This is a genomic window from Microcoleus sp. B5-D4, from assembly GCF_036705145.1.
In the GTDB taxonomy this organism is placed as follows: domain Bacteria; phylum Cyanobacteriota; class Cyanobacteriia; order Cyanobacteriales; family Microcoleaceae; genus Microcoleus.
The window spans coordinates 1-56,019 of record NZ_JAUBTV010000050.1 but is presented as its reverse complement, the minus strand read 5'-3'; the positions used below and the strand labels follow the sequence as shown (position 1 = coordinate 56,019).

40 protein-coding genes are annotated in these 56,019 nt (G+C 47.2%); 21 read left to right on the top strand and 19 right to left on the bottom strand.

Going from position 1 to position 56,019, the window contains the following annotated elements:
* The first annotated feature begins 109 nt into the window (after nucleotides 1-109).
* Entirely contained in the window at nucleotides 110-1,255 is a 1,146-nt protein-coding gene (gene tilS / locus QUB10_RS21540; RefSeq protein WP_333205335.1) for a tRNA lysidine(34) synthetase TilS, read from the top strand.
* On the opposite strand, the gene hmpF is transcribed toward tilS, so the two are convergent.
* Nucleotides 1,252-2,997 carry a pilus motility taxis protein HmpF gene (gene hmpF / locus QUB10_RS21535; protein WP_333205334.1) on the bottom strand — a complete coding sequence of 582 codons (1,746 nt, stop codon included), beginning with the start codon at nucleotides 2,995-2,997 and terminating at the stop codon, nucleotides 1,252-1,254. The two genes, tilS and hmpF, sit on opposite strands and share 4 nt — an antisense overlap.
* A 786-nt stretch (nucleotides 2,998-3,783) precedes the next feature.
* Here hmpF and QUB10_RS21530 point away from each other — a divergent pair.
* From QUB10_RS21530 to QUB10_RS21500, 7 genes are all read left to right on the top strand, one after another.
* Entirely contained in the window at nucleotides 3,784-3,987 is a 204-nt protein-coding gene (locus tag QUB10_RS21530; RefSeq protein WP_333205333.1) for a hypothetical protein, read from the top strand.
* Nucleotides 3,988-4,231: 244 nt separating this feature from the next.
* Nucleotides 4,232-5,470, top strand: coding sequence for a response regulator (locus QUB10_RS21525; protein ID WP_333205332.1), 1,239 nt, complete (start codon nucleotides 4,232-4,234; stop codon nucleotides 5,468-5,470).
* Between the two features lie 699 nt (nucleotides 5,471-6,169).
* The gene (locus tag QUB10_RS21520; RefSeq protein ID WP_333205336.1) at nucleotides 6,170-6,703 is read left to right on the top strand and encodes a chemotaxis protein CheW; all 534 of its coding nucleotides are present in this window, start codon (nucleotides 6,170-6,172) and stop codon (nucleotides 6,701-6,703) included.
* A gap of 147 nt (nucleotides 6,704-6,850) precedes the next feature.
* Nucleotides 6,851-9,943 (top strand): methyl-accepting chemotaxis protein, encoded by a 3,093-nt coding sequence (locus tag QUB10_RS21515; RefSeq protein WP_333205331.1) that lies wholly within the window; start codon nucleotides 6,851-6,853, stop codon nucleotides 9,941-9,943.
* A gap of 57 nt (nucleotides 9,944-10,000) precedes the next feature.
* Nucleotides 10,001-10,903, top strand: a complete 903-nt coding sequence (locus tag QUB10_RS21510) for an HNH endonuclease (protein WP_333205330.1) — start codon at nucleotides 10,001-10,003, stop codon at nucleotides 10,901-10,903.
* A 51-nt stretch (nucleotides 10,904-10,954) separates the two neighbouring features.
* A complete protein-coding gene (locus QUB10_RS21505; RefSeq protein ID WP_333205329.1) occupies nucleotides 10,955-16,264 on the top strand; it encodes a response regulator in 5,310 nt (1,769 codons plus the stop codon).
* A gap of 73 nt (nucleotides 16,265-16,337) precedes the next feature.
* Nucleotides 16,338-17,780 (top strand): Rid family detoxifying hydrolase, encoded by a 1,443-nt coding sequence (locus QUB10_RS21500; protein WP_333205328.1) that lies wholly within the window; start codon nucleotides 16,338-16,340, stop codon nucleotides 17,778-17,780.
* A 61-nt stretch (nucleotides 17,781-17,841) separates the two neighbouring features.
* Here QUB10_RS21500 and QUB10_RS21495 read toward each other — a convergent pair whose 3' ends face one another.
* The 3 genes from QUB10_RS21495 to QUB10_RS21485 all read right to left on the bottom strand — a co-directional run bounded on the left by QUB10_RS21495 (nucleotide 17,842) and on the right by QUB10_RS21485 (nucleotide 20,970).
* On the bottom strand, nucleotides 17,842-18,219 hold the full coding sequence (locus QUB10_RS21495; RefSeq protein WP_333205327.1) for a hypothetical protein: 378 nt from the start codon (nucleotides 18,217-18,219) through the stop codon (nucleotides 17,842-17,844).
* A gap of 4 nt (nucleotides 18,220-18,223) precedes the next feature.
* Nucleotides 18,224-18,439, bottom strand: a complete 216-nt coding sequence (locus QUB10_RS21490; protein WP_333205326.1) for a hypothetical protein — start codon at nucleotides 18,437-18,439, stop codon at nucleotides 18,224-18,226.
* Nucleotides 18,440-18,816: 377 nt separating this feature from the next.
* Nucleotides 18,817-20,970, bottom strand: a complete 2,154-nt coding sequence (locus QUB10_RS21485; protein ID WP_333205325.1) for a polyribonucleotide nucleotidyltransferase — start codon at nucleotides 20,968-20,970, stop codon at nucleotides 18,817-18,819.
* 448 nt (nucleotides 20,971-21,418) lie between these two features.
* Between QUB10_RS21485 and QUB10_RS21480 the strand changes: the two genes are divergently transcribed.
* Both QUB10_RS21480 and QUB10_RS21475 read left to right on the top strand, forming a co-directional pair.
* Nucleotides 21,419-26,248, top strand: coding sequence for an SNF2-related protein (locus QUB10_RS21480; protein WP_333205324.1), 4,830 nt, complete (start codon nucleotides 21,419-21,421; stop codon nucleotides 26,246-26,248).
* A 279-nt stretch (nucleotides 26,249-26,527) separates the two neighbouring features.
* Entirely contained in the window at nucleotides 26,528-27,355 is an 828-nt protein-coding gene (locus QUB10_RS21475) for an SWIM zinc finger family protein (protein ID WP_333205323.1), read from the top strand.
* 275 nt (nucleotides 27,356-27,630) lie between these two features.
* Here the strand turns inward: QUB10_RS21475 and QUB10_RS21470 are convergent, their stop codons facing one another.
* Together QUB10_RS21470 and queG are read right to left on the bottom strand one after the other, a co-directional pair.
* Nucleotides 27,631-28,269 carry an HAD-IA family hydrolase gene (locus QUB10_RS21470; protein WP_333205322.1) on the bottom strand — a complete coding sequence of 213 codons (639 nt, stop codon included), beginning with the start codon at nucleotides 28,267-28,269 and terminating at the stop codon, nucleotides 27,631-27,633.
* A 314-nt stretch (nucleotides 28,270-28,583) separates the two neighbouring features.
* Nucleotides 28,584-29,549 carry a tRNA epoxyqueuosine(34) reductase QueG gene (gene queG, locus QUB10_RS21465; RefSeq protein ID WP_333205321.1) on the bottom strand — a complete coding sequence of 322 codons (966 nt, stop codon included), beginning with the start codon at nucleotides 29,547-29,549 and terminating at the stop codon, nucleotides 28,584-28,586.
* A gap of 209 nt (nucleotides 29,550-29,758) precedes the next feature.
* Between queG and QUB10_RS21460 the strand changes: the two genes are divergently transcribed.
* Together QUB10_RS21460 and QUB10_RS21455 are read left to right on the top strand one after the other, a co-directional pair.
* Nucleotides 29,759-30,721, top strand: coding sequence for an orange carotenoid protein N-terminal domain-containing protein (locus QUB10_RS21460; RefSeq protein WP_333205320.1), 963 nt, complete (start codon nucleotides 29,759-29,761; stop codon nucleotides 30,719-30,721).
* A gap of 340 nt (nucleotides 30,722-31,061) precedes the next feature.
* Nucleotides 31,062-31,496: a nuclear transport factor 2 family protein gene (locus QUB10_RS21455; RefSeq protein ID WP_333205319.1), complete on the top strand. Its 435-nt coding sequence runs from the start codon at nucleotides 31,062-31,064 to the stop codon at nucleotides 31,494-31,496.
* Nucleotides 31,497-31,835: 339 nt separating this feature from the next.
* Here the strand turns inward: QUB10_RS21455 and QUB10_RS21450 are convergent, their stop codons facing one another.
* From QUB10_RS21450 to rsmH, 3 genes are all read right to left on the bottom strand, one after another.
* Complete coding sequence (locus QUB10_RS21450; RefSeq protein WP_006633914.1) at nucleotides 31,836-32,258, bottom strand: ATP-binding protein; 423 nt, start codon at nucleotides 32,256-32,258, stop codon at nucleotides 31,836-31,838.
* A 492-nt stretch (nucleotides 32,259-32,750) separates the two neighbouring features.
* A complete protein-coding gene (locus QUB10_RS21445) occupies nucleotides 32,751-34,424 on the bottom strand; it encodes a SpoIIE family protein phosphatase (protein WP_333205318.1) in 1,674 nt (557 codons plus the stop codon).
* A 935-nt stretch (nucleotides 34,425-35,359) separates the two neighbouring features.
* Nucleotides 35,360-36,262, bottom strand: coding sequence for a 16S rRNA (cytosine(1402)-N(4))-methyltransferase RsmH (gene rsmH, locus QUB10_RS21440; protein ID WP_333205317.1), 903 nt, complete (start codon nucleotides 36,260-36,262; stop codon nucleotides 35,360-35,362).
* A 57-nt stretch (nucleotides 36,263-36,319) separates the two neighbouring features.
* On the opposite strand from rsmH, the gene QUB10_RS21435 reads away from it, so the two are divergent.
* Both QUB10_RS21435 and QUB10_RS21430 read left to right on the top strand, forming a co-directional pair.
* Nucleotides 36,320-37,504, top strand: coding sequence for an NAD(P)H-quinone oxidoreductase subunit H (locus QUB10_RS21435; RefSeq protein ID WP_333205316.1), 1,185 nt, complete (start codon nucleotides 36,320-36,322; stop codon nucleotides 37,502-37,504).
* Nucleotides 37,505-37,747: 243 nt separating this feature from the next.
* Entirely contained in the window at nucleotides 37,748-38,962 is a 1,215-nt protein-coding gene (locus tag QUB10_RS21430; protein WP_333205315.1) for a class I SAM-dependent methyltransferase, read from the top strand.
* Between the two features lie 103 nt (nucleotides 38,963-39,065).
* Here QUB10_RS21430 and QUB10_RS21425 read toward each other — a convergent pair whose 3' ends face one another.
* The 7 genes from QUB10_RS21425 to QUB10_RS21395 form a co-directional block, all read right to left on the bottom strand.
* A complete protein-coding gene (locus QUB10_RS21425) occupies nucleotides 39,066-39,290 on the bottom strand; it encodes a DUF433 domain-containing protein (RefSeq protein ID WP_190734536.1) in 225 nt (74 codons plus the stop codon).
* 117 nt (nucleotides 39,291-39,407) lie between these two features.
* Nucleotides 39,408-40,055 (bottom strand): hypothetical protein, encoded by a 648-nt coding sequence (locus QUB10_RS21420; protein ID WP_333205314.1) that lies wholly within the window; start codon nucleotides 40,053-40,055, stop codon nucleotides 39,408-39,410.
* A gap of 113 nt (nucleotides 40,056-40,168) precedes the next feature.
* Nucleotides 40,169-41,269, bottom strand: a complete 1,101-nt coding sequence (locus QUB10_RS21415) for a DNA cytosine methyltransferase (RefSeq protein ID WP_333205313.1) — start codon at nucleotides 41,267-41,269, stop codon at nucleotides 40,169-40,171.
* 96 nt (nucleotides 41,270-41,365) lie between these two features.
* Nucleotides 41,366-42,115 (bottom strand): Uma2 family endonuclease, encoded by a 750-nt coding sequence (locus QUB10_RS21410; protein ID WP_333205312.1) that lies wholly within the window; start codon nucleotides 42,113-42,115, stop codon nucleotides 41,366-41,368.
* A gap of 315 nt (nucleotides 42,116-42,430) precedes the next feature.
* Nucleotides 42,431-43,705 (bottom strand): histidine--tRNA ligase, encoded by a 1,275-nt coding sequence (gene hisS / locus QUB10_RS21405; RefSeq protein ID WP_333205311.1) that lies wholly within the window; start codon nucleotides 43,703-43,705, stop codon nucleotides 42,431-42,433.
* A gap of 186 nt (nucleotides 43,706-43,891) precedes the next feature.
* Complete coding sequence (locus tag QUB10_RS21400; RefSeq protein WP_190742066.1) at nucleotides 43,892-44,173, bottom strand: hypothetical protein; 282 nt, start codon at nucleotides 44,171-44,173, stop codon at nucleotides 43,892-43,894.
* Between the two features lie 34 nt (nucleotides 44,174-44,207).
* Nucleotides 44,208-44,483, bottom strand: coding sequence for a photosynthetic electron transport-dependent transcriptional regulator PedR (locus tag QUB10_RS21395; protein WP_006633901.1), 276 nt, complete (start codon nucleotides 44,481-44,483; stop codon nucleotides 44,208-44,210).
* Between the two features lie 443 nt (nucleotides 44,484-44,926).
* Here QUB10_RS21395 and QUB10_RS21390 point away from each other — a divergent pair, with 443 nt between their 5' ends.
* The gene (locus tag QUB10_RS21390) at nucleotides 44,927-45,904 is read left to right on the top strand and encodes a carbohydrate kinase (protein ID WP_333205310.1); all 978 of its coding nucleotides are present in this window, start codon (nucleotides 44,927-44,929) and stop codon (nucleotides 45,902-45,904) included.
* Nucleotides 45,905-46,263: 359 nt separating this feature from the next.
* Here the strand turns inward: QUB10_RS21390 and QUB10_RS21385 are convergent, their stop codons facing one another.
* Nucleotides 46,264-46,752, bottom strand: a complete 489-nt coding sequence (locus QUB10_RS21385; RefSeq protein WP_333205309.1) for a gluconokinase — start codon at nucleotides 46,750-46,752, stop codon at nucleotides 46,264-46,266.
* Nucleotides 46,753-46,880: 128 nt separating this feature from the next.
* Between QUB10_RS21385 and aqpZ the strand changes: the two genes are divergently transcribed.
* The gene (aqpZ, locus tag QUB10_RS21380; protein ID WP_333205308.1) at nucleotides 46,881-47,633 is read left to right on the top strand and encodes an aquaporin Z; all 753 of its coding nucleotides are present in this window, start codon (nucleotides 46,881-46,883) and stop codon (nucleotides 47,631-47,633) included.
* Nucleotides 47,634-47,860: 227 nt separating this feature from the next.
* Entirely contained in the window at nucleotides 47,861-48,097 is a 237-nt protein-coding gene (locus QUB10_RS21375) for a hypothetical protein (RefSeq protein ID WP_333205307.1), read from the top strand.
* Here QUB10_RS21375 and QUB10_RS21370 read toward each other — a convergent pair.
* The gene (locus tag QUB10_RS21370; protein WP_333205306.1) at nucleotides 48,094-49,416 is read right to left on the bottom strand and encodes a 3-isopropylmalate dehydratase large subunit; all 1,323 of its coding nucleotides are present in this window, start codon (nucleotides 49,414-49,416) and stop codon (nucleotides 48,094-48,096) included. The genes QUB10_RS21375 and QUB10_RS21370 overlap by 4 nt on opposite strands.
* A 101-nt stretch (nucleotides 49,417-49,517) precedes the next feature.
* Between QUB10_RS21370 and QUB10_RS21365 the strand changes: the two genes are divergently transcribed.
* Nucleotides 49,518-49,913 (top strand): Uma2 family endonuclease, encoded by a 396-nt coding sequence (locus QUB10_RS21365; protein WP_333205305.1) that lies wholly within the window; start codon nucleotides 49,518-49,520, stop codon nucleotides 49,911-49,913.
* 70 nt (nucleotides 49,914-49,983) lie between these two features.
* Here QUB10_RS21365 and sfsA read toward each other — a convergent pair whose 3' ends face one another.
* Nucleotides 49,984-50,706 (bottom strand): DNA/RNA nuclease SfsA, encoded by a 723-nt coding sequence (sfsA, locus tag QUB10_RS21360; protein ID WP_333205304.1) that lies wholly within the window; start codon nucleotides 50,704-50,706, stop codon nucleotides 49,984-49,986.
* Between the two features lie 399 nt (nucleotides 50,707-51,105).
* Between sfsA and murJ the strand changes: the two genes are divergently transcribed.
* The 3 genes from murJ to QUB10_RS21345 all read left to right on the top strand — a co-directional run.
* Nucleotides 51,106-52,719: a murein biosynthesis integral membrane protein MurJ gene (murJ, locus tag QUB10_RS21355; protein ID WP_333205303.1), complete on the top strand. Its 1,614-nt coding sequence runs from the start codon at nucleotides 51,106-51,108 to the stop codon at nucleotides 52,717-52,719.
* A 662-nt stretch (nucleotides 52,720-53,381) separates the two neighbouring features.
* On the top strand, nucleotides 53,382-53,525 hold the full coding sequence (locus QUB10_RS21350; RefSeq protein WP_333205302.1) for a hypothetical protein: 144 nt from the start codon (nucleotides 53,382-53,384) through the stop codon (nucleotides 53,523-53,525).
* Nucleotides 53,526-53,953: 428 nt separating this feature from the next.
* On the top strand, nucleotides 53,954-56,019 hold a 2,066-nt coding region (locus QUB10_RS21345), incomplete at its 3' end, for a DUF4347 domain-containing protein (protein ID WP_333205301.1).

The window sequence follows — 56,019 nt, the reverse complement described above, 5'->3', positions numbered from 1 at the left end:
GTCCTTTTTGGACGGGCGGGACGCCCATCCCACAATAACAATTAAAATTGTAAGTTATTTAATTCGCGATCCTAACTTCCTGATTTTTGCTTAATAAAAAACTGCTCTCATGGCTGAATCTTCCAATTGGACGCACCTGCACGCTCAAGTACACAGGACGCTGCTGTACCGACAAATATTGCCATCAAATCAGCGATTGCTAGTAGCAGTATCCGGCGGACAAGATTCTCTGTGTTTAATTAAATTACTGCTAGATTTGCAGCCAAAATGGGGGTGGAACCTAGCGATTGTTCACTGCGATCATCGTTGGCGTTCTGACTCGGAAGCCTCGGCCAATCATGTAGAACAATTAGCTAAAAACTGGGGAATATCCTACTATTTGGAAACAGCCTCGGAAATTTCCAAAACAGAAGCAGCCGCCAGAAAGTGGCGATATCAAACTTTAACCGAAATTGCGATCGCCCACAACTACCCCTACATTGTTACAGGCCACACAGCCAGCGATCGCGCCGAAACACTCCTCTACAACCTGATTCGTGGCAGTGGCGCCGATGGACTTTCTGCGCTCACCTGGACACGCCCCCTGCTCGATTTTCGATTGCCGATTTTCGATTATCGAGTGGGGAATTCCGGCGAAAATTCCAACTCCCAAATATCTGGCGATTTTAGATTGGAAAATCAGGATGAAAATTCCCAATCGATAATCCAAAATCTAAAATCTAAAATCTATTTAGTTCGTCCTTTGCTCGAAATAACTCGATCGCAAACAGGTCAATTTTGTCAAGAGCAAAAACTACCAATTTGGGAAGATTCCACAAATCAAGACTTGCAATATACTCGCAACCGGATTCGATCGGAATTATTGCCTTATTTGGAAACTCATTTCAACCCAAAAGCCCAACAAGCCCTAGCCCAAACAGCCGAACTTCTCCGCGCCGACGTAGAATATCTCGAACTTGCAGCCAGCGACTTGCTACAGCGAGCCATGTCTCCAATTGCAGACAGCCCGCCGATGAATTTTCAACTTCCCGTCAGGTTAAATCGCCCGATTTTGCGGGAAGCACCCCTGGCATTGCAGCGACGGGCAATGCGGCAACTACTGCAACAAATATTGCCCTCGGCGCCGAGTTTTGAAAGCGTAGAAAAACTAACCAGCTTAATCGTAGCGCCCAACCGATCGCAAACCGATCCATTTCCTGGAGGAGCGATCGGTCGAGTCGAACACCCTTCGATAATTTTAGATCTTAAATTTTAAGCTTTTATCAAACCCGAAAGGACTTGTCGCAAATCGGAAACTACCCGATCTTGCTCCTCTCCTGTCTGCTGCACGCGGTCGAGTTCCCCCGCCGCCGCTTCGAGCTTTTGGCGTAGCCCATTCAAATTGTCCTGCACCGGTTGCAACATTTCTTGATAAACATTCACCCGGCCCCAGAGTTGCGCCACTGCACCTTTCTGGTTGAACAAATTCTGCTCTAACTGCTTGAGTTCGTAGCGTTTCGCCTCACTTTCCCCATTTTGGCGGTTGACATTTGCCTCAATTTGGGATATAGCTTCCCGCACCTGCTGAATTTCGTTTTCCAGTCTTTGCAATTCTTGGCTTTGCTGCTGCCGCTGAGTATTGAGCTGTGCGACAATCGGCCCCAAATCAATATCTCCTCGCTCTTGTTTTGAAGCATTAGCAGTACCCAGCCGTCGCCACAGCACCGCCTGATGCTGCTTTAAAACATCTTCCCGTTCCTGCAACCGGAGGCGCTGTCCCACCAGAGTTTCGTTTAACATCTGATAACTTTCGAGTTCATCTGCCATTTCATTTTCCAAAGCCATGCGATCGTACTCGGAAGCCGCTTGAATTTTCCCTTGCAGCTCCTCGATTGTCTCCCGCTGCAGAGTCAACTCCTCCTCTTGATCGTTAACAAACCGGAACACCTTTTCCAAATCGTGTTGCAGGTGTTGCACCAGCCCCTGTAACTCATCAACAGGCATCTTCTCCAAAGCTGACACATCTACTTTTTGCTCCGTACCCGCAGTACCCGAAGCAGATGCGAGCCTGGAAACTTGCTGGTAAAGATCCTCAACAGCCCGCACCTGCAAAGACACTGACTGAGCCTGGTCCTGCTTAGCGCTGAGGGTACTTTGCTGCCCTTTAAGCTCCGCCCGAGCCCCGGCCAAAGCATCTTGAGATTGGTACCACTCTTGCCAGCGGTTTTGGAGGCTCTGATTTTGTCGATCGACCTCTTCTTGTTGCTGTTGAGCTATGCTCTGTTTTTGCTCCAACTGCTGCCAGTGCTGATCCAGAATTGCCTGTTGAGCGCCCACGGCACCAAGAGACTGATTCATTTGTTCCCGCACCCCTTGGGCCGAAGCAATTGCCCCTCCCAGCTTCTGCATCAACTCCTGAATCCTCTGCGTCTGCTGCTCATCAACTACTGCCCCCTGGGGAACCTCAGACTGCTGCTGGGCCACCCGTTGCTGCTCGCCCCGCAACTGTTCCCAAGCCGTCTCCATTTCCACGCGGCTGCGATCGACTTCTTCTCGCAGTCGGTTAGCTTCATCTCGAGTATTTTCAATTTCTGAGCGCTGAGCCTCCAGTCGCTCCAACTCCTCTTCCATTTGAGCCAACTGCTCTTCGCGGGCTTGCATTTCCATTTCCCGGCGATTGAGTTCCTGACTCGAAAACGTCAGAGAAGCCTTCCACTGTTCAATTTCCTCTTCCTTATCCTTAAACTTGTCCTGCAATCGCGAGAAATTTTGCAGAATGCTCACCAACTGGCGGGCCGCCTCCTGAATCCGCTGCACTTGCTTGCTAGCGCTCAACTCAACCAGCACCAACGTGCCGTCGTTAAACTTATTAGCTTCCTCAACTGGGATCGCGTCATCACCTGGTACGGCGCTCCAGTTATGTTCGCCCCGCTGACAAGCTAGCAGTTTCAGTTCAGCCTTACCGCCACCGAGACCAAAGCCGCTTCTCTGTTTTTGTACTTCCGCTAGATACAGCACACTAATAGTCCTCTGCTTCGTAAAACCTATCCCAACTTACTTTAAGTTACTTAAAGGCCTAAAAGATAAGTGGTGTTTACTTCCTACGCTGTTGGGTAGACGGCTAATCCCAACATAAGTAGGCTATCCCCCTTAAGCCAAAGGTTCTTTACTAAAGATAACATTGTGTGCGATCTTTAGTCAACTTACCTAAAGTAAACAAGTATAGACAAGTAAGGATAACTTTTTGCCAACAAAGTCTTACTTTTTGGTGTCGTTTGCCCAATCGGGGGATAGCATTTTTTTCTAACTTTTCTTCAGCACTCACGCATAGCACGTTCTCACGGGAGAACTTCCAGAAAGTACGGCCGCCACCAGTTGTCTGGAGGAATGAGAGAGCAGTACCAATGCCGCTTGATTCAAGACTAGCTCTCACTGCGGGGACTGCCATAAGCCAAAGGTGAAAAAGGTCAGTCCGTCAAAAACTTTCTATTGATTGTACCAGGCTTTAGTTGCGGCTCGATCGTCAGAAAAGCCATCGCTGCCCCCAAGCGGACGCCATCCTCCGGCGGACTAGGGATTTGAACCGCGCTGCCTTAGAATAGGGTAATGACGCGAGCCTATGACGCTCGCGGAGGGCGAGCAAAAAGGTCGATCGGCACTGAGGGTTTTCCTGACAATTACCAACAAAGGTTCATTTTGACTGCACCTGATTTTAGGGCTGTGGCAAACCCAAAAAAAACCTCGATCGCAACTCATCTAACCCAACAGACTAGCCTCAAGTTCCCATAGGGGATCGATCGGCACTTGCTGCTGGTAGCAGCGGTAAAACCAGAGAATCCTCGGTATTTTGAAGTTGACCTACGCCAAGATGTGCTGGAGAAACTGACGGCATACTCAGCCAAAAACTTCAAAACTTTGGCGATCGAAGACTTGAACCAGTCGGGAATGCCAGCCTTGCACACTCGCGCGATCCCGTGCAACCGTGCAATGTGGATTCTACGAGTTTAGGCAACGCCGTGGGAATACAAGGTGAAACTCTACACTTAGAGAATGCCGCGAGTTTCGCGGTTTCAGCTTGTGGACTGGTAGCGCGGCCGACTTAGGCAGCAAGTATCGCCCTTTCGTCAATTCCCAATAGTGAGATCAGCATCAGCGCGTAAATTATTGACGGAAACTAAAGTTAATCTTTTCGCCAGCACACAGTCTTTCCGATCTCAGGCGCCAACGGTTTTAAGGAGGATACTTTAGCTGCATGCAGGGAAATTTGAGTGAAATAGACATCCGCAGCATCCTGCAATTGATTGAGTTAGGTCAGCGAACCGGAGAACTGTTCGTAGAGGCCTACACCTCCACCGGCAGCAGCACGGGTACTCAACCTACCCCGCGCTCCCTTGCAGGACAATCCTGGTATGTCTTCTGCTTCAACGGTCAGATTATTTACGCTACCCAGAGTGCGGGCAGTTTGTTTCGCTTGCGCGACTACCTGCGCCGCTACAAAGCAGATACCGCCCTCGACAAAATCCAAGTTCCCTATATGGCATCTACCAATGCCCCAGAATACGGCTACCTATGGGCCCTGCTCGAAAACCACATCCTCACCCCAGCTCAAGGGCGCAACATCATCCAGAGCATGATCCACGAAACCCTATTTGACTTGCTCAGTCTCCACCAGGGTTCCTTCACTTTTGAAATGGGCCCAGCTTTGGCTCCTCAACTGACCAGCTTAGAAATTAGCTCCCTGCTGGCAAAGATTGTCAAACAGGTGCAGCAGTGGAAGCAGTTTCACCCTCACATTCAGTCGCCCAACCAATGCCCGGTGATTTCCGACCCCTCCGAGCTGCGAGTCGCACTGCCTGTCAATACCTTTAATACTCTCAGACGCTGGGCCGACGGGCACACTTCCATCCGCCAAATGGCGCGCTACCTCAACCGAGACGTGCTCACTGTCGCTAAGGCGATTTATCCATTTGTGCAGCAGGGATTGGTGCAAGTATTTTACGAACCCTCTGTGGCCCCCACCAACAACAAAAAAGAATGGTCGTCCCTAGAAACCAAGGTTCCCAGAGTTGTCTGTATAGACGACGACAATACTATTCGCAAAACAGTCGAGTCAATTTTAAATGAACACGGTTACGAAGCTACTACGATCGGCAATCCCCTCCAAGCATTGAGTTTGGTGTTTCCACTCAAACCCGATTTAATTCTGTGTGATATCGCCATGCCGGAACTCGACGGCTACGAAATTTGCGCTATGCTGCGTAGTTCTAGCGCTTTCCGGCAGACGCCGATCGTGATGCTGACGGGCATCGACGGATTTATCGACCGCGTTAAAGCCCGCATGGCGGGAGCTACAGACTTTTACACCAAACCTTTTGGTGAAAGCGAGTTATTGATGCTGGTAGAAAAATATGTGGGTCCGGGCTACCCTCGGGTCAATCTCTCAGAAAGATTATTAGACCGATCGCTAGAAGACCAATTAGAAGAAAAATAACTTTCGCACCGATGCCATGATGGGAGCTTTTTTGTACCTGCGGTTAGATCAAGTCTCGGCCGCCACAAAGAGAAAGCTCGCGGGCACTATTGGCGATCGCACCATAAACTAGAATGTATTAATCCGCGCGCTGGCATAAGGGCGTCGGTAAAACTCTGTTCAATTTCTAGACCCATGTGGGTCTAACACGCTCAAAGTGCAAATATAATATACTTGTTCTCCACTTGTAGCCGCTCCGAAAAACTGATGTACAGAGCTACTTATGGCTAGGTATTTCTGTACAAAGTCAGAGAGTCCAATTCTCAGTCTTAAGTGACTCCGTTGATGATTGTCGCGACACCAGCCATGTCAACAAATCCTCGCTAATCCGAGTATCGGTTTAGCATTCATCGCAGAAATTACCTAGAGTTTTACCAATTGAGACGGCGGTGGGAGTACAAAGTGAAGCTTTAGGGGTTTCAAATTAATTGTTCGTAGTCGATTTGAGCTAATTTGCCAGCAAAAGTCGCGCGAATTTATTGATGGCAGTCAATTATTGACGGAGCAAATTTATTGCCCAGCACCTCCGGCCGTCGCGCCATTCACCCCTTGGCTGTGTCAAGCTTGGCTGTGTCAAGTTTCGACCATCGAAGTTTCGATCCGGTTCTTCTTGGCGGGAAACCTCAACAATTTGCTAGAAATGCAGGTGTCAGAATTATGATTAGCGGTAGCCCAGACTTTATATTACCAGGACTAGGCGTAGATCCGGCTCCGGAATTCCAAGAACTAGAAACTCCCGAAGGCGAGCTGCACCTGCGGTTCTACGTTCCTTCGGGGAACGAGTTCGCACTGCCAGCGACAGGGATTAGAGAGGTACTATCCCCGTCCCCAGACCGCATGACACCGATCCCCAACGTTTCCTCTTTGCTTTTAGGTACGCTAAATATGAGAGGACGAGTGATTTGGGTGGCAGACCTCGGCCAATTTCTGGGAGACCAAACACCTCTGAACACAGATAGACCCGAAATCCCGATCGTGGCTGTGGAAGACCAAGACACGATTTTGGGGCTGGCAGTCGATCGAATTGTGGGGATGGACTGGCTCGACGTAGAGCAACTGCACTCTCAGAACAATGCACCAGACGGCATGATTCCATTTCTGAGGGGAGAATGGATATTAGGTGCACAAGCGACTAAAGTGCTCCGACTGCTAGATCAAGTGAAAATTCTGCGCTCGGCGCGGTGGGCAGCGTGAAATCGATTTTAGATTTGCGATTTGCGATTTTCGATTGGGGTCTAACCATCAACAGTCACACGACTTGAGGCGCGCATCTAAACATTCAATTCAAGATAAAAATCAAAAATCTCAAATCTAAAATCTAAAATCCAAAGAGGGCGGCAAATGGCAACAAGTACCAACTTTCAGCAGGACTACCAACGGGCAGAAGCGGCCTACATGGATGGCAATTATTCAGAAGCCGCAGCCCTAGTTTATCAATTAGTAGAAGATTTTCCCGAAGACCCCAGCGCTCGCTTGCTGTGCGGACACATTTACTGCTACGGACTGCAACAGTATGAGGTGGCGCGGGAACAGTACACGGTTGTGCTAGGCCTGAGTGACGACCAGAGTTTGGTGGAACACGCTCACAGCGGAATTACCTACACTGACCAATTTTTATCTGGAGAACTACAAACGGAAAATTTCGAGGCTTTGTCTGCTGAAACTGAATTAGAATTCTACCCAGACTTATCTCTCGATGAAGGGTTAGAAGACCCGGATTTGGGACTTTTCCAAGGAAATTCCCCATCCCTTTCCTATAGAAGTCAATCCCCAGACGACTTGGAAAACGAGGACTTGGCAGACTTGGGCATGAGTGGCTTGGGGTGGGAAGCAGAAGACGACGATCGCGCAGGCTCAGTCCCAGATTTAGCCTCACATTCTAACCCCTTTGGTGGCGACAGCGGCGGAATGGCAGCTTATGCTGAGAACTCCGACTCGCTAGACATAGACGAGTTTGCCGACTCGGACTTTGGAGACCCTTTCGCCTTAGATGATGGAGGGTTTGATGGTGCTGACTTGTCTAGCAGCAAAGTGTCTGCCAAAAGCGCACCTTACTCAGGAGATTCGTTTTCAGAAGCTCCGACTCAGATGCTCAACGGTCAAAGTTTTGCCTCAAAAGAAATCGGGAATTCCTTCGACTCGAACCAACTAGACTCCCCCATCGGCCCCTCGGACAATTTTGGCGAACCTTTTGCGGAGCTCGATTTGCCAGACGAATTCGACGATAACTCCGACTACGACTACCAATCCCCGCCCCAGAGTGGTCAAAATTACGGTCATAACGCACCAGGGGCCGAAGAGGAAGACCCCTTTGCCGAGGCGATGCCCTCGTCGGGTTTCGGGTCTTCTCGACCTCAAAACAAACAGCCGAATAACGGGTCGGACTACTCGTCAAACTATTCGCTGGCGGAAGACGAAACGCTGTTGATGGGAGGTGCTGTCCCCAACTCTCACTCGTCAAGGTCGAGCCGGGGACAATTTAATTCAGTCGATCCACCCTCTGCCAACAGCAACGGTTACAGCGACTCGGAACCCCCGGCATTTAGCTCTCGAGACAACTTCGAGTTAGATGCTTTTGAAGACGACGCTTTTAGCGATTCTTTCTCTTTCGACGAAAACGAACAAGCAACAGCTTTCGGGGCGTCCGACAAGAACCACAGCGCCTGGTCGTCCAAAGCTGGGAACGCTCAAGAACACAGCGACTTTTTAGACGAATTTGACGAGTTTGACGATTTGGGCAATTTGCCCGACTTTGACATCTCAGAAGATGCCACCAGTTCGATCTTGACTAGAAATAACACCAATTTCGGCAACTCGACCAGCGGCATGATGGGAACGACTGGCAGCAGCCTGGACTTTGATAACAGCGATGGCTCAGCAATTCGGGATGACGAAATATTTAGCATAAGCGGCCCGGCTGATGCGTCTGTGTCGAGTTTTTCTCCCACCGAAACAGAAGCGGTCGATACTTCGGTAACAGTAGAACAGGGGGGACTGGCTTTCTTGGAAAATGCCCCTTTGTTTACAAAACAGTTGTACACGGCAATCGGGGCGGGACTGGTTTCTCTGGTAGCTGTGGCTTTCGTCACCAACATTGCCTCCTATCAAGCTCTGCGGCAAGACAAACCGGAGGCGATCGTTTACCTGCGCCAAACAGGCTGGGTAATGACAGCAGCAGCAGGCTTTACGAGCTTTTTAACTTCTTGGGGCATCGGCCAGTTGATCGCCAAGCAGGTACGCAAGTCGTCGGATAATTTGCAAGCTCAGTTCGATGCGGTATCTCAAGGAACTTTGGACGCTCGCGCTACGGTTTACTCGGAAGATGAATTTGGCAAAATGGCTGCTAAATTCAACCACATGGCGAAGGTCATCCAAACCACGATTAGCGATACCAGGCGCAAGTCTGACGAGCAGGAACAGGCAAAAGAAGACTTGCAGCGCCAAGTGATTCGCTTGCTAGACGACGTGGAAGGAGCGGCTCGGGGTGACTTGACGGTGACTGCAGAAGTGACCGCAGACGTTTTGGGTGCTGTGGCTGACTCGTTTAACTTGACAATTCAAAATCTGCGCGAAATTGTCCATCAGGTGAAGCAAGCGGCTCGGGAGGTCAGCAAAGGCGCGACAGATAGTGCTAAGTTTGCGGGCGATTTGTCTTCCGACGCGCTGCGGCAAGCTGAGGAACTGGCGGCAACGCTGAATTCGGTACAAGTCCTCACCGATGCGATTCAGCGGGTCGCAGAGAGCGCTAGAGAGGCGGAAGAAGTGGCCCGGGGGGCGGCGGCAACGGCTCTGAAAGGTGGCGAGGCTGTGGAGCGGACGGTGGCGGGGATTTTGGAAATTCGAGAAACCGTAGCAGAAACTACGAGAAAAGTCAAGAGGTTGGCGGAAGCTTCTCAAGAAATTTCTAAGATTGTGGCTTTAATTGCGACGATCGCCTCCCGAACGAATTTGTTGGCCCTCAACGCCAGTATTGAGGCGGCGAGAGCTGGGGAAGCGGGCAGGGGTTTCGCGATCGTGGCAGACGAGGTGCGACAATTGGCAGACCGATCGGCTAAGTCTTTGAAAGAAATCGAACAGATCGTGATGCAAATTCAAAGCGAAACCGGCGCGGTAATGACGGCGATGGAAGAAGGGACGCAGCAAGTTATTGAGGGGACAAGATTGGCAGAACAGGCGAAGCGATCTCTTGAAGATATCATTCAAGTAACTAACCGAATTGACGTGTTAGTGCGATCGATTACTGCCGACACTGTAGAGCAAAACGAAACAGCTCGCGCCGTGGCCAGTGTGATGCAAGCAGTAGAGCTGACCGCTCAGGAAACGTCCCAAGAAGCGCAGCGAGTTTCGGGTGCTTTGCAAAATTTGGTAGGCGTTGCTCGCGACCTTTTGACATCGGTGGAAAGATTCCGAGTAGAAACAGCAGAAAGACAATAATCAATTGTCTAATGCTTTTTTTGCGGGCTGATTTACAATCACATTAGTGTGGCCATAATGGCATACAAAAAGCAACCTCGCAGTCTTGAAACCGCTGCGGGGATGCCAATCCAACACCTAAACAAAGTAGGAGTTGCACAGATGGACGATAACATAGTAGAGGTAATACCGGGCATCTTTGGTGAAGTTCAGCCGACGGGCTGTATTATCTCTACCCTAACCAAATCTAGCAGTGGCTATGCCAATAAAAGACTTCGCATTAACGGTGAATGGAAAACGTTTACTGTCCACCGTTTAGTATTAGAAAATATCTTAGGTCGTCCGATTAGACCGGAATACTTTGCTTGCCACACTTGTGATGTCCGCAACTGCATTAATCCAAACCATTTATGGGAAGGTTCTAGACTGGAAAATTCTCAAGATAGGTTTAAGAAAGGACGAATTAAAGATGTAGGAAGTACATCTGCGCCGAAACCTCAAAAACAAGTGCGAGGCATAGAAGTAATTCCAGGCATTCGCGCTGAAATACAGCCGAACGGCTGCATGATTTGTACCTTGGCTAAAAGAAGTGATGGTTACGCCATTAAAGGTACTAAAATTAAGGGCAAAACTCAAAGCTTCTACGCTCACAGACTGGTACTGGAACACAGACTGGGAAGACCTGTTAAACCCGGTTATTTTGCGTGTCACAGTTGCGACGATCGCGGTTGTGTCAATCCTGACCATTTGTGGGAAGGAACCCCCGCCGATAACTCCCGCGATGCTATAGAAAAAAACCGCTTTCCTTTCGTTCCCGGCAAGATATCTGTCCACCGCAAACTCCAACCCGAACAGGTGCGGGAGATTCGCTATCTTTTAAGTGAGGGCATATCGAAAAGAAAAATAGCCAGAACATTTGCCATATCTCGCAGTCAGATTATTCTCTTGGCAAGGGGCGAGATCTACAGAGACCTTCTCTAGAACTACTAACATAGACCCAATACAATAACGCTTAAAATCAGGAATAAAACTATGCTGCCGGAGCAACAACAGAGGATAATGGGCTACTTTATTGAGGAGGCAAAAGACCACCTCAATACGATCGAACAAGGCTTGCTGAATCTGCAAACCACGATCGAAGACCCAGAACTGGTCAACGAAGTATTTAGGGCCGCTCACTCTGTCAAAGGAGGAGCAGCAATGCTGGGGCTGACCAGCATTCAGCAAACAGCTCACAGACTAGAAGATAGTTTTAAAGTATTAAAAGAGTGCAGCGTTAAAGTAGACCAACAGCTAGAGTCCCTTTTTCTGCGAATTTTTGACACATTGCAAGGGCTGTTAGAGCAACTGTCGGGGCCTTTTGGACTGACAGAGGAATTGGGAGAACAGATGGTTCGAGAATTAGAACCAGTATTTGAAGAACTTAACGGGCACTTGGGGGGACTCGTTGGACACGGAGAACACCATGCAGACGAGAGCTACGCGATGCCAGTACCCGAACCAGTTATGGCGGGGGTGGGCGTCGGGGCCTTTGCCTCATCAAAGAGTTTTCCAGATGCGCGGTCAGTTTACGCACCTGATGTTAGAGCAACAGAAGACAGCGCGCTGCAGCTAGTATTTGACTCGGACGTGCCGGCGAGGATGCGGGAACTCCTGCAAGAGTTTAAACAGCCGGAGGGGCCAGAAAGCAGGCGCCAACTCAAGAACATTTGTCGGAACTTGCTCAGGGCAGGGGAAGAATTTGAACTGCCCTGCTGGATAGAATTGATCCAAGCTGTATCCAAGGCGATCGCCAACCCGGACAATACCTACCGTACCTTAGCCGCAATAATCATAAGAGACATCAAACAAGCGCAAGAACTGGTAATTTCTGGTCTAGAATCGTCGATCGCACCAAGCGCAAAACTTCTGGCGCTGCAGCCTGCTGTTCTGGTTCCCGAAACGGATTTTGAAGATTTGCTGGCCTTCGCTCAACCAAGTAAATCCGGGAAAAATGTGGTTTCTGTTGAGGATGAGGCTTGGGATCTGGTGGGTTCGGGCGATGCCCCGGATGGATTGAACAAGTTGCTGCCGAATATTTCTGGGCTGAGTATAGACGAGCTGTTCGACCAACTAGACAGTGGCGACAGCAACGATGACAGTGGCATTCGATCGGCCCAGTTCGACGAGGCCGCCTTCGCAGAATCGGATATAGAGACGGGTGCTTTTAGAGGCTCGACCCGCACCGGCCCGGAAGTGGGCGCGGCAGAACTCAACACTTTAGCTGACTTGTTTGACGGCGAGTCCCCGGATCTCGACGGCGCTTGGGAAGAAGAAGAAGACCTCGACTATGCACAGTCTTCTGGGATATCGGCGGGAATGCTGGGGTCAGACGATGACAATTCCGGCGATTTTACTGATTTGTTGTTTGACGAATACGATGCGGAAAGTTCCGAAACGAACACGAAGCCTCCGATTGATGACCTGACGAGTTTGTTTGGGGAGGATTTGCTGTTTGGAGAAGAGGCAGAGGGCTCGGCAGTAGCTGCCGATCAGAAAAATGGGGGTTCGAGCCAGCGGTTAACTCGCAAACAGCTTAAAACGGGTAACGGTAGGGGCGGTTTGGAGCGGCGAGACGACACGGTGGCCCCAGCCAGGGGACAAGCGGACGAAGATGCTCTCGGTACGCTGTTGGACGAAGTGGCTGCCCAAACTTCTGCTGGTGGTACGGACAATGCTGATTTCGAGAACTTGTTCGGCGATTTAGGCTTATCTGAGGCAACAGGTGGGCCGGCAGTCTCTTCGGAGTATTCCCTGAAGTCTGAGGCTTTAGACGGAGAATCGAAGGAGCCTGCAGCCGGGGGGGGCAATAATGATTCAGCGGAGGCAGAAGCGCTTGCTCTGCCTGAAATGGATGATTTCGAGTTGTTCTCTGAGCTGGGCGAGGACTCGGATTTGAGCGAGCTGTTGGGGATTACTTCTAATTTCCTTTCTTCAGAAGACGAAGGTGGGGAGAATGGGGGCGATCGAGATCAAGCTGCAGGCATCCCACAAAATGAGGAAATGGGCAACGTTCTTAACATGACATCAAATTCTGATTTAGATATCTCTGCGGATGAAAACTGGCTAGAAGATGCTTTCGGCCTGGAAGACGAGTCTGTGCAATCGCTCAACCTGGATATGGACGATAGGGATTTAGATGCGCTGTTTGGGGATATGACCTCGGGTGCGATTTCTGAGGATGAACAGACTGTGCGGGAGCGGCAAGGAGCGGGTACTTCCCGAGAAGCCGCAGATTTGGCTGAGCTATTCGGTTCTGTACCTACGGGTACCGAGTATGACGGAGAAGCTTCGGGGCAAGCCCGTGGGGGTTGGCCCAATGATGGGAATTCAGAATTGCTGAGTGCGGATGTGGGAGTTGATGAGGGAGACTTGGGGAGTTTGTTCGAGAACAATGGTGTGGCTGTTTCCGACCAAGGCTTGACAAATTCGGCAGGGGTAGAACTTCGGGCTGTGTCGGACGATCGTCCTGAGTCGGAAATTTCAAATGTCGAATCTGATGAGGGCGCAGCTTTCGATTTCTTGGAGGATATGTTTGGGGAAAGCATGGTGCTGCAGGGCGATGCTGGATCGGCGCCAGATGACGGCGCGGCTGTGGATGTGAAGGAGTTGTCTGCCGAACCTGCCGAGGATTTGGCAGGCGGGGTGAGTGCGGATTTGTTCGATCGAGCCGAAATAGATGGCGCCGGGGAGTCTGAGGGCGAAGATGATTTGTTTGATGCCCTGGAAACGGATTTTTTGAGTGCGGATTTAGAGCCGCTGCCTGCAGAATCTCTCGATGGTATGTTGGAGGGCGATGCTGACTTGCTCTCGGCGATGGAAACCGGCGCTACTCTCAACAACGCAGAGTTGGAGGGTTTTGATGATTTGTTGGATTCGATCGATGCTGAGGTTCTGGTGACTTCGGAACTGACGACGGGCTTTTGGGACGCTGAGGACGACTCGGCCGAGGCCGATTCCTCGGAGTTGGAAGAGGGATCGCTGGCAGACTTTTTTGCCGAGGCAGAATCAGGCGATGAGGATGCCGAAGGCAATTTTGACGATTTAGAAGCTCTGTTAATCGCAGGGGGTGCAGGAGCTGTCATAGCAGCTTCTGGAAGCACAAATCAGAGTCCGGTAAATACAGAAGTTTTCTCGGATCTCGAAGAACTCCTCAGCGAGAGCGCAACTATGCCGGAAATTCACGGGCTACCGGCGACAACTGCTAGTAAAGCTCCGCGCACTGCTGCCGATGAGAGCGACGACGAATTCGGCGATTTAGAAAAACTGCTCGAAGATCCCAAGGACGGCGGCCGCCAAGGGGAAGGCAATATGGGGCCGTCGGCGATCAACAGACCCAGGCGGAATGCCCGCGCGGGCGGGTTCGGCGACCAGACGATGCGGGTGCCGGTCAAGCAACTGGATAACCTCAGCAATTTGATGGGGGAACTGGTGGTAAACCGCAACAGTTTGGAGCAAGACCAAGAACGGATGCGACAGTTTTTGGACAATTTGCTGCACCAGGTGGCGCTGCTGAGCGATGTGAGCCAGCGGACTCAGGATTTCTACGAGCGGAGTCTTTTGGAGATTGCTTTGTTGGCAAACCGGCAGGGACACCGATCTGCCTGGCGCTCTGAGGATTCGGCCCACACAAGGGAAAGTGCCTGGAGACCAGAGGAAATGGACAGGTTTACTCCTTTTCACAGTTTGGCTCAAGAGATTATTGAGCTGATCGTGCGGGTGCGGGAGTCGGCTGCGGACATTGAGTTTTTGGTGGATGAGGCGGATCAGGTGACTCGCCAACTGCGACAAGTTACGACTCAACTGCAAGAAGGTTTGACTCGCGCCCGGATGAAGCCGTTTGCGGAGACGACGGACAGGCTGTTCCGGGCGGTGCGGGAAATCGCGATTAAGTGCGGGAAGCAGGCTCAGTTGCAGGTTGAGGGTAAGGAGATTTTGATCGACAAGATGATTGTGGATCAGCTATATGACCCGATGACTCATTTGGTGAACAATGCGATTACTCACGGGATCGAAGCGCCGGAAGTGCGTCTGGCGGCTGGGAAGCCTGCTGTCGGCAGGATTACGATTCGCGCTTTCCACCAAGGGAACCAAACCGTGGTTTCGGTTTCTGATGACGGGGCCGGAATTGACCCGCAAAAGGTGAAGGCGAAGGCGATTAAGCAGGGTATGCTGACGGCGGCTCAGGCTCAGAGGATGTCTCGCTCGGAAGTTTACGATTTGCTGTTTATGCCCGGTTTCAGCACTCAGGAACAGGCGACGGAGTATGCCGGCCGGGGGGTCGGTATGAATGTGGTGCAGACTTCGTTGCAGGAAATTCGGGGAACTGTGACGATTGATTCGACGCTCGGCAAGGGGACTGTGTTTACCATCCGTTTACCTCTGGTGTTGAGCATTTCTAAGGCTCTGACTTGCATTAGCGATCGAGCTCGCATTGCTTTCCCGATGGATGGGGTCGAGGATATGATCGATGTCCCTCGCGATCAGGTGACGACGGGGGCCGATGGTTTGCCTTGCATTGAGTGGCGGGGTCAAAGCTTGCCGTTCCGGCCACTGCGGGATTTGCTGGCTTACAGCCGCCATTTGGGTCGCGGCAGTGTTTACGGGTTTAATACTGACGATGACATGATTTCGGTGATCGTGCTGCGCTCTGCTGGCAATTTCTTGGCGGTGCAGGTGGATCAGGTTTCGACGGAACAGGAAATTGTGATCAAGCCGTTGGAAGGGCCGGTGCCGAAGCCGATCGGGATTGCTGGGGCCACGGTGCTCGGAGACGGTCGGATCGTGGCAATTGCGGATGTTCTGGAGCTGATCGATTTGGCGACGGGAAGGCTGCGGAAGGACACTGGCGGTACGCTTTGGGATGAGGGCGATCGGGCTGCTGCCGAGGCGGAAATCGAGAAGACTGAGCCGACTGTGCTGATTGTCGATGACTCGATTACGGTGCGATCGCTATTGTCTATTACTTTCGAGAAGTCTGGCTATCGTGTGGAAGAAGCTCGCGACGGTAAGGAAGCTTGGGAAAAGATGAAATCTGGTCTGCCTTGCGATATCGTTTTCTGCGATATTGAAATGCCGAGAATGGACGGTTTGGAACTACTTTCTCGGATGCAGAAGGATGCGGTTTTGTGTGAATTGCCGATCGCGATGCTAACTTCTCGCGGTGCTGACAGACACCGCCAAATGGCTTACAGTTTGGGCGCGAAGGGCTATTTCACTAAGCCTTATTTGGAGGAGCAATTGCTTGATGCTGCTTCTCGGATGTTGAAAGGTGAGGTTGTTGGTGCTCCGGTTGGTGTGTAATGTGTAAATCTGCTTTTATCTGCGGTTAAAAAAGGTAATTTCTTAACCGCAGATGAAAATGGATTAACGCGGATTGACGCAGATAATCTCTAGTTCATCTGCGTTAATCTGTGTTCATCTGCCTATATCTGCGGTTAAAAAATGGAATTTCTTAACCGCAGATGAAAATGGATTGACGCGGATTAACGCAGATTTAGATCGCGCTTTCGGTTTTGGTGGTAGGCTGGGAAAGTGGGGTTTAGCGGAAGGGCGATCGAGGTTATTTATGGATGCTAAAGAACTTTTAGAAAAATACGCTAAAGGCGAACGGGACTTTAATAACGTACAGCTAAGTGGGATAGACCTCAAAGGTGCAGACTTGAGTGGAATAGACCTACGCGGTGCAAATTTGACAGGAGCTGAGTTGAATGAGGCCACTTTGAACAAAGCAAGCCTCTATGGCGCAGACTTGAGTAGAGCATCCCTGTTAGGAACAAACTTAATCGGGCTGGAAGGTAATAGTGTCAACTTCAGTTTTGCAGACCTCAGCGGGGCTGACTTGAGTAGGGCAAACCTCAATGGGGCCAATTTGAGTAATACTAAACTGGAAAATGCAAACCTGAGTGAGGCCCAATTAAGCTCTGTATCGTTAACTAAAGCCTCCTTGAAGAACGCAAAGTTAAATAGAGCAAACCTGAGCAAGTCAAATTTGACTAGGGCAAACTTGACAGGAGCCGAATTGATTCAAGTGAACTTAGGGGGTGCTAACCTCGAAGGTGTCAATTTTCAGAGAGCCAAACTCCGAGGTGTCAATCTGTCTGCATTTAACTTATCAGGCGTGAATCTGACTGAGGCGGATGTTAGTGCAGCAGACCTCACAGGGACTAATTTGAAAAAAGCCTGTCTGAAAAGGACAAATCTAAAAAAAGCTAGCCTTAAAAAAGCAACTATAATGCTAGCAAGTTTGGAGGAAGCCAACCTTCAGGAAGCAGACTTGACGGATGCTCAAACCTATGATTGGAATATTAAAAATGCAGACTTCACTGGTGCGATAATGCCAGATGGAGAACTCTACCAGCCAGAAACCTCAGACGGACAAATCTACCAGCCGGAAACCTCGGAAAAACTATCCCAAAAAGTGATATCTATGACGCGCAAAATTATTCGTACTGACAAAGCACCCGCACCCGTGGGCCCTTACAATCAAGCCATTGCCGCTACGGGCACTATGCTGTTTGTAGCTGGTCAAATTGCGATCGACATTAGACTAAACGATATTGTCTACACCGACGACGTGGCAAAACAAACCGAACAAGTTATGGCAAATCTCGAAGCCATTCTCACAGAAGCCGGCGCTACTTGGTTGGATGTGGTAAAAACTACGGTTTTCCTCAAAGATATGAATGATTTCGCCGCCGTAAATGCGGTTTATGCGAAATATTTTGATGCGGAAACTGCACCGGCGCGCGCTTGTGTGGAGGTTTCGCGTTTGCCGAAAGATGTGTTAGTTGAAATTGACTGCATTGCTGTGATTTGATTTTATCTTATTTTAGATGTCAGACTTTTTCCAGAAGTCGGGCATCTGGAATTCTGTTTTTTTAATGTTTTTGCAGTTGGGAAACTTGAATTTTCGGCAATTCTTTCCATTCGGGATCAATGGGTGAGTAGCAACAGTAGCATACCGCTAAACTGTCGTATTCAGCATTCGGAATTTCAGGCCTGTACTCCTCTACGCGCGAAACCTCCCAATCTCCCCAGCGAACGTGAGTGCTAGCAGCAGGGGATTTAGGCTCTGCACTCTCTTTAAAATGGCCAAAGTTTCGCAGGCGATCGCCCGTTTTAGGCAGAGGTTTGTTTGAGTAGTCGTAGTGTTCTGCTAGGATACTTGTGAGAGCACCTGTATGGGAAAGTAATCTATCCTCCCATCCCGGGGAAGAAAGCGATTCTGTTTTGAAAATGATCAACCGTTTTGGCATTGATTTATTCCTCTCTCTCGTGTTCGGGTTCGTATGGACTTGGTGGAAACTCTGTCAACCCTTCAAAGACACAATCAACCTTAAGTATTGAATCGTTTGTTTTTTCCCATCGGATTAATTCCCATCCCTGACGCTTGGCCATTTGCTCGCATTTCTCTGGATCAGTTGCACTATGACGGCTAATATTCTCTTCGGGCTCGTAGCGAGGTCTTGAGGTCATCTTTATCTGCGTTTTTATACAGACGCTGATGAAAATCAAACCTGCTATCTTCACCTGCAATGTCTGCGGTTTACAAGCCTATATCGTATCATTTATAGTAACTACCTAAGCATACTTTATATTTTTTTGAGTTCCCGCTCTGCGGGGACTTCTTTTATGTAGTTGCGGTTTCAACCGCCGAGGGTAAAGTGCGCGACTTTATTAACTTCTACAGCCGATCGCACTTTTGTCGATCTGTCGCTGTCGCGCACCTACTCCCAAATCAATCTGAAACAATCAGATTTAATCTCAATTAGCAATTAGCAATTACTAATCACGAGTTAGCAATTAGCAATTAGCAATTACTCTATAAGTAATTACCAATTACCAACTGTAAACTATTTATTCAGCGCTTCGCGGGCGGCTACCGCTTCGTCGGGATGAATATTCAAGCGGGTCAAATTAATTCGACCTTTATTGTCAATTTCTCGCACTTTGACAATCACTTCATCGTTCACAGCTAACTCGTCTTCCACTTTGCCAACGCGGTAGTCGGCTAACTGGGAAATGTGAATCATTCCTTCTTTTCCGGGCAAAATTTCCACAAAAGCGCCGATCGGAATAATTCGAGTTACGCGGCCGACATACACGTCTCCTGCATTCAACTTGCGTGTCATGCCTTGGACAATGTTGTAAGCCCGCTGAGCTTTTTCGCTGTCGTTGCCAGCAATTGTCACGGTTCCGTCGTCTTCGATGTCTATTTTGACACCGGTTTCTTCGGTGATGGCTTTGATCGTTTTGCCACCTGGCCCAATTACCAAACCGATAAATTCTGGATCGATTTTCAGGGTTAGCAAACGTGGTGCAAACGGCGACATTTCCTTGCGGGGAGTGTCGATGCTTGCCAGCATTCTTTCTAAAATGTGCAGTCTGGCGGGTTTGGCTTGGCGGATGGCATTGGCAATTACATCTAAGGGCAAACCTTTGATTTTCATGTCCATCTGCAAAGCAGTAATCCCGGTGTCGGTACCGGCTACTTTGAAGTCCATGTCGCCTAAGAAGTCTTCAATTGCCTGAATGTCAGTCAAAATTCGGACTTCATCGCCTTCTTTAATTAAGCCCATTGCCGCGCCGCTGACGGGTTGGGAAAGGGGAACGCCTGCATCCATTAATGCTAGCGTTGAGGCGCAAACTGAACCCATTGAGGTGGAACCGTCGGAAGAAAGGACTTCTGAAACTACGCGAATCACGTAGGGGAAATCTTCTTTGGATGGCAAAACCGGCAGTAAAGCGCGTTCTGCGAGGGCTCCGTGACCGATTTCTCGGCGTCCGGGCGATCGCATCGGCTTGGTTTCTGCTACCGAAAACGGCGGGAAATTGTAGTGATGCAGGTAGCGTTTGTCTTGCTGTGGGTGCAAGTCGTCTCCTAAGTCTTGGGCGTCGCCTGGGGTTCCCAGGGTAGCTGCGGACAAGACTTGAGTCAACCCGCGATTAAACAACCCAGTGCCGTGTACTCGCGACGGCAGCACGCCTACGCGACAAGAAACGGGTCGCACCTCGTCTAGCTTGCGGCCGTCTACACGGACGCCATCTTCGAGGATCTGCTTCCGCATCATTTTTTTGGTAACGTCTTTGAAAACGTTGCCGATCGCCTTGCTGTTGGCGGTGGCCGCTACTTTTACCGGGTCCTCTTCCGGGAGTTCGGCGATCGCAGCTTCGACTGCATTTGCCTTAACTTCGTCCAATGCTGCATTCCGTATTGTTTTGTCTTTTTCAAATCTTGACAAAATGATGCGGATGGGTTCTTGGGCGCGATCGCGAATAAAGTTTTCCAGGGCCGAATCTTGCGATGGCCGTTCCTCTACCACCAAATCGATGCCCAATTCCGCCATAATTTCGCGCTGGGCTTGAATCAAGTCACAGGCTGCTTCATAGCCGAAGTCGATCGCCTCGATGATATCCTGTTCGGGCAACTGGTTGGCGCCGGCTTCCACCATGATTACTCCGTCAGGAGAACCAGCTACCACGAGATCCAACTCGCCTTCTTTGATTTCGCTGTAGGTGGGGTTGATGATGAAATCGTCCCCTACCAAACCGACTCGCACTGCCGCCATCGGCCCGTAAAACGGCATTTTCGCCAGCAGTATCGCCACCGAAGCCCCCGTCACCGCCAAAACGTCTGGTGGCACTTGTTCGTCCATCGAAACCGTTGTGGCTACAACTTGGATGTCATCTCGCAGCCAGCTTGGAAATAGCGGACGCAGCGGTCGATCGATCAAACGACCAGTCAAAGTCACTTTTTCTGGGGGACGCCCTTCCCTTCGCAAAAATCCACCGGGAATTTTACCGCCAGCGTAGAGTCTCTCTTCGTAATCCACCAACAGGGGCAGGAAATCAATTCCTTCTCTCCCCTGCGATCGAGTCGCTGTCACTAAAACCGCCGTGTCACCCGACTGAATCAAAACTGCACCGCCTGCTTGAGGCGCTAGTAAACCAATCTTCAGTCTAATATCCCGTCCATCGAAGGATATTGACTTGTCTATCTCTACCATGTAGCACTGCTTCCTTATCTACCACATTCTTTCTCTGTCGGGATCGTAACATTACCACAGGATGTTTGAGAGTCCGACGCCAAAAGACAGGGATAATCGCCTCGCGATCGACTGTCTCTGTCTCGATTGTAAGCATTTATACTCGAAATTTTTTTTTTGCTGTCTGGGGTCTATTCTCCGGTCGATCGTCCGCTAAACGCCTTCCATAGATGGTACGATCAATTTTCGTTTGGGAATTGGGACGTTGAAGGAAGAAGGAAGAGGGATTTAGTTATCTAGGCCAGGGAATAAGCGGTAAGGTGTGCCCTAAGTACCTAAATATAAAGGTTCTACCTAATTCCTATCTGGCTCAAAATTTCCTCGGTTTGTTTTAAATAAAATTTTCACAAATCCCATATAAATGCTGTAGTCAACCTCGCACTTAAATACAAATATCAGGGTAAAAAAGATGGCAATTTTACACGGCAGTTGGCTCCTAGAAAATGAAAAAAGTTGCTTATTTATTTGGGGAGAAACTTGGCGGAAAGTTGGGGCAATTGAAACCCTAGAATCGGGGAGGAATTTACCGCATCCCTTAGCAATGACAGAATCTGAATTTAAGATTTTCCTAAATTCCTTGCAGCAGTCGGGAAAACTGGATTGGCAATTACCGGAAACCGCAGAAACTCCACCGGAAAAAAGCAAAAAAACTAGGCGATCGCCCAAAACTCAAAACGCAGAAATTCCCACCCAAGACTCCTCAATTCAAAGGGAAATTCGGGCGATCGCACTTCCCACCCAAATCTCAGAATCGAACACAACTCTGATGCCGCAGCACTCAGCAGCAGCACTTGAGGAACCGGCCAAAACCGAGGAAATTTACCTTTATCCCTGGCAACTCGAGGGTTTTTGTCTCAACCCTCAAGCAGCTTTTGTTTTCTTGCAATCACTACCGCTTAACAGCACGGAACCCGACTCTTTTGTCGGCTCAGATTTGCGTTTTTGGTCTCATGTTGCTAGGTGGAGTTTGGATTTGTTGGCAAGATGCAAGTTTTTGCCTGGATTGGAGAAACAGTCGGACGGTTCTGCTATTGCCAAATGGCAACCTCTGTTAGATAGTTCTACAGATACACTCCGCCTCGCCACTTTTGTCAAGCAAATGCCGACGGCTTGCAGAACATATCAGAAGAAGGAAGGCACGACACGGATTTTGACACGGATACACGGATTAAGGATCGATGAGCGTGAGTCAGAGGTTGAAGTCAGAGGGAAGAAGGCAGAAGAATCCAGTCAATTGCCTTTAGCGGTGGATTTGCCGATGGGGGCTGAGGAATTGGTGTTAGGCTTTTTGAGCAGTATTGTAGATAGTCAAGTGCGATCTGCTGGTAGCTCTACTTTAGACATCAAAGCAGTTTCTCCTGTGCGCGACTGGCTGCAAGCTTTGCAGCAGGAATCTGGGATTGTGCAAGTAGAAACAGCAGCATTGGAAAACTTGGCAACCAAGCTGAGTGCTTGGACTGCACCGCTGCAAAACCAATTATCTCAACAAAGTCAATTTCGCACTTGTTTTCAACTCATACCGCCGTCTCCTGGTAAAGCCAACTGGAATTTAAATTATTGCTTGCAAGCAGCAGATGAAAACGAATTTTTGGTAGACGCGACAACTGTTTGGAACAACTCTGTCGAGCGTTTGGCTTATGCGGGGCGGACAATAGAATTGCCTCAAGAAACTTTGCTTAGCGGCTTGGGTTTAGCCTCGAAACTTTATCCGTTAATTGAACCGAGTTTGCAAGCACAGCGGCCTCAATCTTGTCAATTAAATCCGCTGCAAGCATACGAGTTTATTAAGTCTGTAGCTTGGCGGTTTGCTGATAGCGGGTTGGGCGTAGTTTTGCCGCCGAGTTTGACAAAGACGGATGGTTGGGCGAGTCGTTTGGGTTTGAGCATTCAAGCGGAAACAACCCCCCCCAACCCCCCCTTAGTAAGGGGGGGCGCTGGAGAAACTAACCCCCCCTTAGTAAGGGGGGGGGCTGGAGAAACTAACCCCCCCTTAGTAAGGGGGGGCAAGGGGGGGTTGGGATTGCAAAGTCTGCTAAATTTTAAGTGGGAATTGACGATCGGCGGACAGCGCATTTCTAAGGCAGAATTTGACAGATTGATTGCGTTGAATTCACCTTTGGTGGAAATTAACGGCGAGTGGGTGGAGTTGCGCGCGCCGGATGTGAAAGCGGCTCAAACTTTTTTTGCCAGTCGCAAAGAGCAAATGACTCTTTCTTTGGAGGATGCTTTGCGTTTGGCGTCGGGCGATACTCAGATGATCGAGAAATTGCCTGTGGTGAATTTTGAGGCTACGGGTCAGCTTCAGGAATTGTTGAATACTTTGAGCGATAATCAAGCGGTAAGTGCGATCGCAACTCCGGCTAGTTTCCGAGGACAATTGCGGCCTTATCAAGCCCTAGGAGCAGGCTGGTTAGCATTCTTAGAACGCTGGGGTTTGGGCGCTTGTCTCGCGGACGATATGGGAACTGGTAAATGCGCGTTACCACAAACTTTGCTTTTTGTCAATGGCTTTTTACAAAAAGCTGAAAAAATATGGGAAACTTATGCCGGAAAAACAGAATTCGACGGTGAGGGCTTTTGGTCTGAACCTAACGAGCAATTACTGGTAAATTCCATAAATCAGGAAACAGGCAAAATTGTACAGGCGACTATTCGACGACTTTACCGCCAGCAAGTGCAAGAAAAGTTGCGAACCATCAAACTACAAGATGGTAGCAGCATCACAATTACCCGCCGCCACAAATTGTTAGGACGCGATGGCTGGACAAATGACCTCAAGGTTGGAGATTATGTTTGCGTTCCTGCTAAATTGTATTGGGAAGGAAAGCCGGAAGATCCCGATTTGGTCAAGTTTCTGGCTTGGCAAATAGCTGAGGGATATGAGCAGCGCGATCGGGCTGTACTCTCGATCGCACAAAAAGATGCGACAGTTCTTCAAGAGTTACGTGTCGCACTGCACCGGATCGGCGAAAAGTATGGAGTAAAAATCAATAATCCTGCTGTTCGTACTCGTGCTAAGCAGACAGCAGCAGACTTGGTTGTATGCAGTCGATCGTACCAATGCTTTCTTGAGGCTAAAGGCTACGAGTGGGGGAAACTGTCAGCCGAGAAAAGCTTCCCGCAATTTATCATGCAAGCCAATCTTGATAGCATTCGGATTTTTCTCAGAAACTACTTTGATGCTGAAGGTTCTGTCTTTCTTAACACGCGAAATATCGAAATTAGCACCGCTTCGCCTTTAATCATCCAACAACTTTCTACATTGCTGCGGCGCTTTGGAATTTGGCTGCGAATCGCCACTAAACAGAAATGCGCCACCAATGGCAGCGGGATTTTTCGCACCTATTATATCGGTACTTTCGGCGGTAACTCAGCGCGCATATTTTTCCAAGAAATTGGTTTTGGCTATCCCGAAAAACAGCGTAAATTAGAGCAGATCTGCGAATTGCCTTGCAACACCAATGTTGAGGGAATTCCTGCTTCTGATATCGTCGCTCGTGCAGTGGAAATTACAAAATTACCATTGCGCCATTTCGGAATGCACAATCCTGTTTATATTAACGGTTCCCAGCAGTTTTCCCGCATCAGCCTAGGAAAGGTGGTAGCAGGTATGGAAAATGTGCTTGGTGGTTCCGCAGAACAGGAGTACCGCCAGCTAAAGCCTTCTAAATGGACGAATCAGACCCTAGAGGCTTATGCAAATCTCAATGTAGCGCAGTTAGATAGTGTCCGAGAAAATTTGCAACTTATACTCGATCGCGAAGTATTTTATTGCAGAATAGAAGAAATTGAGGATTTTGAGTACAGTGGGTGGGTCTATGATTTTGAGGTGGGCAAACATCACAATTTTGTTGCCAATAATATTTTGTGCCACAATACTGTTCAGCTAATTGCTTTTCTCCTGCATTTACAAGAAAAAGATTCCTTGGAAGGACCGACATTGCTGGTTTGTCCGACATCGGTATTGGGCAACTGGGAACGCGAAGTCAAGAAGTTCGGCCCGACGCTGAAAGTATTGCTACACCACGGAGACCAACGCGCTAAAGGCAAAGCATTTGCTGCGGCGATTAAGGGAAAAGATTTAATCATTACCAGTTATGCCCTGGTGTTTCGGGATGCGAAGGAATTTCAAGGCATTAAATGGCAAGGATTGGTTTTAGATGAAGCGCAAAATATTAAAAATTCCGAGGCTAAGCAGTCGCAAGCAGTGCGGCAAATCGAGGCATCTTTTAGAATTGCGCTGACGGGAACTCCGGTGGAAAATAGACTGCAAGAATTGTGGTCAATTTTGGAGTTTCTCAATCCTGGCTATTTGGGACCGCGCAATTTCTTTCAGCGCCGATTTGCAATTCCGATCGAGAAATACGGCGATCGAGAATCTTTGCAGACTTTGCGATCACTCGTTCGGCCTTTCATCCTCCGCCGCCTGAAAACTGACAAAGAAATCATCCAAGATTTGCCCGAAAAACAGGAGATGACTGTATTTTGCGGGCTAGCAACTCAACAGGCGGTATTATATCAGAAAATAGTCGAAGAGTCAATAGCTGAATTAGACTCAGCCGAAGGCATTCAGCGCCGGGGAATGATTCTGGCTTTGCTGGTAAAACTCAAGCAACTTTGCAACCATCCGGCTCTTGTGAAAGCAGAAGGTAAGCCGAAAGAATTGGAGATTAAGAGTCAGGAATCGGGGAAATTGCAGCGGTTACTGGAAATGTTAGAAGAGGTGATCGCTGAGGGCGATCGGGCTTTAATTTTTACTCAATTTGCTGAATGGGGAAAACTCCTGAAACCCCATCTAGAACAGCATTTAGGACGAGAAGTTTTGTTCTTGTACGGAGGAATTCGGCAACAGCAGCGGGAAGAAATGATCGATCGCTTCCAGCACGATCCCCAAGGCCCGCCAATTATGATTTTATCTTTAAAAGCAGGCGGCACAGGCCTGAACTTAACGAGAGCAACGCACGTTTTCCACTATGACAGATGGTGGAATCCCGCAGTAGAAAATCAGGCAACTGACCGCGTATTTCGCATCGGTCAAACCCGCAATGTGCAAGTCCACAAATTTGTCTGCACAGGTACGTTAGAGGAGAAAATACACGATATGATCGAAAGTAAGAAAGCTCTAGCCGAACAAGTTGTCAGCGCTGGGGAAAACTGGCTCACCGAGCTAGATACAGACCAGCTTCGCAATTTACTAATTCTCGATCGCAATGCTATTATAGAAACCGAAGAAGAATAATATGATTAATTACCAATTCCCAACAGCACGACACGGATGTCACGGATACACGGATAGCTGTTTTTTCCTTTCTGACTCCAGCATCCAGGATACAAGCCCCCGGATGAATCCGGGGAGAAATAAAAAACCTGTATCCGATGAAACTTGCCCCCCGAATTTATCCGTGGGGTCAATGCTTCAGTCTAAAATCTAAAATCTAAAATCTAAAATCGATTGACTCCAGCATCCCAATTACCTGTTTGGCCAATGCCCGATGCCCAATTCCCAATTCCCAAATAAATGATTGACAGAGAATGGTGGACACAACAGTGGTTAGATTTAATCAATACCTACCGCTTCAAAAAGCGCTTAGAACGTGGCTGGCAATACGCCCGCGAAGGTAAAGTTCTCAGCATTAAATTTCCCAATCAAGAAGTAATTGCCATAGTTCAAGGAACTGATCCAAAACCCTATCAAGTTTCTTTAGGACTCGATACATTGAGCGATGAAGATTGGGATTATGTGATTGAAAATATGTCGCAAAGAGCAGTTTTTTCCGCTAAATTACTAGCAGGAGAAATGCCACACAATATTGAGGATGTATTTGCAGCAGCAGGCAAAACGCTATTTCCGTTAAGCTTATCTGATATTCGATCGCGCTGTAGCTGTCCTGACCCGAAAAACCCTTGCAAACACATCAGTGCAGTATACTACTTATTGGGCGATCGCTTCAGCGAAGACCCCTTTGTACTCTTTCAACTGCGGGGGAGAACCAAAGAGCAAATCTTGACAGCACTTCGTCAAAGACGAGGTACGCAAGGAGAGGAAAATTCCCAACTCAACTCCGGCGAAAATGCCCCCACTACGAATTCTAAATTGCCGAAGGTCGATCGCTTTTGGGAATACAATCAGCAGCTAGAATCATCTTTAGTAGTAATTGTACCCCCGCCCAGCAGCGAAACAGTATTAGATATCTTAGGCCCAATTCCCATCGCAACCGACGGAAAAGGAACCGCTAGCAAATCCTCGCCCGCATCTGACGCCCTCAAGCAGCATTTTAGCAAAATCTACCAAGCAGTTAGCCAGCAAGCAGTTTTAGCAGCACTGAAACGGGGCGAAGGAGATTAACATAATTTCATCGCACATAAGCTGTGTTGCATCTAGATTGCCTATGGTATTAGAGAGGGAGAGGGGGAGAAGAGGAGAGGGGGAGAGGATTTGACGATTTTTGATCGAGACTCGAAATATACAATTTAAATGCACAACAGCTTAGGATAATAGGACTATGGCTGATAACAAATCAGGCTTTAATATCCCTTTTATTCTTTAGTCCCTCTTTGGTGGAACGAGAGTTTGTCTAGAAGAGATTTCAACCGAGGAGTCTTACTTTTGGCAATTTCAGTTTATACTTCCCGCAAATTACTCATAATTTCTATCAATTCCTGGGGGCTTTGAATCAAAAAATCGGGATTGTGTGCAGCCAAAGCCTCCTGAGAATTAAAACCCCAAGCTACAGCCATTACCTTAATTCCTGTTTTTCTAGCAGCGTCTATATCTCTAATCTCATCTCCCACATAAACGACTTCTTTAGCATTTATACGTTCTCTTTTTAGCCAGCTATTAATAACTTTATGTTTGCCAAAAGTTGAGCCAGAGTAAATAAATGTGAAAGTGTCTTGCAAACCGTTTTTTTCCAGCGATTCCAAGACGTTTTCTCTGGAATTAGATGTGATTATTCCCAGTTGAAATCCCAGTGTTTTTAACTCCAGTACAACTTCTTTAATCCCCGGAAATAATTGAATATTGGGAATTTCGGTGCGTAACTCTGCTTTCAACATTCTAATCAACAGCGGGAATTTGAAGATAGAAATGCCCGAATACTGAAGGAGTTGCCAAGAAGTTAAATTGCTCAGTTGAGCGATTTGCTCTTTGGTCGCCGATTTAAAGCCTAATTCTACTGACAAACGGTTGCTGATGCTTAGAAGAATATCGATTGTATCTGCTAAAGTACCGTCAAAATCAAAAATAATTACTTTGGTCATTAGACAATAGCAAATAAGGAACGGGGAAGCATACAATTTTAGATTTTAGATTTTAGATTTTAGATTTTAAATGGGAATGATTTACTGCATAATGTATTGACTTTTAGCGATGCGTTTTAGATTTTAGATTTTAGATGGGAATGACTTACTGCATAATTTATTAACTCTTAGCGATGCGTTTTAGATTTTAGATTTTAGATGGGGAATGACTTACTGCATAATGTATTGGCTCTTGGCCATCCGTACACACCCTAGGGTTATTATCTATAGGGTAAGGTGCACCCTAAGCACCTTGAGCGCGAACATCTCAACTTTTAAGGGTGAATTTGATTGGCTTTCGCATTTCGCCGCAGCATTTCGGGTTTAATGCGCCGCAGCGCCGAAGCGGTAAATCTGCGGTTCCATTCCTCGTCGGAAATGTCGGCTAATTCTGCAAGTGTCGGTGCTATATTTTCAGGATAAGGCTCAAACTCTGCCACATCAGTTGGTTTAGCAAACCGCTGATTCCAAGGACAAACATCCTGACAAATGTCGCAACCTGCTACCCAGCCTTGTAAATTAGATGCAATTTCGTCGGGCAATTTTTCGGCTCGATTCTCGATCGTGTGATAAGCTATACATCGATCGGCATTCACCACAAAAGGCTCAGTAATTGCCCCCGTCGGACAGGCCTCAATGCAGCGAGTACAAGTACCGCAATGTTCCGTATGGGACTCATCCGGCGCTAACTCCAAATTAGTCAAGATTTCGCCCAAAAACACCCAAGAACCGTATTCGCGCGAAATTACATTACCATTTTTGGCAATCCAGCCAATCCCGGCACGCTGTGCCCACATTTTATCCTGAATCGGCCCGGTATCAGCATAATACCGCGCTTCAATTCCCTCGCCTTGCGATCGCACCCAATTTGCCAAAACCTTCAGTTTTTTGTGCAAAATTCTATGGTAATCCCGCCCCCAACCGTAGCGAGAAATTTTAGCATATTCGACCCCTGCCTCGACCCCCCCCTCAGAAGCGGGATTTGAGGGGCGTTCGTGAGGTGTGTAGTAGTTGATGGCGAGACATATTAATGACTGCACCTCTGGCATTATTAATCGAATATCCTCCCGTTTCGGGTTTGCCATCCATGCCATATCCGCCTGATAACCCTTGTCCAGCCAAGCTTGCAATCTTTGTTTTTCTAGATCGAAATCCTTGTCTGTTGAGGCGATCCCGACTTTGTGAAATCCCAACTCAAGGGCTTTTTGCTTAATGCGATCGCTATTAATTGATTTTTTCATCGGGTAAGGAACAATAGCACAAATTGCGCTATAAGTCTAGTATTTTTCAGAGTAATTTAGGGACATAATTGATAATACTTCCACAATCTTTATATTTATAAATTTGAACTCCAAAATGTAAAAAATGTCACATAATTTAATTTAGGGAGAATTCGATTCGCAAATTCAAGTACGCAAGTAAAACCGACAGCGAATCCCACAGGATACATATGGCAGTTAGTATTCAATCAGCTCAATCTATTTTTTCCAACACCGAGATTGCTAGCGTTGTTCCGGCTACCACGGAAGCGTTCTACAAACTCAGCGTTGAAGACCAACTAGCCTTGCTCTGGTATGCCTACACCGAAATGGGCGTTTCCATCACCGCAGCAGCTCCCGGAGTAGCCAGCATGGCGCTTGTTGAAGGCATCCTGAGCGAAATCAAGCAAATGTCGCCGGCTGCTCAAAGCAAAACCATGTTTGACCTAGCCAGCAACGCCGACACAACAATTGGCCGGATTTACACATCCTTGCGCGTCAACACCAAACTCGGTTTCTGGTACGAGTTGGGACAGTTGATGAAACAGGGCCTTGTCGCTCCGATCCCCGCGGGCTATCAAATGTCTCCCGAAGCCACCACAGTTCTCGAAGCCATCAAAAAACTCGATCCCGGCCAACAAATTACCGTACTTCGCAACACCGTAGTTCACATGGGCTACGACCCAGATTTCAGCCAAGAGTACGGCAAACGCTCAGCCCCCCGCAGCACTCCCACCGCTCCCGAAGAGCGGGTGAAAACCCAAATTGAGGGTATCAGCGAGCAGACAGTGCTCAGCTACATCGACTACATGAACGCCTTCGACTTCACCCCAGCCGTGGGTTTATTTGCTGAAGAAGGTGCCCTGCAACCACCTTTCCAAAAGCCGATCGTCGGTCGCGACGCTATCCTCAACTATATGCGGGAAGAGTGCATCGGACTGAAAATGATGCCCCAGCAAGGCGTATCAGAACCCGCAGAAGATGGCTACCGCCAAGTGAAAGTCACCGGCAAAGTCGAAACTCCTTGGTTCGGATCGAATGTGGGAATGAACATTGCGTGGCGGTTTATGCTCGATCCCCAAGGTCAAATTTTCTTTGTGGCGATCGACTTATTGGCATCTCCAAAGGAATTGCTCAATTTGATCCGCAAATAGAATATTCTGGTTGGCTCTGTTAAACAGGCTTGCCCAAAAACCCAGATGCCATTAGGTGTCTGGGTTTATATCATTTTAGATTTGAGATTTTAAATTTTAGATTCAAGAATTGAAGCATGGAAAATGACTGATTGTATCAGGGTTTACAGCTTGGCTACACTTGTATTTTTTGAAAGTAGGATTGATTTTGGTCGATCGCTCCTCAAGCTGCGATCGACGCTCTCCGGTTCCTCCTTTTTTCGGAGAATTATTTTCCTAGCCCTACTTATATCTTTTGAGGGATTTGCTGCGACAAAGAGAATGATTACAGTATACTCATTCATCTAAAATCACTTCTTTTATGACCGCAACAACTCGACCTATTTTAACTACCTCTATAAAGATTGCAGGCATCACAAACCCAACGGTACTGCGATATCTTGAAACTTTAAACGCGGGCGATTTTGACGCGACGGCTAATTTATTTGCCGATGACGGGGTTCTGCACGCGCCGTTTGAAGAGCCCATTATCGGCAACATCTCGATCGCCACTTATCTCAAAAAAGAAGCGCGAGGAATGCAGCTAGAACCCCAGAAAGGTGTCAGCCAAATTTTAGAAGATGGCAATGTAGAAGTTCAGGTCAGCGGCCGGGTGCAAACTTCCGCATTTGCTGTTAATGTCGGATGGTTGTTCTTGCTCAATTCTGATCAAAAACTCCTTTCGGTCACGGTAAAACTGTTAGCTTCTCCCCAAGAATTGCTAAGTATGCGGTCACAGAAAAAATTTGATGTTTGATAAGCTGTTTCAGATTTAAATTGCCTATTTTTGTTTGACCTCTCGATCGCACGTAATAGCTAAAATCGTGCGATCGACAGGTTGAGTGGATTTTTATAGCAAGAATGAGGCAGAAACCGGGTTTTTGAACCAAATCTCTGGTGAAGCGTCGCTAAGGGTCCAAAAACCCGGTTTCTGGGCCATTTGTGCGATCGGGACTTTACCCCTACAATCTTACAGTCTCGCGTTTGGCTGACGCTACTGCACGAAAAATTGGCTGTCACCGCAGTGTGCGACAGACAGCCAAAGCGAGTCAAAAAGTGCCTTGCCAATCATTAATGACTAATGACTAATGACTAATTAAGATTTTTCCGGCAAACTCGCTTCCAACTTTAGACAGTTGCGACCGTCTATTTGCAAAGTGTAGTCCACCCGATCCATAAGTCTGCTCATAATCAGCCAGCCGTAGCCGCTTTCCTGTTTAGCTTCCGGTCTCGGGGGATTGTAAGTATCCATTTCGTAACCTTTACCGTAATCCCAAATTTCTAAACCAATATCCCTATTTTTTAAATTCAAGCGAATTAACACGGGCAAATTGGGTTGATCTTTGTGAGCATGGCGGATCACGTTAGAATAGGCTTCTGCTAACACCAAGCGCAAACGATTCGACTGACGCGGCCAATCGACGTGCTCTCCTAGCTCTACTTCCAAACTGCTCAGCAACCAATTTTCAACAATTGTTAAAAACCGCAAGTCGCTTGGCACATGAAGCTCAGTATTCATAAAAAAATCCCGTAAGTTTGAAAACCCTGTGTCTTCCAGGTATGAAATACGACGCGCCGAATGGATTCGGCCTCAATACTTGTCACTAATCGGGGGATACTAGCCTTTTCTGGTTAAAAATCAGGCATTCGTCATTCGGTAGAAGGCAGAAGTTAAGAGTATAGTTGAAAACTTTTGTTATGAGCTTAAAGCCCCTTAACAATTGATAATCATACCGAGACTGCAAGCAGTGAGGCATAAAAAATCTGTGTTTCAATCCTTGGCTTTTAAGCGTTGGTTTTTTCTGACGAATGCCTTCTACCTTAACCCTTTACAGGTATTTAATCCCCCAGGAAAGCGATTCAGGAAACTAGCTGCGCCATCGCCGGCTAGGTTTTTTACTGTTGACGATAACGCCGTCCTTTGCAGGACTAATCTATGGGCCGCCAACCAGCAGGGCTTAATTTTCTTCGCCTCTGACCCCCGACTATGCGTCGGGAGTCGCTGACAGATTCAAAGAACCTCCAGAGAGAGTATGGTTTGGTCGTCTTCCTGAACGGGATTGTCGGCTCGGATGTAAGCCAACAAATTGTCCAAGTTGAAAGAACCAGGTTCCTGAATCAAGAGTTGCCAAAGCCCTTCTTGTTGTAGCATAGAACGGGTTGGTACACCCCCTGCGACCGCTTCAGTCGTCACGCTAGCTTCAGTAATTCCGTCACTCGTCAGCAGAAATACATCTCCTGACTTTAATTCGATCGCACCCGCTTTGCCCCTCCAAACTGGTAGTATCCCCAAGGGAATGCCACGAGCTTTCAGGAAATTCGGCTCGGCTGGGGTTTTACCGCTAGCGGCTTGAGCTTTCACCTCCGAGTGAGACCAAACAATCGGGTAAATGTGACCAGCATTAGCAAATGCCAGGTGTCCGGTTGACGGAGTGTAACGAGCTACAACCATTGTAATAAAATGGTTGTTGCCGATCAGGTCGTCAGACATACTGCTATTCATATTGTGCATAACTCGATCGGGCTCTGGAGAAACTTCTTGGGAAAGTTCCCGCCGCATCACCGAAATCGCGCTGGCCATAAATAGAGCAGCCGGAACTCCCTTACCCGAAACATCTCCCACCGCTATCCAAATATCCCCTTGGGAGTGGACGTAGACTTCAAAAAAGTCGCCCCCAACTTCCCGCGCGGGATAGCAGCAAGCTTGCACCCTGACAGTTTCAAAATCCGGCCAACTTTGGCGCAACAAGTTTGTTTGGATTTGGCGAGCCACTTCCAACTCGTTTTGCATCTGCTTGGCTAAATCCAGAGTGCGCTGGTATAGCTTAGCTTGAGACAGGGCGAGAGCAGCTTGAGCTGCTACACCTTCTATTAACTCTATCTCTTCTGCCGACCAAGGGTTAGTGCCGCCAATCTGGCACAAAGCCAGTACCGCCAGCAATTCTTGCTGGTAAGTCAGGGGCACGGCAATCTCAACCGAGTTACCGTCGCCCTCACTGTTTGAGTTCACTTGAGTTTGGCGGGTGGCTACAGCTTGAACCAGCAAATTTTCATCAAAAGAAAAGCTACTGGCTTCAGAGGTTTGGGCTTGGTAGGGGAAGGTACTCGGCAATAGTCGATCGGTCTCTACCGGCCGCAGCATACAATAGTTGGCCTCAAAAGTTTGACCTACGGTTTGAACAATAGTTTGTACCATACTAGAGTAATCTAGCGACCCGCGAATCACGCTCATTACCTCATTGAACAGAGATTCCTTGCGTAAAGCGCGGCGCAATGCAACGCTGCGCTGCTTGTAGTATTTGTAAGTTTCTGAGGCTTGATTGATCACCAATTTGAGTTCTTCTGGATTCCACGGTTTGGTGATGTATTTGAAAACTTGACCTGAGTTGATGGCCTCAACCAAATCTTCAACATCGGTGTATCCCGTTAGCAGAATCCGAATCGTATCGGGAAATCGCTCGACTGTTTTCCCCAAAAACTCGGTGCCATTCATTTCTGGCATCCGCTGGTCAGATATAATCACCGCCATCTCGCCCTGTTCGTCTAGAACGGACAGGGCGCTGAGGGCGCTATCTGCTTTGTAAACCTGAAAGTCGCGTCGAAACGTCCGGTACAATAAATCCAAGTTGTCGGGTTCGTCATCGACTACCATCAGTTTCAGCTTGCTTCCATCTCCCCGACTCATCTTTCTTCCCCCTTGAAAACCCCCACCATAGCTGTTATCAGCAAGGTGGCGGGAGGAAAAGGGGGGCTGGATATATGCAACATATCAGTTACGTCAAGTTGAGTTAAAGAAACCCGTTTTACCTCAAGGTGAGCATTCCTTTCGCACCATCTGTTCGCACAGATGAGAGGCTTTCGATACTGTAACCCGCCTCGGTAGGCCGCTTCAATAGGGAAAATTCCCCAGTCAGCTTTCACAAAAAATACTCGGTAAGTGGGAAGCTCCGAGACTTTAGTCCTGAGAGGAAAACGACCCGGCGATTTCAATCGCCTTGAATCCCCTCGCGGGGCAGAGGGGTATGGTTGCCCCAAGGCGTGAGGATATGGTTGTCCTCAATCTCCCATTTCTGGGGTAAAGTTAGCTTCGCCAATGTTATAGAGGCTTGTTAGGCTGGCAGCACTGTCTCAGTGACTTTAAGACTGTTTAACTACTAGCGACAGGGCAGGGGACTAGCTTCGCATCCCAGGGTGTCATGACCTAAATAACGTAGCCTGTTAAGGCTTAGGCTGGTCAGTACAGCTTGTTTGATTTCTCTTACAAGCTCAGTGGCTTTAGCCCTGAGTTACTGACGCTGTGATACGAGCAATGACCTTGTTAGCAGTCGGTACTTTTCTAAACACACCTGCATTCAAAACGGCTAATTAATGCTCTGATTGCAGAGTTCTTAACTAGCTGGGCACTGTCCTCGGTGTGAATTTTAACACTTACTACTAACGCAGGTATTGCTACCTAAGTCTGGTCAACACCGGCTGTATTTCAAGCCCCACTGTACCCGGAGGGTTAGTGGTGGGTTGTTGGCGCTATTCCCTACATCTTTGCCGAATCGTACTTGATTGCTGCATACAAGTCTCCCTAATCTCTGAACTTTTTGCAGCAAGCATATTACTACTGCCGAATCAAGCTAATCTTTCTGCCAGTCTGAGCTTAGCAGAACGAGAGCGGGGATTTCTAGCGACTTCTTCGGATTGCGGCACGATCGGCTTTTTTGTCAGTACCTGCAAACTGGGTGTTCCTCTGAGTTGGTGCTTGACAGGTCGGTCTTCCAGGCTGTGAAATGTAATGATACCGATTCTCCCACCGGGTTTTAACCACCTTGGGGCAAGGTTTAGGAAAGTTTCTAAAGACGCTAGTTCGGAGTTGACGGCTATCCTTAAAGCTTGGAAAGTACGGGTGGCCGGATGGATTCTGCCGTTGCGCTGCTTGGGGGGGAAGCTGGAGGCGATCGCCCCTGCAAGTTCTGTTGTAGTTTGAAAAGGACGGCTTTGCACAATCCGCCTCGCGATGCGCCGCGACAGTCGCTCCTCGCCGTACTTGTAAATAATATCTGCTAGTTTAACTTCTTCCCAGTGGTTGATAATCTCTTCTGCCGTCAAAGATTGCTGCTGGTTCATACGCATATCTAGTTGAGCTGGGTGGCGAAAACTAAATCCCCGTTCCGGTGTATCGAACTGAGCAGAGCTGACGCCCAAGTCTGCTATGATACCATCAAATTCGGCCTCTGGGGACTGATATTCAGCAAAGTTGCCGTGCCAAAACTCAACGGGCGAGTTGGCAAATCGGGCTTGGCAAAAACTGATGGCTTGTTCGTCGCGGTCGATCGCCACCACTGTAACATCAGCCGCCGCCGCTAAAATCAAACTCGTGTGTCCGCCGCCCCCAAGCGTCGCGTCCAAATAGCGACCGCCTGGACGCACAGCCAAACCCGCAATTAACTCGCTTCCCAAAACTGGAACGTGATAGGTGTCAATACTGACATCTGATCCAAGGGTCTCCTTCTCAGAGAGCTCGATATCCTTCATAATCATAAAAGCCAAACAAAAATCAACAATAGCTAGTAATCATTAATTCATTTAATTATGTCAAGAATTGAGACTAGAACCGAACCGATGGTGCTCAACATGGGGCCGCACCACCCATCCATGCACGGGGTACTCCGGCTAATTGTCACCCTAGACGGGGAAGATGTGGTGGACTGCGAGCCTGTTTTGGGCTATCTGCACCGGGGGATGGAAAAAATCGCCGAAAACCGCACCAACGTGATGTACGTGCCCTACGTGAGCCGCTGGGACTACGCTGCGGGGATGTTTAACGAAGCGGTGACAGTGAATGCACCGGAAAAGTTGGCAAATATTGCTGTCCCCAGACGGGCTAGTTATATTCGGGTAATTATGCTGGAGTTGAACCGGATTGCTAACCACTTGATGTGGGTAGGGCCGTTTTTGGCGGACGTGGGCGCGCAAACTCCTTTTTTCTATACTATGCGCGATCGCGAACCAATTCTCGACTTGTGGGAAGCAGCCACAGGTTATCGCATGGTGAATAATAACTATTTCCGCATTGGCGGAGTCGCCGCAGATTTGCCCTACGGTTGGGTAGATAAATGCCAAGATTTCTGCGATTATTTCGTTCCCAAAATTGACGAGTACGAACGTTTAATTACCAACAATCCAATCTTCCGCCGCCGGATTGAAGGCCTGGGTACTATTTCTCGCAACGAAGCGATTAACTGGGGACTATCCGGCCCTATGTTGCGCGGTTCCGGCGTAAATTGGGATTTGCGAAAAGTTGACCATTACGAATGTTATGACGACTTCGACTGGGAAGTTTGTACCGAAGCTGCTGGCGATTGTTTAGCCCGGTATTTAGTACGGATTCGGGAGATGCGCGAGTCTGTTAAGATTCTCTATCAAGCCTTGAAAGGACTCCCAGGCGGCCCTTACGAGAATTTGGAAGCGAAGCGCTTAGAAAGCGGGCCCAAATCTGAATGGAATGGTTTTGACTATCAGTTTATTGGCAAAAAAGTTGCCCCGACTTTTAAGATTCCCAAGGGCGAACATTATGTCCGCGTTGAAAGCGGCAAGGGTGAGTTGGGGATTTATATTATCGGGGATGATAGTGTGTTTCCTTGGCGCTGGAAGATTCGGGCTGCGGATTTTAATAATTTGCAGATTTTGCCTCACATTGTGCGCGGCGTGAAGATTGCGGATTTGGTGGCAATTTTGGGGAGTATCGACATTATTATGGGATCGGTTGATAGGTAGGTTTTGTCGGTTTTTATCTAAGAAATTAACCCGGTTTTTTTTATGGAACCGGGTTGATTTTTTTGAACCGCAGATAAACGCGGATAAACGCCGATGGAGATCGATTAATATTGCTATTAACGTCGCTAAAATGTACCTTATTTCTCTCTTCTCTCTTCCTCTGTGCCCTCTGCGCCCTCTGCGGTTAATAAAAAAAATCTCTCATTGACAAATGAAATAACATCAACTTTGATTCGATAAATTATGAAAGTTCATCAACCAGATATCAATGACAGCAACCTGGAACTCTGCAATTTAATCGGCGAAAGAATTGCCGCCAGTCCCCAGCAGCGTATTACTTTTGCTGAATATATGGATTTGGCATTATATCATCCGCAGCACGGTTATTATAATAGCGATCGACAGTCGATCGGCAAACAAGGCGATTTTATCACGTCGTCTCATTGGGGTGCTGATTTTGCGGAGGTTTTGGCAGAGCAGTTTGTGGAAATGTGGGAAATTCTAGGCAAACCTCAAAACTTCGCGATCGTAGAAATGGGCGCTGGGCGGGGAAATTTTGCCGAAAATGTGCTGCAATATCTGCAACTCCAACATCCCGATTTATTTCATATTTTAGAATACATTATTATTGAAGTTTCCCCTGGACTCCAAGCGGAACAGCGGCAAACTTTAGCCGATATTAAGTGTGTTAAGTGGTGTAATTGGGATGAGATAGTTAATAATTCAATAGTCGGTTGTTTTTTTTCTAACGAGTTAGTGGATGCTTTGCCAGTGCATCAATTCATTCTGGAAGAAGGGCAAGTTAGGGAGATTTACGTTGCCGCAGAAACCCCCAAAAATATACAAGAAGAGATAAAATTTGTTGAAGTAATTGGCAAAGTTTCCACCCATAAAATTGCCGAATATTTGGATTTGGTGGGCATCGATTTGTCGGCGAGTGCTTATGGGGATGGTTATCGCAGTGAGGTAAATTTGGCGACTTTGGACTGGATGAGTACAGTTGCTCAAAAGTTGCAGCGGGGATATTTGTTAACTATTGATTACGGCTATCCGGCGCACCGCTATTACAATCCGAGGCGCAGGGAGGGGACGCTACAGTGTTATTATCGCCACCGATATCACAGCAATCCTTATATTAATGTGGGGCGGCAGGATTTGACGGCTCATGTTAATTTTACGGCGCTGGAAAAACAGGGTGAATTGTGCGGTTTGGATGTGGTAGGGTTTACTCAACAGGCTTTGTTTTTGATGGCGTTGGGTTTGGGCGATCGTATTGCTTCTCTATCAACAAATGATGCGGAAGTATTAGATTTGGCAACATTTTTGCGCCGCCGGGAGGCTTTGCATCAGTTAATCGATCCGATGGGTTTGGGGGGTTTTGGGGTTTTGGTGCAGTGTAAGGGGTTGAGGGAGGAGGAAAAGGGGAGAATATTGAAGGGTTTGATGGTGCCTGATTGATTATTCCCGATTGATTATTAACTAATTTAATAGTTGAGATTTTTTGAACCGCAGATCAACGCTGATGTAATTTTGATTGATTCTGCATCTACCCAAATTATTGTCATGCAACCAATACCGGATGATTGAGTTTGCGCGAAGCATACAAAAGAGATGCTCTCAGATCGTCTGCTTCAAGATCGGGCATTTCTTCTAGTATTTGTTCCGCACTCAAACCAGCCACAAATAAGTCCAGTACGTCTGATACCCGAATTCTCATGCCACGAATGCAAGGGCGACCGCCGCACTGTCTAGGATTAACCGTGATTCTTGCGAATAGATCTGACATTAAAGTTAGCTCCTACAACGCTTAGTTATAGTATGAATGAGTGCGACCGTAATTGTCAATAACTGGATTCCCTGGATTATTAACTAATTAAGCTGTACCAATTACTTTTGTCATCACTTAAGCGCACTGACTCAGTGGCGGAAATTCCCATTTTCCCGAATATAAAGTAGATGGCAGCTTTAAACAATAGGCCGCAGGAACCACCTCAATTAACCACCAATTAAACATATCTCGTCTGGCTTCAGTACAACCAGAAATAGCATCGCCGGTAATGGCATCATACAGAATATCTAAGATGGCATTATAGGCTGTTTTTGTATTGAGTGTTTGCAGCAAGCCATAGAAGATATTATAAGCTTCGTCAGTAGCTTGATATTTTCCAATTTTGTTGATATTAGGAAACAACGTATCTGCCCAAGTTTCTGGGATTTCACAACTATCCTTCAGCCAACAAGATACAATTCCTTCAACGATATCAGCCTTGTGTTCTTCAGGAAAGTAATGTTTAATGGTCGGTTTAGCTGCTAATGCTATTCCATAAGCCATATAGACATATCGCTGATGGGATATTTGATTATTAGGCATCCCAAAGGATGTCATTACTTCTACAAAGGCTTCTTCTACATCGCTGTTTCCGCCTCTTTCGTATAAATCGTCATATTTTCTGTCCCAAACCGTCTGAAGTGTTTGCTGTAATTGCTCTGGAATAGTTGAGTTGCTGGGCAATTTAAAATCGGTGTAGTAGCCTATGTCAAACTTGATCATTGACTTTCCCTCCTGATGTATTTTATTTAATCGTAAACCCAGAGCCAGCTAATGTTAAGCTTCCGATCTACCGCCACATTTCAAATTAACGGAAAACTCTGCTCGTACTCCTCTTATTCAGCCCATTTTAATCGTTGTTGAATTGACATCCCCTGCAACTTTTTACTCATTTCATATAAATCCACTTGCGGATAATCCCCCTTAAATAGCGGAATCAAAGACTCAACAACAGCCGCGATTCCCTGCGGTGGCACTGCATTGCCAATCTGCCGCCGCACTTCAGTTGTAGAACCTTCAAAAACAAAATGATCGGGAAATGTTTGTAATCTTGCTCTTTCACGATTTGTCAAAGAACGCGGTTCTAAATAATGATAACCCCAAGTTCCGCCACCGCCACCAGCAATGATTGTAGATGATGGTTTATCTGGATGAATTCGCCGATAAACGTGACTGATCATGCCTTTGACATAGTATGGACTATCCTGGGGAATATCAGAGAAATTGCCTCCCGGTTTAATTCGATTTAAAATTTCAATGGTGCGGGCTTTAATTTTATGATGTTGGTTATTGTCAAGAACTACTTCCACATTTTTGAGTGCTTCGCCCGCAGTTCGATAAGGATTTTTGCGATTTTGACCGTATTCTGGCTGAGGATGCACAAAGTTAAATCCTGTATCCATCCGAATGCCAACTAATAACACTCTTTGCCGAAATTGCGGAACTCCGTAATCAGCAAAGTTGTAGAGTTTAGGTTTAACTAAGTAGCCCGGTGCGATACTTTCAAAGTCAGAAATTATTTGTTTTATTGCTTGATAATTATTCGCACTTAATAAGCCTTTGACATTTTCTGCTACAAAAGCTTTGGGCTTTTTTCTATTGACAAAATCGAGAAAGTATGTATATAAATTGCCTCTGGTTCCTTCAAGTCCGGGCCGCTTCCAAATTAGGGAGAAATCTTGACAGGGGAATCCTCCTATACATATTTCAGCTTCGGGAACTTGTGCAATGTCTATATTTTCTATGCTGTCGTTGATGATGACATCAGCAATGTTTCTGCTGAATGTTTTGCAGGCGTATTTATTGGAGTCGATCGCCCAAACTACCTCAAATCCGGCTTTGTGGAATGGCAAATCCATGCCGCCGCAACCAGAAAATAAGGATATGAGTCGCGGTTTTTTTGTCCAGGCGATCGGCTGGAGACGTTCGATTAACATAGGAGTGTAAAGTTAGCCAAGGGCGGGCTGGATGCCGGCACCACAAGAGTGTCATCATACCAAAACACGATCGAACTCGACTCATCAATTGATATTTCACTCTTCGTCATCTAATTCGATTCCCGCTTGACGCAATTTTTCGGCCAATTTTTCAGCGCGGAGTCGTTCGCGATCGGCTCGTTCTTCCGACCACAACAATAACCCGCCTTCAGCATTCCACCACCTCAACCAACAGCCTGTCCTTCCTTCGTGGGTTCCTTCCCACATACCTAAAAATAGGTCTAATCCCGGTATCCAATAACGTCCGTTTTCATCAGGTTTTTGCAAGTTGTAGTGTTCTGATTCTAAAGCGTAAACTTCTAAATGAGCTGTTTTGGCTCGGAATATGACGTATCGGGGGACTTTGATTACTTGCTCGTAAAAATACCACTTTCCCACCCGCGAGGTAAATTCAACGGAGTATTCTTCTCCATAGGTTTCTGAAAGAAATTCCATCACGATTTGGGGGATGGTTCCTTCTGTGTGTGGCGTGTAACTGCGGCGGACTTGCGAGACATTTTTTGGATTGACGGGTTTCACGTACATCCAATCTGGTGCTTTGCAGATAATGCGCTGTTCGTCGCTGCTTGAACCTGGGAAACTTATTCCTGCACACAAGGCAAAGTTGGAAACAATTAAGGCATCCTGCATTAATTCTGGAAATGCTGTTAGCGGCTGGCGCAAAGCGGCAGCTAATAATGGTTGGCTTTCGTCTTCCACGGGGTCGTCTGGTAGTTGAAAATCTTCTGGTAGTAGCGGCCAGGTGATTGTGAGTTTTGTTTCAGGATTTTTAGTTGCTACAGACATAGTTTATCAGAGGTTAAATGTTTTAATGCTTAAATTATATCTTTTGGTTTTTGGGATTACTGTTAATGGCTTAATGACGAGGCAGAGGCTGTGGATATGCGTTACCGGGCAGAGCCTGGTAACGAGGAAACCGACCGTTTCTTTTGTTTGTATCGAAGTCTAGATCCCCCCTAGCCCCCCTTAATAAGGGGGGGACAAGAAGTGCCGTCAAAGCCCTTGTCAATCAGGGGGAACAAGAGTGCTGTCAAAGTCAACCCCTACTCCCCTTCTTAAGGGGGATTTAGGGGGATCTAGACTGGGCTAAAAGCGAGAGTTCTAAGGGTTGTTAATTTTCTGCTGTAGCTCGTTTGTCATTGCTAGTAGTTCCGATTGGGCGATCGCACTTTGTTCACCACTCGCCAACCACTTCAATTGTACCGTCTCGTTTTCAGCTTCCGCATCTCCCAAAACTAAACACGCAACTGCACCGCTTCTGTCGGCTCTTTTAAACTGTTTCCCGAAAGCACTACCGCTCAAATCTATCTCTACACTAAACCCCGCACTCCGCAATTTTTGTGCTAACAATACCGATTGCTGTTCTGCTTTTTTGCCCCTGGATACCAAATAAAAATCCAACTTCGGCGCGGGCAAAGGTTGCAACTTTTGCAGCAGGATAATTAACCTTTCGATACCCATTGCCCAACCGACTGCTGCCGTATCTGGGCCGCCCAATTCCTTTACTAAACCGTCGTACCTGCCGCCTCCGCAAACTGTGGCTTGCGCTCCCAAATCGTCGGAGATAATTTCAAATGCGGTGTAGGTATAGTAATCTAAACCGCGCACTAATCTCGGATTTAACTGATAGCTAATTCCTAAATTTGTGAGCATAAGCTGCACTTGCTCGAAGTGATCTCGCGATTCCTCTCCCAAATATTCTAAAATGCTCGGCGCACCAGCTACAATTTCTTGAGTGCGCTGATTTTTGCTGTCCAAAATCCGCAGCGGATTGCGATTCAAGCGGTCTTGAGAATCGGCGTCTAATTCGTCTTTGTGCGGTGTAAAATAATCTATTAATGCTTGTCGATAATTTTGTCTGTCTTCCTTATTTCCGACAGAATTAATATCGAGGCGCAAATTTTTTAAACCGAGTGTTTGCAGGATATCACAGGCGATCGCAATTACCTCGACATCCGCACGAGGATTCGCACTCCCCAAGACTTCCACGCCAATTTGATTAAACTGCCGCTGTCTTCCCTCTTGCGCGCGTTCGTAGCGAAACATCGGCCCAGCATACCACAGACGCTGCACGTCACCCGCCGCGTACAAACTGTTTTGAATAAAAGCTCGGACTACTCCGGCGGTGCCTTCTGGACGCAAAGTTGTCGATCGATCGCCCTTATCCTTAAAAGTGTACATTTCTTTGCCCACGACATCGGTAGCTTCTCCGATGCCGCGTTCAAATAAAGATGTCTGTTCAAAAATTGGCGTCCGAATTTCTTGATAAGCCGCTTTTTTCAAAATTGTTCTAGCGACTTCTTCTATATTTTGCCAATATTGAATTTCAGCGGGCAAAATATCCCGCGTTCCCGGTAAAGTTTTAATTGCACTCATTTTGTTAGTCAGTAGTCAGTAGTCATTAGTCATTAGTCCGTAGTCATTAGTTAGCGGTTATTTTTTGGTTTTTGGTTTTTGGTTTTTATTTGCAGGTTTTTTGTTCGTTGTAGGCGCTCGTAATTAATGCCCAATGCCCAATTCCCAATTCCCAATGCCCAATTCCCAATTCCCAATTCCCAATAACTAATGACTTAATAATTCCCAAGCTCCGTAACGATCGCCATAATAAGCCAAAATGCGATCGACCCGCTCGCGACCTGCCAAATCGAACCCTTCAGGATACTGTATCCACAAACCCCCAATTTGGCTGTCACTGTAATCAAACCGCTGCGACTGCTGCGGGATTAAACCGGTTTGCACCCCTTCAACTTGACGCAAATGGGTCGCCACTTCGCGATACACCGCCAGGGGCAATCCAGGGGATTGAATGTGATAGCGGAGTTGTTTTTCTTGTGCCGTTTGCATCATTTCTTTGCCTGTCCCCAACCAGAACCCCTACTTAAGATACTTCTTTATCGATCGGCCGCGGTAAAGGGCAGCAGTTAATATTGTCCAAACATACCTTTCCCCACTGCAACGCCCAGCGTACAAGCGTAACTCGATTGTCAGCGCGCGTCTTGTTCAAGATATTGCTAATGTGGTTGTCAACTGTACGCTTGCTAATCTCTAACTTTTCGGCAATTTTCTCATTAGTCAATCCCGCTGCTACTAACTCTACCACTTGCAATTCTCTGTCCGACAGGGTGACAGGGGTCCCAGAGACAATCCCACTCATAAATTTTTCCTATGTCTGCATATTTACCTATCTACAATTCTAGAGGATGAGGGATCGAGTATGAAGAGAAAATTAAATTTGCTGTGCTACTCTTTCGGGGCCGAAGCACCAACTCGCTTGCACAATCGCAAAAAGTGCAAACCCAGCGCCGAGACAGCATGACCCGCAGGGACTTGCACTGCTGGCACCGGAGGGCGGTGGGTGATCCCTTTACCGGGGCGCATCTGACATCCGGGCCAAACCCGCAGATGTTCGCACGTAAAACAACTGATACGCCCGCACTGCACTTGTGCCTTGAGCGAGTAACTGCCAGTATCAGTAGGTCTGATACTATAGGAGCAGCCATTAAAAAATAGCTTGCAATTTTTCTGGGATGGGTTAAAAATAATTATTGGCCTGTCTACTGCTGGTCTAAAATCTAAAATGTAAAATCTAAAATTGATATGACTTATCCTCGCGTTCTGTGTCTGGGTGAAGTTTTATTTGATTGTTTAGCAGACAAACCAGGAGTATCTCTCGAAGAGGTAGAATCTTGGACGGCATATCCCGGCGGTGCTCCTGCTAATGTTGCCTGTGCTTTGGTTAAATTAGGGACGGCGGCGGGATTTATCGGTGCTGTAGGTGGGGATGAATTGGGAAATTCCCTAGTGCAGGTATTGCAAGAAGTAGGGGTTGATATTGCTGGAGTGCAGCGGCATCCAAGTGCGCCGACGCGGCAAGTTTATGTCTTGCGGAATGAAGCGGGCGATCGATCTTTTGCCGGTTTTGGCGCATTCGATACTGCGGATTTTGCAGACACCCGCCTCCTGGCTGCACAACTACCCGAAGTGCTGTTTGAAAATGCCGAATATTTAGTGCTAGGCACTTTAGAATTAGCTTATCCTGAAAGTCGAGAGGCGATCGCCCGAGCGATCGAGCTAGCAGACCAGTACGACGTTAAAATTATACTGGACATCAATTGGCGTCCCGTGTTTTGGCACAATCCAGACGAAGCAAAAGCGCACATTAGAAAACTCTTAAAAAAAGTTGATTTTGTCAAGTTATCTGAGGAAGAAGCCGAATGGTTGTTTGACACTACCGACGCTGGAGCTATTACCTACCGTCTCGATTCTGTAGAAGGCGTTTTGGTGACTGCAGGCGAGAAAGGTTGCGCTTATTGTATCTCGGAAAATGAAGGAAAAATCCCCGCATTTACAGTAGATGTTGAGGATACAACAGGTGCAGGCGACGCATTTCTGGCTGGTTTTGTGCGACAGTTGTGCAAGCAGGGAATTAAGAATTTAGCAGATCCAAAAATAGCCCAAACAATTGTAACTTATGCCAGTGCGGTAGGTGCGATGACAGCGATGAATCCCGGGGCAATTAGATCTCAACCTACTGGGGCTGAAGTAGAAGCTTTCTTGTATTTGTACAAAAATTAGGGCCGCAAACCTATCAGCCTGGAAACGGAGAGGAGGCTAAATGTGGGGGAGCATCTCACTTTTGCAGCAAAGCTAGAAATTGGAGTTAGGAGTCAGGAGTCAGGAGCCAGGAGAAAAGAGGAAGAAGGAAGGAGCCAGAAGAAGTGTTTTTACAAATATGAGATGCTCCCAAATGTGGTTCAGAAACTCGGTTAATCAGAAAAAATATCTTATACTAAATCCGCCTTAAAAAACCTCGATCGGACTAGGGGATTGAAATCGGGACTACACAAACTCTCCTCCTAGCTGAGAGGGACTAAGAAATAAAGAGGTATTTAAGTTAAGCCAGATTTTGTATTAGAGGTTTTATTGTGGGGCAATTAACCCCACATCAGATGATTTCTAATTTGGCGCAAGATTACCTCTAGTGGTTGCGAAGCATCTATGATAAGTGCATCTTCAGGTTCTTCGAGACTGCCTAACTGACTTAACAGCAAGTCTGCTTTCATGTAGTGATTTTCGCGATTTTTTAACCTTGTGGCTAATAGCTGAAAAGAAGCTTTTAGATAAACTATCTTCATTCGCTTTTGGTCGCGGGAGAGCATTTCGCGGTAAGATGCTTTTAAAGCAGAACAAGCCAAAACCACATTTTTATTTTCTAACAGCCACCTGTCTATTGCAGCTTGCAATGCTAATAGCCAAGGAAGGCGATCCGCATCTTCTAAAGGAATGCCCCGACTCATTTTCTCGATATTAGCTGATGGGTGAAAATCGTCGGCATCGCTGAAATCCCAGTTGAGGGATTGCGCCAGCAACTTGCCAACAGTAGTTTTGCCAGAACCTGAAACTCCCATCACGATCGTAATCATTTTTTTAAAGCTGATTCCCAACATACAATGCTATCAAGCTTTGGCTCTAACAAACTATCTGTTGCAGTTAATTTTTTCTGGTGCTCGTTGTGGTAAGATAGGGCCCACCTAACAACAAACTTAACAAAATGTCACCTATAAAACGTTATGTAGCTGAGTGCCTAGGTACTTTCTGGCTAGTTTTCGGAGGCTGCGGCAGTGCGGTGCTAGCGGCAGTGTTTACCATCGATGCGGCAAAAATCTCGGCAGAGGCTGTATTTCCTGTAGGGATCGGATTGGTAGGTGTTTCTCTGGCCTTTGGCTTGACAGTAATGACAATGGCTTACGCGATTGGTCACATTTCCGGATGCCACCTCAATCCCGCCGTCTCCTTTGGTCTATTTGTCGCCAAACGCTTCTCATCGCGAGAACTTCTCCCATACATTATTTCTCAAGTGATTGGCGGTATACTAGGAGCCTTTGTCCTGTATTTAATTGCCAGCGGTAAGCCTGGATTTGATATCGGCGGCTTTGCAGCTAACGGTTACGCCGAAAACTCTCCGGGCAATTATTCAATGGTGTCTGCTTTCCTGGCTGAGTTTGTCCTCACATTCATGTTTTTGATTGTGATTTTGGGTGCTACTGATGCGAGAGCTCCCAAAGGTTTTGCGCCGGTGCCGATCGGTTTTGCATTGACACTAATTCACTTAATTGGTATTCCTGTCACCAATTTGTCAGTTAATCCCGCACGCAGCACTGCCCCAGCATTGATACTAGCTATTTTTGGTGGTAAGGTTTGGGCGATCGCACAGTTGTGGCTGTTCTGGTTAGCACCAATTTTGGGCGCTGTAGCAGCCGGATATCTCTATTCATCATTTTTCGAGGAACCTAAAGTCGATTAACTCAAAGTAAATGTAAGGTATTCAGTGCGTACCTTAGATTTACTTTGAGTTAAGAATAATTGTTGGCAATTCTTGTCGAGTTTTTACATTAACTATCTCTTTCCCAACACGGGGTTTGCTGATATTAACCCGGACAAAATCGCTAAGCTGTAGCGCATTTGAATTGTATATTCAGGGCGCGCGGGACACCGCACTCATGGTTTGATTTTTTTTGACATAGAATTTAAATGCCGCAACAGCTTGCGACCAAGACAAATGGAAAAATAATCTTTACTTTTGACCGACTCATTTATAGCAATTTGCTGGCAGAAATATCTCCAAAGGCGATCGAAACCCCAGAAGAATACGATCGCCTCCTGGCAGTTGCAGAAAGGCTAACATTTGCTAAACACCTGACTCCAGAGGAGAAGGCTTTATTTAATCGAAAGGTATGCAGCGCACACCTTTCATCAACTACTATCTAACGCAGGAATTCGCGCGGATCGGTGACGTGCCCAGTCAGCGCAGAAGCCGCCGCCGTGTAAGGCGAAGCTAGATAAACTTGCGCTTCTTTATTCCCCATCCGGCCGGGGAAATTGCGGTTAGTTGTAGACACGCAAATTTCGGGTTCGTTCATCCGCCCAAAAGTATCTTTCGGGCCGCCCAAACAAGCGGCGCAAGAAGGCGCTGCTGGTTCGATGCAGCCTGCAGCTAAGAAGATTTCCGAAAGCGTTTGACCTTCGTATTTGGTGACAAACAAATCTTCGTAAACTTTCTGAGTTGCTGGTACTAAATAAGTCGGAACTTTGACTTGATTTCCTTTGAGAATGCGGGCGGCATTCAGAAAGTCGGAGGTTTTGCCGCCGGTGCAGGAACCGATGTAAACTCGATCGATCTTGACATCGCGGCAGTTGCGGGCTAAGTCGCGGTTGTCGGGAGAGTGGGGTTTGGCGACGACTGGTTCTAATTTGCTGACATCGTAGGTGCGATCGCTATAAAATTTAGCATCCCCATCGCTGTAAAATGAATCGAAGGGTTTGTCAGTCCGAGAAGTAACGTAATCAAATGTAGTTTTGTCGGGCGCAACCGTGCCGTTTTTACCACCAGCTTCAATCACCATATTGCACAGCGTCATCCGTTCTTCCATCGTCAAACGTTCCACTGTATCGCCCGCAAATTCCATTGTCCGGTAGTTAGCACCGGCAACGCTAATATCACCAATAATCTGCAAAATCAGGTCTTTTGCTAACAAATAATCCGGCAGTTCACCGTTGAACACAAAGCGCATGGTTGCGGGAACTTTGATTAACAGTTTGCCGGTTCCCATGATAAAAGCCGCGTCTGTATTGCCGATACCGGTGGCAAATTGTCCGAAAGCGCCGGCATTGCAGGTGTGGGAATCTGTGCCGAAGAGCACTTCGCCGGGCCGGGTGTGGCCTTCTTGGGCTAGCGCGATGTGGCAAACTCCCTTGTAGTCGGGATTTGCTTTGAAGTCCGATCGATCCGTGATGTCGTAAAAGTATTTTATCCCTTGTTCTTGGGCAAAATCGCGGAGAATATCGACGTTGCGGTTAGCGCGTTCGTCGTTGGTGAAAATGTAGTGGTCGGGAATGAGGACAATTTTGTCTGGGTTCCAGACTTTAGCATTCTCACCGAATTCGCGTTTGAAAACGCCGATGGTGCCGGGCCCGCAGACATCGTGGGTCATCAACACGTCTGTTTCTACCCAGATATTTTCTCCGGGATCAACTTTAGTGCGGCCTGATGCTTTGGCTAAGATTTTTTCGGTCAGGGTCATTCCCATAGTGCGATCGCTCTTTTTTATTAGATGCTACAAGTGTATTGTAAGCGAAACATTATATTATAATAGAAATTATCAGGTCTCAAAGATGGGGAGTAATGACGATGACCTTGCTGACGTTACCCCTAAAAGTTAATCTCGATCGCGTTCAATTTACCGATGAGCAGTTTGATCAACTCTGTCTCAGTAATCCTGAATTGACCATTGAGCGCGATGCTGAAGGAAGGTTAATTTTAATGTCTCCAGTTGGTGGGGATAGCGATAGTCGCGAGATGGATCTCGGCGGTGAAGTTTTTATTTGGAATCGCCAAACCCAACTAGGTAAGGTGTTTAGTTCTTCCACGTTATTCAAATTGCCCGGTGGAGGATCTGGTTCTCCTGATGTAGCATGGGTGGAATTGTCTCGCTGGGAAGCACTCACTGCAGAACCACGACAGAAATTTCCCCCCATAGCGCCGGATTTTGTCATTGAACTACGCTCGCGATCGGATAATCTGTAAACCTTACAAGATACAGCGTATTCCAGGTTTATGAAGTACACCTGGAATACGCTATAAGACGATCGCCTCCTCACACATCAAGCTTTGCCAATCCCAAATAGCGCACACCTTCCGGCGTCACCTCAAACCGACAGGGCAAAACCTCTACACCTTCACTAATCGCCTGTCTGAACAATTCTCCATAAGTGCGATCGGCACTATCCCCAGGAGCAAAATTAGTACAATCTCCGCGATTAATAAAATACAGCATTACAGCCCTCGAACCCTGCCGCACCACTTCTATCAATTCTCTCAAATGTTTCTGTCCCCTCTCCGTCACTGTATCGGGAAATAAAGCCAACTCCTCTTTTACCCAAGTTGTATTTTTCACTTCCAGAAAAATCGGTTTTTCCTCACCAGTTAGCCAAAAATCCACTCTACTTTTTTTATCAGTGCCGTAAACAACCTCCGGTTGAATTAAACTGTAATTGCCCAACTCTGGAAACAATTTCAATTCCAAAGCTAATTTAACTACTCGATTTGGCAGCCCAGTATTAACTCCCACCCAAGTTGGCACTGTGTCGCAAACTTTAATTAATTCCCAAGTATAAGCTAACTTGCGTTTAGGATTGTCGCTGGGAGATACTAGCACTGGATTTCCCGGAATATAAACACCAGTCATCGGGCCAGTATTCGGACAGTGCGCGGTGATTATTTCTCCCGAATCTAGTTCAATTTCCGCAAAAAATCGCTTGTAACGTTTGATTAGAATTCCGGGTAAAAGAGGAGGATATTTGTAAATTAAGCCAGTCATGCGATTTTAGATTTTAGATTTTAGAGTTTAGATTCTCGATTAAACTATAACCGAATACCGGGGTTCGCACTTTTGAAATAAGTATGGGAGCTAACACAATCAGTCATCAGTAATCAACTATATGTTATTTATCTACTTTTATGAACTCATTTGTTTCATCATTTTTAGATTGTAGATTGTAGATTGTAGATTTTAGATTGACGCATCATAGCACGAAACGGCGGTTTGTAGTTAGGACGAATAGTCCCGATCGATTATTGAATTTCCGCAAGTCAGTAATATCGATAAAATTGGTATCAGCGCAATTCCCCCTAGAAGTTTTATGAGTTCGTGATATGATTCTCCCGATTCGCGATTAAAATAAGTGAATCCTTTTAGCAATAGCGTTTGTAACCATTTGTGTCCCAATTACAGAAGCCCTCTCGTTCCCTCGCAGGGATTGCCGGCATTGTCGCAGTCGCCACTCTAATTAGCAAAGTCTTTGGATTGGTGCGCCAAATTGCGATCGCCGCAGCCTTTGGAGTCGGTGTCGCCGTCGATGCCTACAACTATGCCTACGTCATCCCCGGTTTCTTATTTATTTTGCTGGGAGGGATTAACGGGCCATTTCACAGCGCCATAGTCAGTGTTTTAGCCCGCCGGGATAAAAAAGAAGCAGCACCCTTAGTCGAGACTATCACCACCTTAGTCGGGGGCTTGTTGCTGTTGGTGACGATCGCTTTAATTATTTTTGCCGATCCGCTGATCGATTTGGTGGCACCGGGATTAAATAGAACAGCAGAAGGCTTACAAATTAAAGCAATTGCCGTGCAGCAGTTTCGGATTATGGCACCGATGGCATTACTTTCAGGCTTGATCGGCATTGGTTTCGGCACTCTCAACGCCGCCGATATGTACTGGTTGCCATCCATTAGCCCTTTATTTTCCAGCGTTGCACTTGTCGGCGGTTTGGGGATTCTCGCAATGCAACTCGGAGACAAAATTATTCAGCCAGAATTCGCACTAATTGGCGGCTTAGTGTTAGCTTGGGGAACTTTAGCGGGCGCAGTTTTGCAGTGGTTGGTGCAACTGGTGGCGCAGTGGCGCGCCGGCTTGGGAACATTGCGCTTGCGGTTTAATTTTAAACGGCCGGGAGTGCAAGAAGTAATTAAGGTGATGGTTCCTGCGACCTTATCATCAGGAATGCTGCAAATTAATGTTTATACTGACCTATTTTTCGCATCCTACATCCCTCAAGCTGCCTCTGCGATGGGTTACAGTGGGTTGTTAGTTATGACGCCTTTAGGCATTATTTCTAATGTAATTTTAGTGCCATTTCTACCCATATTTTCTCGCCTCACCGATCCGAGAGATTGGCCGGAATTAAAAGCTCGAATTCGTCAATCTTTAATTTTGACGGCCCTTACGATGCTGCCTCTGAGCGCTTTAATGGTAACACTTGCCGGGCCGATCGTCCGCGTGGTTTACGAACGCTATGCTTTCGATCGAGAGGCCTCGCTGTTTGTCACGCCGATATTGATGGCTTACAGTATTGGAATGTTTGTGTATTTGGGACGCGACGTTTTGGTACGGGTATTTTACGCTTTGGGAGACGGAGAAACCCCTTTTCGCATCAGTATTATCAATATCTTTTTAAACGGTCTTTTGGATTATTTGTTAGTAGGAGCTTTTGGCGCGCCCGGATTAGTTTTGGCGACGGTGGGAGTGAATCTTATTTCGATGATTATGCTTTTGTACTGTTTAAATAAAAAGCTGGGTGGCCTGCCTTGGGGGGAGTGGAGTTTGCCTTTTCTGGGGTTAACTTCGGGCAGTTCTCTAACTGCTTTCGTTACCTTGGCTACTCTGCAAGCGTGTCAAAGAGTTTTGGGTACTGAAGGTTTGGTAATTCAATTAGTGCAGTTGAGTGTGGCAAGTTTTGTAGGGTTAGGGGTTTTTGCCCTGTTTGTCAGTCAGATGAAGTTGCCGGAAGTTGATATGTTTGTCGATCGCATTCGCGGCCGTTTTCGCAAATAAATATCGGAAATTTGCGGCAGATTCAAGGAATCAACAAAAGTGCGAGATCCCTTAAGTAGACAAAATACCACAAAGGGCGATCGTCCTTAAATCCAAATCAACACTCATCCGCATCCCTCTGCGTATATCCGCCGACACCTGCGGTAAAAATTCCAGAGTAATTAACAAAGGCGATGTCTAGATTGTAAAGATATCGTCAACCTTAATGCGGTTTGGCAAAATAGCCAATACAAATCTGCTAAAAAAAATAATCCCTCATACCCACAGCGTCAGAGGGATATCTAAATTATGTCCTCATGGCAAAGATCCGACTTTTCCGACTTTAAGATCCGACTTTTCCGACTTTACAGAGGCAGGGGCCCGAAGCAACGATAGAGATAGGGAAAGCCAACCCACGATCTCTAGATTGTAAAGATATCGTAAACCAGAAGTGTTGTGTTGCCAAGTGTTAAATAAAAGTATGCTATAAAAATATGTCTTTAGTATGATATATTAAATTTGCATCTATGTTATATACATTCATTCCCACGCGAAGCCAGTGAGAGCCCACTTCATATCAGGACTACCCCGCTCAGGCTCTACTTTACTGGCTGCACTACTACGACAAAATGCCCGGTTTCACAGCGCTATGACTTCCCCTATTGGGGGCGCAAGTCGATCGAATGCTGTCAGCCGTGACCCAAAACAATCAGTGTTCCGTGTTTATTTCCCCTGAACTAAAACCGACGCTGATTATGAGTATCTTTTCGGCTGACTACCAGCCACAAGCGGAAAAAGAAGCGATCGGGGACACCAATCGCCTGTGATGCAGCAAACTGTCATTAATCCTGGCACTATTTCCCGAAGCCAAAGTGATGTTCTGTATCAGAAACCTCGCTTGAATTATGGACAGCATTGAGTTACTAATTCGCGGTAACGCCTTGGATGTTTCCAGGTTATTCAATCCTCCAGCGGAACGGGCTAACAATTTTACCGCCCGATTTATTTAAGCAAGAGAACTAATAAGCTGTTCGGCATTTAAAGGACTTGCGTAAGGTGCGTCAGCATCTAAGGTTTTCCGTTTCAGCGTAAGGGTTCTAGCTGACGCACCCTACTAGCCTCGTTACTGGTTTAAATGCTCCACAGCTTAAATTCTTCAGTCCTCATAGCGAGCACTTAAGATTTGAGGCGGGGGTTTCAACCCCGGCCGGACTTGGATGTAAACAATATATAGATATTAAGGATGTCAGGAATTATGAACCTACCAATCGCGAACAAGCAAATTATTTTCGTTGACTCCTCTGTACAAGATTATCAAAGCCTGATCCAAGGCGCAGATGCTAACGCCAAAATAGTCATTTTAGATGACAAGCGTAGTGGCCTTGAACAAATTACCCACGCACTGGCGGGGGAAAGTGATATTGCGGCAGTTCACGTAGTTTCTCACGGTAGTTCCGGCACGCTAAATCTGGGTACAGATATATTTAATAAAGAACTGTTAGAAAAAAAACTCGAACACTTGCAACAGTGGGGAAAGGCTCTCTCTTCAAACGCCGATTTCCTTTTATATGGTTGCAATGTTGCAGCAGGCGCGATCGGACTTGCTTTCATTCATCGCATTGCCGAAATCACCCGCGCAAATGTCGCAGCTTCTAGCACAAAAATAGGGAACATCAGACTAGGAGGAAACTGGAACTTAGACGTACAAATCGGCAAAATAGCTGCTTGGCTACCATTCCAACCCGCAGCGCTATCAGCTTACAGTGGCGTGTTAGCTACCTATACCGTTCTGCCAGGAGATGTCTCAAATACGGGTTCCGGTTTGAATGGAGGATTACTTTGGGCAATTAACCAAGCTAATAGCACAGCAGCAAATGATATTATTAACCTAGCTTCCGGCAGTACCTACACCCTAACAGCTCTGAACAATACAACCGGAGGCAATAATGGTTTACCAGTAATTTTAGGTACCAGCACTGGTGGCACATTAACAATTACTGGCAATGGAGCCACAATTACACGCAGCGGAGCAGCACCCAGTTTCCGCATCTTCAATGTTAACTCCAGCGGTAACTTAACCCTAGATAATCTTACTGTTAGTAATGGTCTAACTTCAGCAGGCGGTTCTGCCGGGGGACTATACCTTAATAGCGGTGCTATAGCAACAATAAATAATAGCACGTTTAGCAACAATCAAGGTTTATCTGATGGAGGTGCAATTTTTAATGGCAGTGGTCAATTAACTATTAATAATAGCACTTTTACAGCTAATTCAGCGCAAGCAAGCGGCGCAGCTATTACTATGAGTGGTGGCACCGCAAACATCAGCAATTCAACATTTTCTGCTAATACCGCCAAAAATGATGGGGGAGCTATCATCACCTATAGCGGAGGAAATACCACGATTGTCAACTCAACAATTACAAATAATACGGCTGATAGTGATGCCAACAACACAGGGAACGGTGGTGGAGTTCTTAATGTAGGTGGAAGTGCAACGACAGTCAGAAATACCATTATTGCTGGAAACACTGATAGTTCTCCTACTACTAAAAACCCTGATGTAGCTGGTACATTCAGTGACGGGGGGGGGAATTTAATTGGTAATAATACAGGGAGCACCAGCTTTACAACGAGTACCAAAGTAGGCACAAGTGGAAGTCCCCTCAATCCTCTCTTAAATGCCCTAGCTAACAATGGTGGCCCTACTCAAACCCATTCTTTGCAAGCCGGTAGCCCCGCCCTGGATTCTGGTATTAATGCTAACGCCAGTAGTTTAACCTTAGATCAGCGCGGGACAGGTTACAGCCGAATCGTGAATAGTACAGTTGATATCGGTGCCTATGAAGATCAAACACCTGACACCACAGCGCCGACAGCCGCCACTTTTACCCCCGCAGACAATGCCACCAGTGTTGCAGTTGCTGCTAATTTAGTTGTCACATTGAGTGAAGCCGTACAAAAAGGCATCGGCAATATTGTCATCAAGAAAGTTTCGGATAACTCAGTTGTTGAAACTATCAACGTTACCTCCACCAATGTCACAGTTACTGGCAGTAGCGTCACCATTAATCCAACTATTGACTTAGTTAACGGTACTGGTTACTACGTGGAAATTGCCGCCGGTGCAATTAAAGACTTAGCGGGCAACAATTATGCCGGTACGACAGGCGCAGCTACTTGGAATTTCACCACAGTAGCTGACACCACAGCGCCGACAGCCACCAGTTTCACCCCCGCAGATAACGCCACCAGTGTTGCAGTTGCTGCTAATTTAGTTGTCACCTTGAGTGAAGCCGTACAAAAAGGCATCGGCAATAT

Coding starts and splice junctions, on each gene's coding strand:
- QUB10_RS21390 (WP_333205310.1), top strand. CDS start 44,927: ATGACTTATCCTCGCGTTCTGTGTCTGGGTGAAGTTTTATTTGATTGT.
- QUB10_RS21400 (WP_190742066.1), bottom strand. CDS start 44,173: ATGCAAACGGCACAAGAAAAACAACTCCGCTATCACATTCAATCCCCT.
- sfsA (WP_333205304.1), bottom strand. CDS start 50,706: ATGACTGGCTTAATTTACAAATATCCTCCTCTTTTACCCGGAATTCTA.
- QUB10_RS21350 (WP_333205302.1), top strand. CDS start 53,382: ATGCTGTCAGCCGTGACCCAAAACAATCAGTGTTCCGTGTTTATTTCC.
- rsmH (WP_333205317.1), bottom strand. CDS start 36,262: ATGAAGGATATCGAGCTCTCTGAGAAGGAGACCCTTGGATCAGATGTC.
- queG (WP_333205321.1), bottom strand. CDS start 29,549: ATGAAAAAATCAATTAATAGCGATCGCATTAAGCAAAAAGCCCTTGAG.
- QUB10_RS21420 (WP_333205314.1), bottom strand. CDS start 40,055: ATGATCAAGTTTGACATAGGCTACTACACCGATTTTAAATTGCCCAGC.
- QUB10_RS21515 (WP_333205331.1), top strand. CDS start 6,851: ATGGCAACAAGTACCAACTTTCAGCAGGACTACCAACGGGCAGAAGCG.
- hisS (WP_333205311.1), bottom strand. CDS start 43,705: ATGAGTGCAATTAAAACTTTACCGGGAACGCGGGATATTTTGCCCGCT.
- QUB10_RS21395 (WP_006633901.1), bottom strand. CDS start 44,483: ATGAGTGGGATTGTCTCTGGGACCCCTGTCACCCTGTCGGACAGAGAA.
- QUB10_RS21495 (WP_333205327.1), bottom strand. CDS start 18,219: ATGCCAAAACGGTTGATCATTTTCAAAACAGAATCGCTTTCTTCCCCG.
- QUB10_RS21475 (WP_333205323.1), top strand. CDS start 26,528: ATGATTGACAGAGAATGGTGGACACAACAGTGGTTAGATTTAATCAAT.
- QUB10_RS21490 (WP_333205326.1), bottom strand. CDS start 18,439: ATGACCTCAAGACCTCGCTACGAGCCCGAAGAGAATATTAGCCGTCAT.
- aqpZ (WP_333205308.1), top strand. CDS start 46,881: ATGTCACCTATAAAACGTTATGTAGCTGAGTGCCTAGGTACTTTCTGG.
- QUB10_RS21430 (WP_333205315.1), top strand. CDS start 37,748: ATGAAAGTTCATCAACCAGATATCAATGACAGCAACCTGGAACTCTGC.
- QUB10_RS21375 (WP_333205307.1), top strand. CDS start 47,861: ATGCCGCAACAGCTTGCGACCAAGACAAATGGAAAAATAATCTTTACT.
- QUB10_RS21385 (WP_333205309.1), bottom strand. CDS start 46,752: ATGATTACGATCGTGATGGGAGTTTCAGGTTCTGGCAAAACTACTGTT.
- QUB10_RS21505 (WP_333205329.1), top strand. CDS start 10,955: ATGCTGCCGGAGCAACAACAGAGGATAATGGGCTACTTTATTGAGGAG.
- QUB10_RS21470 (WP_333205322.1), bottom strand. CDS start 28,269: ATGACCAAAGTAATTATTTTTGATTTTGACGGTACTTTAGCAGATACA.
- QUB10_RS21525 (WP_333205332.1), top strand. CDS start 4,232: ATGCAGGGAAATTTGAGTGAAATAGACATCCGCAGCATCCTGCAATTG.
- QUB10_RS21435 (WP_333205316.1), top strand. CDS start 36,320: ATGTCAAGAATTGAGACTAGAACCGAACCGATGGTGCTCAACATGGGG.
- QUB10_RS21365 (WP_333205305.1), top strand. CDS start 49,518: ATGACCTTGCTGACGTTACCCCTAAAAGTTAATCTCGATCGCGTTCAA.
- QUB10_RS21510 (WP_333205330.1), top strand. CDS start 10,001: ATGGCATACAAAAAGCAACCTCGCAGTCTTGAAACCGCTGCGGGGATG.
- QUB10_RS21455 (WP_333205319.1), top strand. CDS start 31,062: ATGACCGCAACAACTCGACCTATTTTAACTACCTCTATAAAGATTGCA.
- QUB10_RS21445 (WP_333205318.1), bottom strand. CDS start 34,424: ATGAGTCGGGGAGATGGAAGCAAGCTGAAACTGATGGTAGTCGATGAC.
- QUB10_RS21480 (WP_333205324.1), top strand. CDS start 21,419: ATGGCAATTTTACACGGCAGTTGGCTCCTAGAAAATGAAAAAAGTTGC.
- QUB10_RS21370 (WP_333205306.1), bottom strand. CDS start 49,416: ATGGGAATGACCCTGACCGAAAAAATCTTAGCCAAAGCATCAGGCCGC.
- QUB10_RS21450 (WP_006633914.1), bottom strand. CDS start 32,258: ATGAATACTGAGCTTCATGTGCCAAGCGACTTGCGGTTTTTAACAATT.
- tilS (WP_333205335.1), top strand. CDS start 110: ATGGCTGAATCTTCCAATTGGACGCACCTGCACGCTCAAGTACACAGG.
- QUB10_RS21485 (WP_333205325.1), bottom strand. CDS start 20,970: ATGGTAGAGATAGACAAGTCAATATCCTTCGATGGACGGGATATTAGA.
- QUB10_RS21410 (WP_333205312.1), bottom strand. CDS start 42,115: ATGTCTGTAGCAACTAAAAATCCTGAAACAAAACTCACAATCACCTGG.
- QUB10_RS21425 (WP_190734536.1), bottom strand. CDS start 39,290: ATGTCAGATCTATTCGCAAGAATCACGGTTAATCCTAGACAGTGCGGC.
- QUB10_RS21415 (WP_333205313.1), bottom strand. CDS start 41,269: ATGTTAATCGAACGTCTCCAGCCGATCGCCTGGACAAAAAAACCGCGA.
- QUB10_RS21460 (WP_333205320.1), top strand. CDS start 29,759: ATGGCAGTTAGTATTCAATCAGCTCAATCTATTTTTTCCAACACCGAG.